The 57,671-nt window shown below is 72.3% G+C and carries 40 protein-coding genes (2 of these 40 running past the window's edge); 15 read left to right on the forward strand and 25 right to left on the reverse strand.

The window, feature by feature from the left end; all coding sequences use genetic code 11:
- Positions 1-61: the 3' end of an arsenate reductase/protein-tyrosine-phosphatase family protein gene (locus tag BJ981_RS31280; RefSeq protein WP_184616988.1), read on the forward strand. It extends 596 nt beyond the left edge of the window; 61 of the gene's 657 nt are visible here — the last part of the coding sequence; the start codon falls outside the window, past its left edge; it ends in the stop codon at positions 59-61.
- Here BJ981_RS31280 and BJ981_RS39515 read toward each other — a convergent pair.
- The 5 genes in view from BJ981_RS39515 to BJ981_RS31305 are tightly spaced (at most 59 nt apart) and all read right to left on the reverse strand, a layout consistent with a single transcriptional unit that may run on beyond the window.
- Positions 1-1,389, reverse strand: partial view of a tyrosine-protein kinase domain-containing protein gene (locus BJ981_RS39515; protein ID WP_184616989.1) — the 5' portion only. Its footprint begins 57 nt before the window's first position; only the first 1,389 of its 1,446 coding nucleotides appear in the window; it begins with the start codon at positions 1,387-1,389; its stop codon lies off the left edge, out of view. The two genes, BJ981_RS31280 and BJ981_RS39515, sit on opposite strands and share 118 nt — an antisense overlap.
- Positions 1,390-1,392: 3 nt before the next feature.
- Positions 1,393-2,430, reverse strand: coding sequence for a glycosyltransferase family 4 protein (locus tag BJ981_RS31290; RefSeq protein WP_184616990.1), 1,038 nt, complete (start codon positions 2,428-2,430; stop codon positions 1,393-1,395).
- Entirely contained in the window at positions 2,427-3,425 is a 999-nt protein-coding gene (locus BJ981_RS31295; RefSeq protein WP_239139255.1) for a GDP-mannose 4,6-dehydratase, read from the reverse strand. The genes BJ981_RS31290 and BJ981_RS31295 overlap by 4 nt, the downstream gene beginning before the upstream one ends.
- A gap of 59 nt (positions 3,426-3,484) precedes the next feature.
- The gene (locus tag BJ981_RS31300; protein WP_184616992.1) at positions 3,485-4,447 is read right to left on the reverse strand and encodes an NAD-dependent epimerase/dehydratase family protein; all 963 of its coding nucleotides are present in this window, start codon (positions 4,445-4,447) and stop codon (positions 3,485-3,487) included.
- Complete coding sequence (locus BJ981_RS31305; RefSeq protein ID WP_184616993.1) at positions 4,444-5,652, reverse strand: glycosyltransferase; 1,209 nt, start codon at positions 5,650-5,652, stop codon at positions 4,444-4,446. Before BJ981_RS31305 ends, BJ981_RS31300 begins: the two co-directional genes overlap by 4 nt.
- Positions 5,653-6,121: 469 nt before the next feature.
- Between BJ981_RS31305 and BJ981_RS31310 the strand changes: the two genes are divergently transcribed.
- On the forward strand, positions 6,122-7,402 hold the full coding sequence (locus BJ981_RS31310) for a hypothetical protein (protein WP_184616994.1): 1,281 nt from the start codon (positions 6,122-6,124) through the stop codon (positions 7,400-7,402).
- Positions 7,403-7,417: 15 nt separating this feature from the next.
- Here BJ981_RS31310 and BJ981_RS31315 read toward each other — a convergent pair whose 3' ends face one another.
- From BJ981_RS31315 to BJ981_RS31330, 4 genes are read right to left on the reverse strand one after another with little or no spacing between them, the layout of a single operon-like run.
- Positions 7,418-8,512: a glycosyltransferase gene (locus BJ981_RS31315; protein ID WP_184616995.1), complete on the reverse strand. Its 1,095-nt coding sequence runs from the start codon at positions 8,510-8,512 to the stop codon at positions 7,418-7,420.
- Positions 8,494-9,582 carry a polysaccharide deacetylase family protein gene (locus BJ981_RS31320; RefSeq protein WP_204070281.1) on the reverse strand — a complete coding sequence of 363 codons (1,089 nt, stop codon included), beginning with the start codon at positions 9,580-9,582 and terminating at the stop codon, positions 8,494-8,496. Before BJ981_RS31320 ends, BJ981_RS31315 begins: the two co-directional genes overlap by 19 nt.
- Positions 9,575-10,204, reverse strand: a complete 630-nt coding sequence (locus tag BJ981_RS31325) for a class I SAM-dependent methyltransferase (RefSeq protein WP_184616996.1) — start codon at positions 10,202-10,204, stop codon at positions 9,575-9,577. Before BJ981_RS31325 ends, BJ981_RS31320 begins: the two co-directional genes overlap by 8 nt.
- Positions 10,205-10,236: 32 nt before the next feature.
- Entirely contained in the window at positions 10,237-11,178 is a 942-nt protein-coding gene (locus BJ981_RS31330; RefSeq protein WP_184616997.1) for a sulfotransferase family protein, read from the reverse strand.
- A gap of 351 nt (positions 11,179-11,529) precedes the next feature.
- On the opposite strand from BJ981_RS31330, the gene BJ981_RS31335 reads away from it, so the two are divergent.
- Complete coding sequence (locus BJ981_RS31335) at positions 11,530-13,938, forward strand: hypothetical protein (RefSeq protein WP_184616998.1); 2,409 nt, start codon at positions 11,530-11,532, stop codon at positions 13,936-13,938.
- On the opposite strand, the gene BJ981_RS31340 is transcribed toward BJ981_RS31335, so the two are convergent.
- Positions 13,914-15,266, reverse strand: coding sequence for a lipopolysaccharide biosynthesis protein (locus tag BJ981_RS31340; protein ID WP_184616999.1), 1,353 nt, complete (start codon positions 15,264-15,266; stop codon positions 13,914-13,916). The genes BJ981_RS31335 and BJ981_RS31340 overlap by 25 nt on opposite strands.
- Positions 15,267-15,672: 406 nt before the next feature.
- Between BJ981_RS31340 and rffA the strand changes: the two genes are divergently transcribed.
- Positions 15,673-16,827, forward strand: coding sequence for a dTDP-4-amino-4,6-dideoxygalactose transaminase (rffA, locus tag BJ981_RS31345; RefSeq protein WP_239139254.1), 1,155 nt, complete (start codon positions 15,673-15,675; stop codon positions 16,825-16,827).
- The gene (locus tag BJ981_RS31350) at positions 16,827-17,600 is read left to right on the forward strand and encodes a GNAT family N-acetyltransferase (protein WP_184617000.1); all 774 of its coding nucleotides are present in this window, start codon (positions 16,827-16,829) and stop codon (positions 17,598-17,600) included. The genes rffA and BJ981_RS31350 overlap by 1 nt, the downstream gene beginning before the upstream one ends.
- Here the strand turns inward: BJ981_RS31350 and BJ981_RS31355 are convergent.
- Positions 17,557-18,564, reverse strand: a complete 1,008-nt coding sequence (locus tag BJ981_RS31355; protein WP_184617001.1) for a glycosyltransferase family 2 protein — start codon at positions 18,562-18,564, stop codon at positions 17,557-17,559. The two genes, BJ981_RS31350 and BJ981_RS31355, sit on opposite strands and share 44 nt — an antisense overlap.
- An 11-nt stretch (positions 18,565-18,575) precedes the next feature.
- Here BJ981_RS31355 and BJ981_RS31360 point away from each other — a divergent pair, with 11 nt between their 5' ends.
- The gene (locus tag BJ981_RS31360; protein WP_184617002.1) at positions 18,576-19,118 is read left to right on the forward strand and encodes a GtrA family protein; all 543 of its coding nucleotides are present in this window, start codon (positions 18,576-18,578) and stop codon (positions 19,116-19,118) included.
- A 78-nt stretch (positions 19,119-19,196) separates the two neighbouring features.
- Entirely contained in the window at positions 19,197-20,264 is a 1,068-nt protein-coding gene (locus BJ981_RS31365; protein ID WP_184617003.1) for a glucose-1-phosphate thymidylyltransferase, read from the forward strand.
- A gap of 69 nt (positions 20,265-20,333) precedes the next feature.
- Here the strand turns inward: BJ981_RS31365 and BJ981_RS31370 are convergent, their stop codons facing one another.
- Positions 20,334-21,893, reverse strand: a complete 1,560-nt coding sequence (locus BJ981_RS31370; RefSeq protein WP_184617004.1) for a DUF4082 domain-containing protein — start codon at positions 21,891-21,893, stop codon at positions 20,334-20,336.
- Positions 21,894-22,277: 384 nt separating this feature from the next.
- Here BJ981_RS31370 and BJ981_RS31375 point away from each other — a divergent pair, with 384 nt between their 5' ends.
- Together BJ981_RS31375 and rfbB are read left to right on the forward strand one after the other, a co-directional pair.
- Entirely contained in the window at positions 22,278-25,658 is a 3,381-nt protein-coding gene (locus BJ981_RS31375) for a DUF4082 domain-containing protein (protein ID WP_311745868.1), read from the forward strand.
- A gap of 177 nt (positions 25,659-25,835) precedes the next feature.
- Positions 25,836-26,822 (forward strand): dTDP-glucose 4,6-dehydratase, encoded by a 987-nt coding sequence (gene rfbB, locus BJ981_RS31380; protein WP_184617006.1) that lies wholly within the window; start codon positions 25,836-25,838, stop codon positions 26,820-26,822.
- Here rfbB and BJ981_RS31385 read toward each other — a convergent pair.
- From BJ981_RS31385 to BJ981_RS31400, 4 genes are all read right to left on the reverse strand, one after another.
- Positions 26,805-29,207: a hypothetical protein gene (locus BJ981_RS31385; RefSeq protein ID WP_184617007.1), complete on the reverse strand. Its 2,403-nt coding sequence runs from the start codon at positions 29,205-29,207 to the stop codon at positions 26,805-26,807. The genes rfbB and BJ981_RS31385 overlap by 18 nt on opposite strands.
- Positions 29,208-29,353: 146 nt before the next feature.
- Complete coding sequence (locus BJ981_RS31390) at positions 29,354-30,613, reverse strand: nucleotide sugar dehydrogenase (RefSeq protein WP_184617008.1); 1,260 nt, start codon at positions 30,611-30,613, stop codon at positions 29,354-29,356.
- Between the two features lie 119 nt (positions 30,614-30,732).
- Entirely contained in the window at positions 30,733-31,482 is a 750-nt protein-coding gene (locus tag BJ981_RS31395; protein ID WP_184617009.1) for an SDR family NAD(P)-dependent oxidoreductase, read from the reverse strand.
- Between the two features lie 247 nt (positions 31,483-31,729).
- A complete protein-coding gene (locus BJ981_RS31400) occupies positions 31,730-32,722 on the reverse strand; it encodes a pirin family protein (protein WP_184617010.1) in 993 nt (330 codons plus the stop codon).
- Positions 32,723-34,792: 2,070 nt separating this feature from the next.
- Here BJ981_RS31400 and BJ981_RS31405 point away from each other — a divergent pair.
- A complete protein-coding gene (locus BJ981_RS31405) occupies positions 34,793-37,651 on the forward strand; it encodes an AAA family ATPase (RefSeq protein ID WP_184617011.1) in 2,859 nt (952 codons plus the stop codon).
- 630 nt (positions 37,652-38,281) lie between these two features.
- Here BJ981_RS31405 and BJ981_RS31410 read toward each other — a convergent pair.
- Positions 38,282-39,823, reverse strand: coding sequence for an aldehyde dehydrogenase family protein (locus BJ981_RS31410; protein WP_204070273.1), 1,542 nt, complete (start codon positions 39,821-39,823; stop codon positions 38,282-38,284).
- A 370-nt stretch (positions 39,824-40,193) separates the two neighbouring features.
- Between BJ981_RS31410 and BJ981_RS31415 the strand changes: the two genes are divergently transcribed.
- Positions 40,194-41,123 carry a TNT domain-containing protein gene (locus tag BJ981_RS31415; protein ID WP_184617013.1) on the forward strand — a complete coding sequence of 310 codons (930 nt, stop codon included), beginning with the start codon at positions 40,194-40,196 and terminating at the stop codon, positions 41,121-41,123.
- A 67-nt stretch (positions 41,124-41,190) separates the two neighbouring features.
- On the opposite strand, the gene BJ981_RS31420 is transcribed toward BJ981_RS31415, so the two are convergent.
- Together BJ981_RS31420 and BJ981_RS31425 are read right to left on the reverse strand one after the other, a co-directional pair.
- Complete coding sequence (locus tag BJ981_RS31420) at positions 41,191-41,787, reverse strand: cupin domain-containing protein (RefSeq protein WP_184617698.1); 597 nt, start codon at positions 41,785-41,787, stop codon at positions 41,191-41,193.
- A gap of 19 nt (positions 41,788-41,806) precedes the next feature.
- Positions 41,807-43,096 carry an MFS transporter gene (locus tag BJ981_RS31425; RefSeq protein WP_184617014.1) on the reverse strand — a complete coding sequence of 430 codons (1,290 nt, stop codon included), beginning with the start codon at positions 43,094-43,096 and terminating at the stop codon, positions 41,807-41,809.
- Between the two features lie 268 nt (positions 43,097-43,364).
- Here BJ981_RS31425 and BJ981_RS37600 point away from each other — a divergent pair, with 268 nt between their 5' ends.
- Positions 43,365-44,606, forward strand: a complete 1,242-nt coding sequence (locus tag BJ981_RS37600; protein ID WP_204070272.1) for a site-specific integrase — start codon at positions 43,365-43,367, stop codon at positions 44,604-44,606.
- A 319-nt stretch (positions 44,607-44,925) separates the two neighbouring features.
- Here BJ981_RS37600 and BJ981_RS31435 read toward each other — a convergent pair whose 3' ends face one another.
- From BJ981_RS31435 to BJ981_RS31455, 5 genes are all read right to left on the reverse strand, one after another.
- Entirely contained in the window at positions 44,926-46,104 is a 1,179-nt protein-coding gene (locus BJ981_RS31435) for a VWA domain-containing protein (protein ID WP_184617015.1), read from the reverse strand.
- Between the two features lie 55 nt (positions 46,105-46,159).
- Entirely contained in the window at positions 46,160-48,649 is a 2,490-nt protein-coding gene (locus tag BJ981_RS31440; protein ID WP_221315417.1) for a DUF5682 family protein, read from the reverse strand.
- Complete coding sequence (locus tag BJ981_RS31445) at positions 48,639-49,703, reverse strand: ATP-binding protein (RefSeq protein ID WP_184617016.1); 1,065 nt, start codon at positions 49,701-49,703, stop codon at positions 48,639-48,641. The genes BJ981_RS31440 and BJ981_RS31445 overlap by 11 nt, the downstream gene beginning before the upstream one ends.
- A gap of 86 nt (positions 49,704-49,789) precedes the next feature.
- On the reverse strand, positions 49,790-51,301 hold the full coding sequence (locus tag BJ981_RS31450; protein ID WP_184617017.1) for a DUF5691 domain-containing protein: 1,512 nt from the start codon (positions 51,299-51,301) through the stop codon (positions 49,790-49,792).
- Between the two features lie 67 nt (positions 51,302-51,368).
- Entirely contained in the window at positions 51,369-52,730 is a 1,362-nt protein-coding gene (locus BJ981_RS31455; protein ID WP_184617018.1) for an SWIM zinc finger family protein, read from the reverse strand.
- A 193-nt stretch (positions 52,731-52,923) separates the two neighbouring features.
- Between BJ981_RS31455 and BJ981_RS31460 the strand changes: the two genes are divergently transcribed.
- The 3 genes from BJ981_RS31460 to BJ981_RS31470 all read left to right on the forward strand — a co-directional run bounded on the left by BJ981_RS31460 (position 52,924) and on the right by BJ981_RS31470 (position 55,971).
- A complete protein-coding gene (locus tag BJ981_RS31460; protein ID WP_184617019.1) occupies positions 52,924-53,286 on the forward strand; it encodes a VOC family protein in 363 nt (120 codons plus the stop codon).
- 148 nt (positions 53,287-53,434) lie between these two features.
- On the forward strand, positions 53,435-54,763 hold the full coding sequence (locus tag BJ981_RS31465; protein WP_239139250.1) for an MFS transporter: 1,329 nt from the start codon (positions 53,435-53,437) through the stop codon (positions 54,761-54,763).
- Between the two features lie 92 nt (positions 54,764-54,855).
- The gene (locus BJ981_RS31470; RefSeq protein ID WP_184617020.1) at positions 54,856-55,971 is read left to right on the forward strand and encodes an enolase C-terminal domain-like protein; all 1,116 of its coding nucleotides are present in this window, start codon (positions 54,856-54,858) and stop codon (positions 55,969-55,971) included.
- Between the two features lie 7 nt (positions 55,972-55,978).
- Here the strand turns inward: BJ981_RS31470 and BJ981_RS31475 are convergent, their stop codons facing one another.
- Positions 55,979-57,553: an FAD-binding oxidoreductase gene (locus tag BJ981_RS31475; RefSeq protein WP_239139249.1), complete on the reverse strand. Its 1,575-nt coding sequence runs from the start codon at positions 57,551-57,553 to the stop codon at positions 55,979-55,981.
- Positions 57,554-57,671: the final 118 nt, after the last annotated feature.

The following is a 57,671-nucleotide window of genomic DNA, read 5'->3' on the forward strand; positions in this document are numbered from 1 at the left end:
GACCGCCGCGGCCGCTCCGACCTCGGCCGGCCGGAGCGGCCCGTCCTGCACCGGCTGGTAGGAGCCGTCGTATCCGTAGGTGTGCTTGGTCTTGGCGGGCACGTGGTTCAGCACGCCTCCCACCACGCGGGCGTTGATCGACGACAGCAGCTCGGTCGCGCGCGCGATGTGCCCCGTGCGCGTCCTGCCGTGCCGGGCGATGAGCAGGGTGCTGTCGCAGATGGCGGCCAGCGAGGCGGCGTCGGTCACCGGCAGCAGCGGGGGAGTGTCGATGATGACGATGTCGTAAGTGTCGGTGAGCGTGGCCAGGAGCTTGCGCATCCCGTCGGAGTTGAGCAGTTCGCTGGGGTTCGGCGGGATCCGCCCGCTCGGCAGCACGGTGAGGGACGGCGGCCCCCAGGTCTGGGCCACGTCCTCCAGCGCGGCCGAGCCGATCAGCACGTCGGTGAGCCCCGCCGATCCTTCGAGGCCGAACTGGGCGGCGACCCGGGGACGGCGCAGGTCGGCGTCCACGATCGCCACCCGCCAGTCGGCCTGGGCGAGCACGATGGCGAGGTTGACCGCGATCGAGGTCTTGCCCTCCCCGGCCAGGCAACTGGTGACCACCAGCGAACGCGGCCGCCGGTCGACGCTGATGAACTGCAGATTCGTGCGCACCGCCCGGAACGCCTCGGCCCGGGACGAGATGCCGTGGTCGCGGATGATCAATGGGTACCGCTGGGCGTCACGCTCGCGCCCGATCACCCCGATCGTCGGGCTCTTCGACATGGCCTGCAGCGTCTCGGGCGTCTTGATGGTGGTGTCCAGGCGATCGCGCAGCACCAGCGCCCCGACGACGGCGGCCAGGGCGATCAGCTCCGCGACGAGCAGGTTGACCAGCGGACGCGGGCTGACCGGCCTGACCGGGATGCTCGCCTGGTCCACCACCGTCACCCTGATCGTGGAAGGGCTGGACCGGCTCGGGCGCTCCAGTTTGTCGATCACCTGGGGGAAGACCACGCCCAGCTTGTCGGCCAGCCGCGCCGCGCGGGCGGGTTCGCTGTCGGTGACCGTGACCCGGATCAGCGTGGTCATGGGAATGGCCTCGGCCTTGATGCCGGCCTGGACGCGCGCGACCTCGCCCGGGCCGGCGATCTGGCCGACCACCCGCCGGCTGGACACGAGGCTCGCGTACGACTGCACCCGCTGCTGGGAGAGCGCGCCCGCCTGGATCGCGGTGGCGAGGCTGCCCTCCTTGTCGTATCCCGTCACCAGCAGGTCGATCTGCGCCTGGTATCGGGGCGGCGTCTTGGCGGTGACGACCATGGCCACGGCGGCGGAGGCGATCAGCGTCAGCGCGATGATCGCCCAGTGCGCGCGGATGAGCCGGAGGTAGTAGAGGCCTTGCACGGATCAGCGCCTTTCGGTGATGCGGACGGCGGGTTCGCCGGCGGTTCCTGGCACCGGGCCGTGCGCCTTCTGCAGGAGCCCGATGAGCACGATGGCCGCGGCGACCGCGGTGACCGCGGTGATGAGGGGCGGGGTGAGATTCAAGGTCATCGCCAGGTTGAGCGCCCCGGAGAGGACCGCCGCGCCGGCCAGGACGAGGGTCGTGACCCCGACGCTGAGACCGAGCGCGTTGAGGCGGTGGGACAGGTGGTCGGTGGCGCCGAGCAGCAGCGGGCGGCCCGCGCGCGCCCGGGACAGCAGCACCACCCCGGTGTCGACCGTGGCGACGAACGTGGGCAGGAGCAGGCTCCCGATCACCTGGTCCGGGCTCTGGTCCCGCGCCACCGCCGTGGCGGAACAGGCCACGACGAACCCGATGAACAGCGAGCCGGAGTCGCCCATGAACACCCGGGCCGGCGTCCAGTTGTGCAGCAGGAACCCCACGCCGGCGCAGCACAGCGCGGTCAGCAGCATGCCGATCGCCGGCCGGCCGGCGACGAACGCCGTGACGGCGAGCGGGGCGGCGCCGGCCGCCGTGATGGCGCCGAGCGAGCCGTCCTGGTTGTCGAGCAGGTTGAACGAGTTGGTGATCAGGACGATCCACAGGATCGTCAGCGGGACGTCCGGCCAGCCGCCGGTCACGGGGGCGTGGAGCCCGCTCAGCACGACCCCGGCCGCCGCCACCGACTCGACGCCGAGCCGGGCGAAGGGCGAGAGCGGGGCGATGTCGTCGATCAGGCCGAGCAGCGCCACGGCGACGGCGGCGCAGACCACCACGGCGAGCGTGAGGTCGCCCAGGCCGGCGATGACGACCACGGGGGCGACGGTGCCCAGCATGATCGCGACACCCCCGAGGTAGGGGATCGGGCGGGCGTGCGCCTTGTACCCGCCCGGGCGGTCGGTGATGCCCCAGCGGATCGCGAGCCGGCCGAGCGGCCCCGTCACGAGCCCGGTGAGCAGGAAACCGGCCAGCCCGGTCATGAGGATCGTGGAGGCGTTCATCGCGGGGACGCCACCAGTTCGCCCTGGGCCTCGACGATGGTCTCCCGCAGGATGTCCAGGAGCGTGCGCCGCGGCGTCCATCCGGTGAGGGCGTGCAGCTTCGCGGTGTCGGGGACCCGGCGGGTCATGTCCTCGAAGCCCGTCTCGTACGCCTCGGCGTACGGGATGTTGTCGATCCCGCTGGTCGCCCCGGTCAGCTCGATGATCATCTTGGCCAGTTCCAGGATGGTGATCTCGTGGGACGCGCCGACGTTGAACGTCTCGCCGATCGCCTCCTCGCGGTCCAGCAGCTCCAGCAGCGCCACCACCACGTCGGCCACGTGGGCGAAGCACCGGGTCTGCGTGCCGTCGCCGAAGACGGTGAGCGGCGTGCCGCCGAGCGCCTGCCGGATGAGGCGCGGGATGACCATCCCGTAGGCGGGGCTCTGCCGGGGGCCCACCGTGTTGAACAGCCGCACGATGACCGTCGGCAGGCCGCGTTCCTTGTGGTAGGCGTTGGCGAGGATCTCGTCCACCGCCTTGGCCGTGCTGTAGGCCCACCTGACCACCGCCGGGCTGCCGAGCACGCGGTCGGAGAGCTCCGACAGCGGGCCGCTGGAGTTCTTCCCGTAGATCTCGCTCGTGCTGGTGATCAGGATCTTCCTGCGGTAGCGGTGCGCCGCCTCGATCACGATCTCCGAGCCGCGGATGTTGGTCGTCAGCGAGCGCAGCGGGTGGTCGACGATCAGCTTCACCCCGACGGCGGCGGCGAGGTGGACGACGACGTCGCACCGGTGCACCAGCTCGTCGACGATGAGCTCGTCCAGCACCGAGCCCTGGACGAACCGCAGGCGCGGGTGACCGAGGACGTGCTCGATGTTGGCGATGCGCCCGGTCGACAGGTTGTCCAGGACGCACACGGAGTCCCCGCGCGCGAGCAGGGAGTCGGTCAGATGGGACCCGATGAACCCGCTCCCGCCGGTTATCAGGTAGGTCTTCCCTGGCGAGTCGTTCACGGTTGCTCCTGTCAGCGTGCGAGGACGTCCTTGGTGGTCGATGCGGTGGATGTGTTCCATCAGAGCGCGGCGTCGATCTCGTGCGGGACCGGGCGCGTGAACGTCCGGAACCAGGCCACCGTCCGGCGCAGCCCTTCCTCCAGCGGGACGGGCCGCAGGTCGGGGAAGAGTTCTCCGAGCAGCTTGGGCGAGGACCGCGAGTCGTGGATGTCACCGGCCCGGGGCGGCAGGAAGGACGCCTCGACGGGGCGGTCCAGCACGGTCGCGAGCGTGTCCCTCAGCTCCAGCAGGGAGACCCGCGTGCCGAACGCGAGATTGACCGGCACGGGGCTGGTCACGCCGCGGGCCGACGCCACGGCCAGGACGTCGGCCACGGATTCGACGTAGGTGAAGTCCCGGGCCTGGGTGCCGTCGCCGTGGATCGGGACCGGCTCGCCGCGCAGCGCCGCCGACACGAACGCCGGCACGACGGCCGCGTAGGCGTGGTCGGCCGGTTGCAGCGGCCCGTAGACGTTGAAGAACCGGAACGCCAGCACCGGAAGGCCGTAGCTGTGCCCGTAGGCCAGCGTGTAGCTCTCCGCGGCGAGCTTCCCGGCGCCGTAGGGGCTGAGCGGCCGGGCGGGCAGGTCCTCGTGCTTGAACGCCGCCGCGCTGTCCCCGTACACCGAGGACGACGAGGCGACGATCACGTGCGGCCCGGTGCGCCGGCATGCCTCCAGCACGTTGACGGTGCCGGTGGCGTTGACGACGTGCGAGGTCAGCGGGTCCTTCAGCGACCTGGGCACGGACGGCACGGCCGCGAGGTGGATCACCGTGGTGGCGGCGGGGACCAGCTCGGCCAGCAGCTTGCGGTCCAGGACGCTGCCCATGACGAAGTCGGCGTCGACGCCGGCGAGGTTGACGAGGTCCCCGCCGGTGAGATCGTCCAGGACCGTGACCCGCTCGACGTCGGGCCGCGCGGCCAGCGCGCGGCACACGTTCGCGCCGATGAACCCGGCCCCGCCTGTGACGAGCACTCTCATCTGTCCACCTCCGTGGTTTGTGGCCGGCGGTCGCGCGCGGCCGCCCGGTGAAGGGCCCGGTACAGGGCCTCGGTGTCGGAGACCAGGCGTTCGACGGCGTAGGAGGAGGTGGTCCACCGGCGGGCGGCCTCGCCCATCGTCCGGGCGAGGCCGGGGTCGGTGAGCAGCCGCACGACGTGGCCCGCCAGCTCGGCGGGGTCGCGCCCGGCCAGCAGGCCGGTCCGGCCGTCCAGCACCACTTCGCCGACGCTGCCCACGCGGGTCGCCACGACCGGCACCCCGGCCATGCCCGCCTCGATGAGCGTGAGCGGCGTGCCCTCGTTGTCCGAGGTGAGCAGGACGACGTCCGCGGCCGCGTAGACCGTCTCGGTGTCGCCGCGCCAGCCGGTGAACACCACCGGCCCGGGAAGCCGTGCCGCGGCGCGCTCGGTCTCCTCGCGCAGCTCGCCGCCGCCGCAGACGACGAACCGGCAGCCGGGGACCCATCCGAGGACGGCCTCGGCCGTGGCGAGCAGCCGGTCCGGCCGTTTCACCTTGGTCAGCCGTCCGAGGAAGGCCACGACGGGCGCGTCCATGGGCAGGTCCAGGTCCTTCCTGGCCGTCTCGCGGGACGGCGGCGGGCGCAGGCCGACGCCCGGGGGGATGACGACGTACTGGCCGGGCCTGCCGATCCCGGCGGCCAGCAGGTCCTCGCGGACGCGGTCGCCGACCGTGACCAGCCGGTGCGACACCGTGGCCAGCGCCCGCTCGGCGCGGACGTACGCGGCGCGCTTGGCGCCGGTGAAGTATCCGTCGAGCAGGTGGCCGTGGAAGGTGTGCACCCGGGCGGAGCCGGCCCCCGACAGCACGGAGGCGAGCCGGCCGAGGGCTCCCGCCTTGGCCGTCCGGGTGTGCACGACGTGCGGCCGGAAGCGGCGCATGGCGGCGACGAGGTGGGCGAGGGCGCGCACGTCGTCGGACGGCCTGATCGCCCGGCCGAGCCCGTGCACCCGGTGCACCCGGAGGGCCGGGTCGTCCGGGTGCCCGGCGAGCACGCCGAGCCCGGGATGGTCGGCCTCGTCCTCCTCGACGTGCCCGGTGTACAGGCGGTGGTCGAATTCACGGTGGTTCAGCCGTTCGATGAGCCCGGATATCTGGGTCGCCGGCCCTCCGACGTTCAACCGGGCGATTATCTCCATGACGCGGATGCGGCTGTCGGACTTCACGCGCGCTCCTTGGCGGTGTGCCTGGGTCACGTCGAAGAAGCTAGCCCGCCATTTATTCCATTCGCCGCACCGTCGCGGTGGCCGCAAAAGTGTTTCCTCATTCGATACCCACTCATGGCCGGTTTGCGGGGAAGGGAGTGCGATCCGCCCGGCGGTGTGTGCGGCCGCGGTGTTTTCGGATTAATCCGTCGTATGACCCGGCGAAGGCACAGTTATGGATTGAAGGGGAAATGACCGTTCCGGCGGGGTGGGACCCGCCGCGTTCGCCGGAGTGACGGGGGTGGCGCCGCGCGTCCGGCCCGCGCCGTGGAAAGACTCCGCACGCTGCGGGTCATCGTCGTACCAGGCCAGGGGGATGCGGTGATCTTCCGGCGCGCCGCGGCATTAGCGTCGTGCGAGTTGCCTTCGTCCAGGGCGTTCCGCGACCGCCGGCCGTGGGTGTGATCTCGCGGGAGGGGAGCCGGTTCTCATGGAACTCGTCATCGTCATGCTCATCGTCGCGGCCCTGGTCCTGGTGGTCCGCGCGGGCCTCCCCGCGCCGGTGGCGAGACGGGTGCTGCCGGTGCTGCTGGCCGCCTTCGCGGCCCGCCTGGCCGCCCACGTGTCGCTGAAGGGCGGGGCCCTGTTCGACTACGGCGGCGACAACGTCCTGTACGACCTGTGGGCGGGGGAGATCGCCGACCAGTGGAGGCGGGACGGCGTCTCCTACGTCACGGTCAACGCCGCGGGACGGCTGTACGGGGCCGCGCTGCACTGCAACATCCTGGCGCTGCTCCGGTACATCTGCGGCGGCCCCGTCCCGCTGGCCTCGGCGGCGCTCATGGCCCTGATGGCGTGCGTGCTGTGCGTGGTCATGTACAGGTTCGCGAGGATGCTCGGCGCGGACGACCGGGGCGCGTTCTGGCTGCTCGTCGTGGTCGCCTTCATGCCGGGCTTCCTGCTGCACACCTCCGACACCTACAAGGACGGCGTGAACGCGCTGCTCGTGGTGGCGTCCCTGGCCGTCGGGGTCTCGCTCACGCGGCGCTGCACCCTCGGCAAGCTGCTCACGCTCGTTCCCCTGTTGTGGGCGCTGTGGAACATCCGCCCCTACATGGCGTTCATGTGCCTGCTGCCGCTCGCCCTGGGCTTGAGCGGGCTGCGCCAGGTGGTGTCGCTGCGGAGCCTGGTCGTCCTCACCGCGCTGGCGATGGTCGTGTTGTTCCGGTTCGACTTCGTGATGCAGAGCGAGCCGATCGAGGCGATGCGCGACCAACTGGAGTTCGCGCAGTCGCCGGCCGCCCAGATGTCCAACGCCGGCGTCTCGGGGTGGCACAACGGGTCGGGCGTCGGCTTCGAGGACGACGGCAGCCCGTGGGGCGCGCTCGGCGCCAAGCTGGTCTACACGCTGCTCTCCCCGTTCCCGTGGACCCCCGGCAGCCTGGCGCTGCAGCTCGGCAAGATCGACACCTGCCTGTGGTACGCGCTGCTGTGCTTCGGCGTGGCCGGCGGCCGCCGGCTGTGGCGCCACGACCGCAGGACGCTGCTGATCCTGCTGCTCTTCCTGGTCCCGAGCGCCCTGGCCTACGCGACCACCATGGCCAACATCGGCCTCATCGCCCGCCAGCGGATGCCCCTGGTCATGGTCACGAGCCTGCTGTGCGCGCTCGCCTGGACTCGGGCGTCCTCCGGGAGCCCGGCCGAACCGGAGATCGGCGCCGAAGGCCCTACGGAGCCGGAGCGGACCGCCCGGCAGGCGGTCCGCTCCTGAGTCCCCCCGGGGAGGTCAGCCCCGGGAACGCGACGGCGCCTCGTCGTACAACCGGTCGAACCACTTGGCGGTCTCGCCGATGTCGATCGTCCCCGCGCTGGCGCGCGCGCCGTCGCGCAGCCGGGCGTGGGTGTCCGGGCGCATCGCCGCCAGGATCGCCCCCGCGAACGCCTTGGCGTCGCCCGGCGGGACGAGCAGGCCGTTGCGGCCGGACTCGACCAGGTCGGGGATCCCGCCGACGCGGGTGGACACCACGGGGACGCCCGCGGCGAGCGCCTCCATCATGACGACCGGCAGCCCTTCGTAGGTCGAGCAGTGCGCCAGCAGGTCGGCGGCGGCGATGAGGCGCGCGGCGTCCGGAACGTGGCCGAGCAGCCGCACGTTGGGGAGGCGCAGCTCGGCGACGCGCCGCGCCGTCTGGTCGAACAGCGGCCCCGACCCGGCGAGCAGGAACACCGTGCGCGCCCGCTCCGCGGCCGACAGCTCGGCCGCCGCGTCGAGGAGGAAGCCGTGGTTCTTGACCGGGCGGAAGTTGCCGGCGTGCACGATCAGGAAGGCGTCGCCGGGCACGTCCCACTCCTTCCTGATCAGCGCCGCCTCCGCCGCCCAGCGGCGCTGCTCCGCCACGTCGACGCCGTGTACCCGGATCGACAGGCGCCGCGCGCCCAGGGTCGTCACGCTGCGCGCCACCTCGGGAGAGACGGCCACGGTGCGGTCGTCCAGCCAGCCGGTGGCCCGGTCGACGAGCAGGGTCGGCAGCCGGAACCTGACACTGTGCACGGTGGACACCAGCATCGGCCGGCGCCGCCACAGCCGGGACGCCGGCCGGAGCGCCGCCGCGGGCAGCGGGGAATGGACGTTGAGCACGTCCGGGCGCAGCCGCCGCACCACGGTCAGCAGCCTGGCCGTCCGCAGCGGGCGGGGGCAGGAGGTGAGGTCGACGACGGTCACGCCGTGCCGCCGCAGCCGCTCCAGGAACGGCGCGGGGGCGGCCTCCAGGCACACGACGGTGTAGCGCTTGCCCGGGGGAGCGGCGCACAGCCGCCGGGTGAGCAGGACCTCGGCGCCGCCCACCCGGGCGAGCGACTTGATCACTTCGCAGACGTGCACGGGTTCTCCCGCCCGGTACGAGGCTCAGACCGCAGTCCCGCGCGCGCGGCGAACCCCGCCCGGTACGCGGCCAGGGTCAGCCCCTCGAACGGGCCGGCGGCGAACGCGAACAGCGCCTCGATGTCGTCGTAGAGCGCCTCGACGCTCCGGAAGGTCCGGAAGTAGGGGCTGCCGCCCGGCATCAGCTCCGAGGAGTGCAGCATGAACTCGACGTGATCGCGCCCGGAGCGCAGCGCCCGCCCGGCGAGTTCCAGCATCTCGCGGCGGTTCCTGCCGTTCGGCCGCAGCCAGGACGTCCGCGGCCAGAGCCGGCCCGCCACCCGTCCCGCGGGCCCGCCCCGGGACAGCACGGCGCGCGCGCCGCCCACCAGGGGGCCGTACCGGCGGGGCGCGATCGTCATCGGCACCTCCAGCAGCGGCGATTCCCCCGCCCTGTGCAGCGCCCGCGGATCCACGAAGTACGGGTGCTCGGGGTAATCCGTGTAGTCCCTCGGGCCGCGCCCGCCCGGCGCGCCGGAGGTGCCGTGCCAGGAGACGTGCGGCGTCACCGAGCAGTCGGCCAGGTACCCGTGCTCGACGAGGATCCGCGCGTAGGTCTCGTCCATCATCCACCGTCCGGCGCGGTGGCTCACCGGCGCGATCCCGAAGACGTCCTGGAGCGTCCGCGTCGCGGTCGTCACCTTCGCCGCCATCACCGGCTCGGGAAAATCGATCAGGAACGGCTTGTGCCGGTGGTCGGTGCCGGTCAGCGGGAGGATGGGCGGCGTGGTCCAGGCGTGCAGGTGCATGCCGATCTCGCCCCGGCCGCCCGCCAGCACCGCGCGGCCGAACTCCTGGAACTCCGGGCTGGTCGCCATGGTCCAGTCGACCAGATAGGTGGGAGGAAGGCCGTACCGGTCGCACAGCGCCTGGAACCGGGGCAGGAAGCCGGCGTTGCGCGTCCGGACCGCCGCCGCGCCGCTCCAGGCGTCGTCCTCCTCGACGTCGATCGTGATGAGGAAGGCCGGGCGCGGCGGCGCGCCGTCGTCTCCGGCGCCCGCCGCGCGGACCGGCGCCGCGCGGTCAGACATCGCAGCGGTAGAGCAGCAGGTGCTTGTCGTCCTGCCAGTCGTGCCGCCGGTCCACCCGGACGCCGAGGCCGTCGAAGAGGCGCTCGATCCGGCCCTTCTGCTCGGGGAATTCGTCGACCAGCACGTACCTGACCCGCTTGGCGGCGAGCAGCGCGCGCATCTGCTGCCCGATCCAGTCGTCGGGCATGTAGTGGAACCAGCCGAGCATGATCAGAAGGTCGATCTCCCGCACCTCGTGCCTGATCAGCGCGTCGAAGCTCCCCACCGCGAACTCCGGCCGCGCGCCGCCGGGGCGCCGCAGGAACCGGGCCCAGGAGATGACGCCGCGGTCGATGTCGAAGCCGACCCTGCGCCGGGCCGGCACCCGGCCGAGGACGTCGCCGAGCCCGCATCCGACCTCGACGGCGACGTCCAGCCGGCCGGGCACGGTCCTGGCGATGTCGACCGCCATCTTCTTGTAGTTGGTGGTGTGGAAACCCCGCAGGTGCCATCGGTCGGCGCCGAACACGAAGGACAAGGGGAGCTGCAACGCCTTCCCCGCGAGGGCCTTGGCGACGTTGTCGGCGCCGTGCCGCCGCGCGACCTCGATCTTCCTGCTGAGCTTCTTCACGGTGGTCTGCATCACGATCCCCCTGCATGAATTCGATGGCGCGGTCAGAGCGCGTAACCCCGTTCGACGAGGTACGGGCCGAGAGAGCGGTTCAACAGCGCGAGCTGGGCGGGCGTGAGGTCACGGCGGAACGCGTCCGCCCGCCCGTCCTCGAACCGGTGGCGGCCGAACCCGTGGTCGAAACGCGACGTCCACGGCAGGCCGAGGAACTGCAGGATCGCCGTCATCCGCCCGCGCGGATCCTCGATCAGATCCTCGTAGCGGACCTCCAGCCACTGGTGGGCGGGAACGCCGGTCCGGGCGCGCTCGTAGGCGTCCATGAGGATCTTCCACCCGATGCCGGCCAGATGGATCATCGACCGCCCGCCGCGGTCCCATTCGTCGGCGTAGGCGTCCGGCAGCGGCCCGAAGTGCCAGCCCCAGGGGCCGAGGTGGCCACGCCACCACGGCATCCGCGTCCAGGAGCTGGCGACCGCACGCCCGTCCCGCACGATGTGCACGAAACGGGCTTCGGGAAAGACCTCGCGGAGAAAGGCGGCGCGTGGCCAGCCGGTGAACTTGTGCACGTAGTGGTCCACGCCCTCGCGCGCGGCCCGGTCCTCGTAGAAGCCGCTCAGCCGCCGCGCCAGCCAGGGCGTCACGTCGGCCGCCACCAGCTCGCGGAACGGGTCGACGACCAGCGGGGACACCTCCCGGGCCAGCGCCGCCTGCGCCTCGCTCGGCCGCACCCGCTTCGGCGGGAACCCCGGCCACGACCACCGGTGCATGGCCGTCCCCAGCCGCCGGACCGGGGTCGCGACCCGTGCGAACCGGTCGTCGAGGTTGGTCGGGAAACCGACGCCGGGATGGCGGGCCAGCACCTTGTAGAGCAGCGTGGATCCGCAACGCCCCGTGCCGAGGATGAAGGTGAGGCCCAGGCCCCCCGGCGGCTCGTCCGGATCCACCGTCGCGACCCGGGTCCGCGCCATGGAGTGGGTGTCGTCCATTGTTCGGTCTCCCGGTTTCGCCGAGGCGCACGTTCTGCGGAAACATAGGTACACCTGCGCCCGGAGATCACCGCCGGGCCTGCGGCGGAGTTTCCGAATCGCTGCCATGTTCATAGCCGGGGTTGACCGGAAGGCCGGGCCGTCCGCTCCGCCGTGCCGGGTCCTTCCATCGGCCACAGGTGTTCTGGAATCCCGCCGTAATGTCGGGCCCGGCGCTTTCCCGTCCGCCGGGCGGGCGGTGACCGGACGTTTTCCGCCGCGTTCACGCGCACCGGCAAAGAATCGGCAACAAGACGGCCGGGCGCATATTCCGAACGGCCTTCCCGCGGGCCCGCCGACCAGAATTGCCGCATGGATCAGACGCCGTCATATCGCGGCTCCGGGAACCGGTCGGAGATCGTCCTCGACACCGCGCCGGCGGACCCGGCGGCGCCACCGGAAGGAGAGGGGGCGGCGCGGGGCCCCCGGCGGGGATGGCCGGCGGCCCTGTGCGGGCTCGCGGTGGCGGTGGCCGTGGCGGCGTGGTTCGGGACGCCGGCGCGGGACATGGCGTCGTTCGGCGCGTACCTGGCGCTGGCGGTGGCGCTGCCGGGGACGCTGGTGGTGCGGGCCCTGTACCGGGGACGGCGGACGGCGGCCGAGGAGGTCGCGCTCGGCCTGGCGGCCGGATACGCCCTCGAGGTCCTCGCCTACCTGCCCGCCCGCGCCTTCGGTGCCCCGCGTCTCGTCCTGGCCTGGCCGGTCGCCACCTACCTGGCGTTCCTGCTGGTGCCCGGGCTGCGGCGGTTCTGGCGGAGCGGCGCGCGCGTCCGCGCGCCGCGGTGGGCGTCCTGGACGCTCGCGGCCTCCTTCGCGGGGCTCGTCGTGTGGAGCGGCGTGCCGTTCTTCCGCAACAACGCGCTGAGCTGGCCCGCCATGGGGGCGGGCGACTACGACGAGTCGTTCCACCTCGCGCTGGTGGCGGAGCTGCGGCACCACATGCCGCCGCGGCTGCCCATGGTGCCGGGGGAGCCGCTGCTCTACCACTGGTTCACCTACGCGCACGTCGCGGCGTCGAGCTGGGTGACCGGCGTGGAGCCGGCCGTCCTGGTGCTGCGGCTGACGGTGCTGCCCATGCTGGCCGCGTTCCTGGTGCTGATCGCGATGACGGCGCGGCGGGTGGCCGGGTCCTGGCGGATCACCGCGCCGGTGCTCGCCGGCACCGTGTTCGTGGGGACGCCGAACCTGTACCTCAGCTCCACCATGGTCTTCGGCTGGGGCGGGGTGCAGGCGACCGCGTGGCGCAGTCCCACGCAGACCTTCGGCGCCCTGCTGTTCGCCGCGCTGGCCGTTCTGGTGCTGGACGCGCTGAACCGGCGTGCCGTGAGGTGGGCCGGTCCGCAGTCGCCGCCGATCCCGGGCCCGGCCGGGCCGCAGGCGTCGCCGATCCGGGGCCCGGCCGGGCACTGGGCGCTGACCGCCCTGCTGGTGGTGGCCGTGATGGGCGCCAAGGCGGTCTACCTGCCGCTGCTCCTGGCCGGGCTCGTCGCGGTGATCGCCATCGAGGCGGCGCTGCGGCGGCGGCCCCTGTGGCCCGGCCTGCTCGCGGCGGCGATGACCCTGGCCTGCCTGGCCTACGCCCAGCTCGTGTTGTTCGGCAACGCCCGCCAGGGCATCCTGCTCGCGCCGCTCTTCGCCATGCGGCAGCGCTGGCAGGAACTCGGCGGGCAGTCCGGCGCCGGACCGCTCTGGCCGCTCGGCGCCGGCGCGCTGCTGGCGTTGTGCCTGGCGTTCGCCTGGTGCGGAGTGGCCGGGCTCCTGGCCGACCGGCGGCTGTTCGCCAGGCGCCCGGTGGTGTTCCTGCTCGCCATGGCCGCCGCCGGGCACGCCGCCACCCTGCTGTTCTACCAGCCCGGCTACAGCCAGTTCTTCTTCCTGTTCGCCGTCTATCCCTACCTGGTCATCGTCACCGTCTACGGCGCCCGCGTCCTGCTGCGCCGCGCCCGCGTCCCGATCCGGGCGACGGCCGGCGCGGTTGCCGTCGCGGTCCTGGCCGTCTGCCTGGTCGCCGTCGCCTGGCACGTGACGGTCCCGCTGCCGCCCGGCCGGCCCGCCGTCACCGTCTTCCTGCCCTACCTCACCGTGCTCGCCGGCCTCGCCCTGGCCGCCGTCGCGCTGGCCGCGACCCTCGGACGGCGTCGCGCCGCGGCGCTCCTGGCCGCCGCCGCCACCGGCGTCGGCCTGCTGGCCTGCGGGTACGGCCTGCTGCTCTGGCTTCCCGCGAAGGTCGCGGCCAAGGGCCTCGGCAAGGTCGGCCACGCCGTGACCGCGGAGTCGGACGCGGTGCCCGAGGGCGCCCTGGCCGCGGCGCGGTGGCTGCGCGACCATTCCGCGCCCGGCGACCTGGTGGCCACCAACTCCCACTGCCATTGGGGGCGGCGCGACCCCTGCGACGCCGGCCAGTTCTGGGCGGCGGCCCTCACCGAGCGGCGCGTCCTGGTCGAGGGCTGGCGTTACACCACCCCGGTCAACGACAGGTGGCGGCCCGGCCAGGACTACCGGTACCTGCCCTTCTGGGACCCCGGGCTGCTGCGCCGCAACGACGCGGCCATCAACACCGCGGACGCGGCCGCGCTCGGCGCGCTGCGCGACCGCCACCACGTCCGCTGGCTGCTGGTCGACCGGCGCCTCACCGGTCCGGGCTCCCCGCTGGACGCCCTGGTCGCCCCGCGCTTCCGCTCCGGCGAGTACGCCGTCTACCGGTTGCCCGACCGGGCGTGAGCCTCCGGCTCGGGCGGGGCCGTCCCGCGCCGACCGGCCAGGACGCGCCCGGCGAGAGGGGCGTCGCCCGCCGCCCGCGCCGCCGCCGACAGCGAGACGGCGATCTCCGACCACCGCGGCAGCAGCCCCCGCGCCGGTGTTCCGGTCACGCGCAGGAACCACGCGCACTGCGCGCCGGCCAGCGCGGTCAGCACGATCCCGGAGACCGCCGCGCAGCCCGTGGCGCCCCAGCGGGGGATGAGGAGCGCGTTGAGCGCCACGTCCAGGCACAGCGCCCCGACCGACATCGAGGTGGCCACCCACGGCCGGCCCAGTCGTAGCAGGAAGACCCAGATGGGCCGGGCGACGCTCGCCGACACGATGCCGGGCGCGACGCAGAGGAAGGGCGCCACGCTGCCGCGGAACGCCTCCCCGTAGACCAGCGGGACGAGCGCGGACGCCAGCGCGCACAGGCCGGCGGCCGTGACCAGCGCCATGACGAAGGCGGCGCGGGCCGCGCGGAGCGTCACCTCCACCGCGCGCTCGTGGTCGCCCTCCACCTGCCGGGGCATCACGATCTTCGCCAGGGCCTCGACCGGGATGCGCGCCAGGTCGGCCAGCGCGGTGGCGACGGCGTAGAGCCCGGCCTGGCCGGTGGAGGCCAGCGCGCCCACCATCAGCACGTCCACCCGGGGCAGCAGTTGCGTGGACACCAGGCCGAGGTGGTAGCGCAGCCCGACGCCCAGGGTGCGGCGGGCCAGCCCGAGGTCGAAGTCCCTCGCCCGCGGCCGGAGCGCGTGGACGAAGCAGGCGACGGTGACCAGCTCGTACGCCGCCCACAGGGCGAAGGCGACCTCGGCGGTCAGCCGTCCCGCCAGCGCGGCGGTCACCACCGAGGCGCACCACACCAGGCAGCCGATCATCGTGCCGTTGTTCAGCACGCGGGCCCTGTCGCGCAGCAGCGCGATGCCGCAGAGGTACTCCCAGGCGATCAGGACCGGCATGGACGCCGCCACCAGGACCGCGCCGGAGGCGCTCCACCCGGAGAGGAGCATGACCGCGCCGACGACCGGAGCGGCCGACATGCCCATGAGGACGCCCATCACCAGGGCGTTCGCGGTCAGCGCGGGGCGCAGGCCCGCGTCGGCCCACAGGACCGTCTGGCCCTGCTCTGCCGAGAGCCCGCCCAGCACCAGGCCGGCCCAGGCGATGGCGACCAGCACGGCGTACTCTCCCCGCCCCTCGGCGAGCAGGGTGCGTGCGGTGATCACGCTGATCACGGCGGAGGTGGCGGTCACCGCCCCGCGGGCCGCGATGGTGTGGACGAGGGTCCTCGCCGCGCCGGTCATCCGGCGGCCGCCGCGCCGCCCGGGGTGGTGCTCATGTCGACCTCCGCGTGCGCCGGCCGCGATACGTGCCGAGCCGTACATTCGGCGAGGCGTCGGGTCCGAATTCGGCCAGCATATCGAAATGGCCCCCGGACACCGGTCCGCCGCGCGCGGGAAATCCCTGTCCGGCGGCGGGCGTGACGCCTTTTCCGGACCATTCACGCCGACGTCATCAAAGGGAACGGTCGCGCAGGGCCGGCCCGGACGTTCTTCGCATGCGCCTTTTGGCATAGGAACTCGGGATATGAACGCCGTGAACGGGCGCCATGGGCGTCGCAGGGAACGCGCGGTGACCGCTTGAGCAAGGACTCGCCAAAGCGCGGTCATTCGGCGCCGCAGCCCCGTGCGGCTGGTGTTCATTGTTTCCGTGAGCACAACAGATATGACGACGATCCCGCACCACCGGGCATTCGTCGCGGAAAACCAGCTCGCCTATGTCACGGCGGCCATGCACGGGAAATGGTCCTCCGGATACGGGCCGTTCGGTGAGAGGGCCGCGGCGCTGCTGCGGGAGATCACCGGGGCCGCGCACGTGCTCCTCACCACCTCCGCGACCACGGCCCTGGACCTGTCGACGCTCCTGCTCGACGTCGGCCCCGGCGACGAGGTCATCGTGCCGTCGTACACCTTCGTGTCCACGGCGAGCGTGTGGGTGCAGCGCGGCGCGGTCCCGGTGTTCGCGGACTGCCGCCCCGACACCCTCAACATCGACGAGGACCTGATCGAGGCCGCCGTCACCGCGCGGACCCGCGCCGTCGTGGTCACGCACTACGCCGGCGTCGCCTGTGAGATGGACAAGATCACCAAGATCGCCGAACGCCACGGCCTGGCGCTGGTCGAGGACAACGCCCACGGGCTGGGCGGGACCTACCGGGATCGGCCGCTCGGCACCTTCGGCCGGCTGGCCGCGCTGAGCTTCCACGCGACCAAGAACGTGCAGTGCGGCGAGGGGGGCGCGCTGCTCGCCGCCGGCGACGACCTCGCCCGGCGCGCCGAGATCATCCGGGACAAGGGCACCAACCGGCGGCAGTTCTTCCGCGGCGAGGTGGACCGGTACCGCTGGGTGGACGTCGGCACCAACTACATGCAGGCCGAACCGCTCGCGGCGCAGCTCGTGGCGCAGCTGGAGGCGTTCGGCGAGATCCAGCGGCGGCGGCAGGAGGTGTGGCGGGCCTACCACGACGGCCTGGCGGCGTGGGCGCGGGACAACGGGGTCGCGCGGCCGGCGGTCCCGCCGGAGTGCGTCCACCCGGCCCACATCTACTACCTGCTGCTTCCGCACGCGGCCGGCCGGACGGCGCTGATCGCCCACCTCGCCGAGCGCGGCGTGCAGGCCGTCTTCCACTACTCCCCGCTGCACGCCTCCCCGGCGGGGGAGAAGTACGGGCGCGCGGCGCCGGGCGGGTGCCCGGTCGCGGAGAGCGTCGCCGACCGGCAGGTCCGGCTGCCGCTGTACCCCGGCCTCGACGACGGGGAACTGGGCCGCGTGCTCGACTCCGTGACCTCCTTCAAGGTCTCCTGATGGGCGAGGCGACGGCCGTCCCCGCGGTGCGGACGCTGGCCTCCCCCCACGAGTCCGCGCGGATCGGGCGGCCGGTCGAGCGGCTGACCGTGCCCGGCGGGAGCGATGGATCGTTCGCGCCGGTGCGCGCGGCGATCCGGGAGTCGGCGGCGGACGTCATCGTCCTGCGGTACCCGGCGGAGCGGGTGGAGTGGTTCGCGGAACTGCTCACCACCGGCCGCACCGCCCTGCTGGCGGACTCCCTGGTCTACTGGCGCCTGGTCGCGGGACGAGGCCGGGGCGCGGCGCGGACGCCGGGGCTGTGGACGGGCCCGCTCCGCGACCCCGGCACGGCGGGCGCGCTGGCCGCGGAGATCTTCGCCGGATACCGCAACCACTACGCCGCCGATCCGCTCTTCGCCGCGTGCGACGCGCGCGCCGGCTACGCGGACTGGGCGCGGGGGTCGGCCGCCGCGGGCGACTGCCTGGCCCTGTACGGGCCGGGGGAGGGGGAGCCGCGCGCGATCGGGCTGGTGACCGTGGCCGACGACGGACCGGTGACGGACATCCTGCTGGCCGGCGTGGTGCCGGGCGAGCGGGGGCGCAACCGGTACGCGCACCTGCTCGCGGCCGTGGAGGAGCGGACGCGCGCCCGCGGCGCAACCGAGGTGGTCATCTCCACCCAGGGCCACAACACCGGGGTGCAGCGGGCCTGGGCCAGGTACGGATTCGAGCCGGTGCGGACCCTGCTCACCGTTCATCTGGTGCGGAAAGGCCTGATCCCGTCCGGGTGAGCCCGCCGGGGCCCGCCGGAGGCGGGACGCTCGCGACCGCGCCCGAGCCGGTCCGCTCGCGGATGACGTACGTCGGCCGTCCCATGCCGCTCGTGTGGATGCGGCCGACGTACTCCCCGAGGATGCCGATGGACATGAGCTGCGCCGAGGAGAACAGCGTGATCATCGAGCAGATGCTGGTGAACCCGGCCACGGTGGTGGCGCCCACGGCGAAGCTCCACAGCACGGCGGCGCCGAGGACCAGTCCCACGAGACCGACCAGGAAGCCGAGGTAGCTGGCCACGCGCAGCGGCAGGGCGCTGCAGCCGAACAGCATGTTGGCGGTGTGGCGGCACAGCGTGCGCAGGGTGTAGGTGGAGGGCCCGTCGTCGCGCCGGTCCATGTGCACCCGGACCGAGCCGATCCGCGTGGTGGCCCAGGGGAGCACGACGTCGATCGAGGCGTACGGCCCGGTGAGCCCGTCGAAGCCCTGGCGCAGGTGCGTGCGGAACGCGCGGAAAGCGCTGATCACGCGGGCGGTGCGGAGGTCCAGCGCGCCCGCCATGGCGGCTTTCACCGACCGGGACGCGAGGCTGCGCAGCGGCCCGTGCTCCTCCTCGTGCGCAACGCCGTAGACGAGGTCGAGGCGGTCGCCGTGCAGCGCGGCCAGCAGGAGGGGGATCTGCTCGGGCGGATGCTGCAGGTCGTCGTCCATCGTCACGATGACCTCCAGCCGCGCCTCTCGCACCCCGGCGAGCAGCGCGTTGTGCTGCCCGTAGTTGCGGGACAGGTGCAGGGCGCGCACGGCCTCGAACCGGTCGGCGAGCCGCGCCGCGACGTCCCAGGTGTCGTCCGGGCTCCCGTCCACCACGAGAATCACCTCATATGGCGTTGAAATGCCCTCCAGCACGGTGATCAGCCGGTCGAGTAGTTTCGGCAGCGTGCGCGCGGAGCGATAACAGGGAACGACCACCGACACTGACATTTATTCCCCCGTTGATCGGCGTTGATGACGCGAATGGCCATTACGATGTTCTGGACGTGACCGCCCGTCATCGGTTCGGGGGAATCCGAGTGGTCGAAACCAGACAACGGGCCGGCCGGGACGTGGGCGCCGGGCGCAAAATGGCCGGGCGCGTCCGAATACCCGGCGGCCACCTCATCACATACCTCGCAGGGGGCGCGCTCACGGCGTTGCTCTACTACGTCACCTTGGTCGCCGGATTGCGACTTCTTGGTCACGCCGTTCCCTATCTCTACCTGGTGGTGGCGAGCCATTTCCTGACCGTGGTGATGGCGTATCCGTGGTACCGGCTGGTGGTCTTTCCCGGCGGCAAGGATTCCTGGATCGCCGGTTATCTCCGGTTCTATGTGGTGGGCATTGGATTTCTGGCGTGGTCCCTCGCGGGGCTGCCGGTGCTCGTGGAGGGCGCCGGCATGCCGATCCTCACGGCGCAGCTGGTCCTGACGGTGACGAGCGTGCCGCTGAACTACGCGATCAACCGGGTGTGGGCGTTCCGCGGCCACCGGTGGTCGTGACGGGGCGGTCCCGGGACGGCGCGATCGGACAGGTGGCCCGCCGTGGCCACGATTCCCGACGTAAGGATTCGATGAGCGATGAAGGCACTCGTACTCGCCGGGGGCAAGGGGACGCGGCTGCGGCCGCTCACCCACACCTCGGCCAAGCAACTGGTCCCGGTCGCCAACAAGCCGGTGCTCTTCTACGGGCTGGAGGCCATCCGCGACGCCGGAATCACCGAGGTCGGCGTCATCGTGGGGGACACCGGCGACGAGGTGCGGGCGGCGGTGGGGGACGGGGCGGACTTCGGTCTCGCGGTCACCTACATCCCGCAGGACGCGCCGCTCGGCCTGGCGCACTGCGTCCTCATCGCCCGCGAGTTCCTGGCCGACGACCCCTTCGTCATGTATCTGGGGGACAACTTCCTGGTCGGGGGCATCACCGGGCTGGTCGACGCCTTCCGGCGCGGAGGCCACGACGCGCAGATCCTGCTGACCCCGGTGGCCGAGCCGCAGTACTACGGGGTCGCCGAGCTCGGGCCACGCGGAGAGATCCTGGCGTTGCAGGAGAAGCCCGAACATCCGCGCAGCGACCTGGCCATCGTGGGCGTGTACACGTTCTCCCCGGTCGTCCATGACGCCGTGCGGGCGATCAGACCCTCCGCGCGGGGGGAGCTGGAGATCACCGACGCGATCCAGTGGCTCGTGGACAACGGGTACGGCGTTCACTCGCACATGGTGGGCGGCTACTGGAAGGACACCGGCCGTCTCCAGGACATCCTGGAGTGCAACCGCATCGTCCTGGAGGCGGTCGAGCCGGACCTCGGGGGCACCATCGACGCGCTGAGCGAGACGTCGGGGCGGGTGGTCGTGGAGCCCGGCGCGGTGGTGGAGAACTCCGTCCTGCGCGGGCCCCTGGTGATCGGCGCCGACACCAAGATCGTCTCCTCCTACGTCGGGCCCTTCACCTCGATCGGCCGCGGCTGCGAGCTGCGCGACGCCGAGATCGAGTACTCGATCGTCCTGGACGGCTCCTCCGTGGACGGCGTCTCGCGGATCGCCCACTCGCTGATCGGCCGCAACGTCCAGGTCAGCCGCGCGACCGGTGTCGCCAACACCCACGAGCTCATGGTCGGCGACCACAGCAGGATCCAGGTGAAGGTCTGAGGATCGTCCTGCCACCGGGACGGGGCCGCCCGGCCGCCTTCGCGCGAAGGTGACCGGGCGGCCCCGGGCTCATGCCGAGGAGGGCGTGAAGACCACGTCGACCCAGTAGTTGGTCGACTGATAGGTGTTGGTCGGGAAGGTGTTGGTCCCGCCGTACTGGTAGACGCCGTTGCCGCCGTCCGCGCCGTCCGCGGGCGCGAGCAGCGGGGCGTTGTCGTACTGGACGGTGAAGTACGGGCGGGTGACCGCGTAGAACCCCACGTTGGTCAGGCAGCTCGCCACATAGGTGGTGTTCGCGCTGATCGCGACCGGCGAGGCGAAGTTCGCCTGCTGCCAGCCGCTGGCCGTCTCACTGGAGAACGCCGAGCTGGCCAGCTGCGTCCCGTTGCCCGTCCACAGGGTCCCGACATGGGCGCCGGTGTTCTGCGCCCCCTTGTAGAACCGGATGCCGCTGACGGTCCCGGCCGTGTTGGCCCGGAACTTCACCCCGACCACGACCGCCCGGTTGTCCTGGTAGGACGCCACCGCCGGTGTCGTCGTGCTGCTCCACAGGCTCGCGGAGACGTTCTGGGCGAGGACGCTCGACTTGCTCGGGGCGAAATGCACGAGCGCCTCGTGGTCGAAGGTGTCGCCGCCCAGGTAGACGGCCTGGATCTGGTGGGTTCCCACCGACAGGGAGGAGGTGCTGAAGGTGGCCACGCCGGAGGAGTCGAGGAAGCCCGAGCCGAGGGTCGTCGTCCCCTCCTTGAACAGCACCTGGCCCTGCGGGACCAGCGAGCCGCTGACCGCGCTCACCGTGGCCGTGAACGTCACCACCTGGTTGCGCGCGACGGGGTTGACCGACGAACTCAGGGTCGTCGTGGTCGCCGGCTCGACCGGCACGGCGATACGGGTCGCCGGGCCGTTGGTGGTGCCGGCCAGGATGACGTTGGCGTTGATGGTGAACAGCCGGCCGAAGACGGACGCGCCCGAGAGCGCCTGCGCGGTGTTGGCCGCCATCACGGTGCCGCGGAACGTGGAGTTGACGCCGAGCGTCGCCGAGTCGGTCGCCTGCCAGAACACGTTCTTGGCCTGCGCGCCGTTGATGAGCGCGATGTTGCTCACCGTCGCCGTGGTGAGCGTGGCGGACGTGAAGATGAACACCGAGTCCGGCTCGCCCTGGGCGTCGAGGGTGAGCGTCCCGGTGATCGTGAACGCGCCGCCGGTCGGTGCGTAGACGCCCGGCCCCTTGGTGGTCCCGCCGAGTTCGGCGGCCACCGTGGTGACCGGCGTCCGGCCGGCGATGTCGTTGTAGGCGGCGAGCATGTCGGTCCTGGCCGTGGCGGCGGCGGCGTCACCGGCGTGCGTCGTGCCGGTCACCGTGCCCGGCGGGAAGCCGGTCACCGTGCTGCCGGGACTCACCCCGAGGTCACCGGTGACGGCGGTGAAATTGTTGTTGTTGACCGCGGTTCCGCCGAGGACGGCGAACGAGGCGGCCGAGCCGAGGTTCACCGGCGCCCGCCGCGCCGCGTTCGCGGTCAGCGGTGTCGCGAGGAGCGCGGCGGCCGTGAGGACGGCCGTGAGCGCCGCCGTCACCCAGGCGCGACCGGCGCCCGGCCGCGCGGCCCGAAAAGGAATTCTGTATTTCATCAAGTGTCCTTCATCCCCGATATGGAGCGATGCGGCATATGAATGAGTAGCCGCTGTCACCGATTCTGGTGACGTCACGGGGAGGCGACATGCGGGGCACGCCCGGTGTTCCGGTAAAGGGCGGTGAATTTCTTTTGCCGAAAACTCAGATGTCGTGCTAAAGGGCCGCAGGGGTACGGGCAAACATCGGTTGGTCTGTTGCGACACGGAAATTATGTCGCCGTTCCCCCGGGCGTCGTGCCGTTACGATCCTGCCGAAGCCCGAGCCTTTGGGTACGTCCCGCACGCTCGCGGGCTTCGCGTGGCCTGCGGGGGCGGCCACGGATCGTCGCAAGGAGAACGCTCGTGGCGGATCGTGTGGAAATCTCGAGCCCATGGTGGAGGGTGTTTCGCGGGGCGTCGGCCGCCTTCCTGGCGGCGGTCCTCGCCACATCGGGCCCGTCCGGAGCGGCGTGGGCCGGTACCGGCGCCGCGCACGGGGGCCACGGCCGGGGTGCGGCCGCCTGCCCGCCGACCTCGGTCATCTGCCTGGAGAACAGCCTGCCCGGCAATCCCCCCAGCGAGTGGGACGTCTCCGGTTCCGGCGATCCCGCGATCCAGGGCTACGCCACCCAGATGAGCGTCGCCCCGGGCGAGACGGTGAACTTCAAGGTGATCACCAACGCGACGAGCTACCGCCTGGACATCTACCGCATCGGCTACTACGGCGGCATGGGCGCCCGCAAGATGGCGACGGTCAACCCGTCCGTCCCGCTGCCGCAGACGCAGCCGACCTGCGCGAGCGACTCCACCACCGGGCTGGTCGACTGCGGCAACTGGGCCGTCTCGGCCTCGTGGACGGTGCCGGCGAGCGCCGTCTCCGGGGTCTACACCGCCAAGCTGGTGGGGACGGACGGCAGCACCGGGGCCAGCCAGATCATGTTCGTCGTCCGGGACGACACGCGAGGCTCCACCCTGCTCTTCCAGACCTCCGACGCGACCTGGCAGGCGTACAACACCTACGGGGGCAACAGCCTGTACGCCGGCCAGCCCGCCGGCCGCGCCTACAAGGTCAGCTACAACCGGCCGATCAACACCCGCAACGCCAGCATCTCGCCGCAGAGCTTCTTCTTCAACGCCGAGTACCCGATGGTCCGCTGGCTGGAGGCCAACGGCTACGACGTCAGCTACACCAGCAACGTCGACACCGCCTCACGCCCCGCCGAACTGCTGGAGCACAAGACGTTCATGTCGGTGGGCCACGACGAGTACTGGTCCAACGAGATGCGCACCAACGTGGAGAACGCCCGCAACAACGGGGTCAACCTCGCCTTCTTCTCCGGCAACGAGATCTTCTGGAAGACGCGGTGGGAGCCCAGCATCGACGGGACGACGACACCGTTCCGCACGCTGGTCTGCTACAAGGAGACGATGGCCAACGCCAAGATCGACCCCAGCCCGCAGTGGACCGGCACCTGGCGCGACGCCCGCTTCTCCCCGCCGTCGGACGGCGGCCGGCCGGAGAACGCCCTGACCGGCACCCTGTTCATGGTCAACGGCATCGCCAACGACGCGACCGTCGTCCCGGCCGAGTTCGCGACCATGCGGGAGTGGAGCAACACCGCCATCGCCGCCCTGCAACCCGGGCAGACGATCACGTTCCCCACCGGGGTCCTCGGCTACGAGTGGGACGAGGCGCCGGACAACCCCACCCGGCCGCCGGGGCTGGTGGCCATGTCCAAGACCACGGTCACCCTGACGAGCAGGTATCTGCTGAACGAGGGCAGCGTCTACGGCGCCGGGGTGGCGACCAACAAGCTCTCCCTCTACAAGCACAGCAGCGGCGCGCTCGTGCTGGGCACCGGCACCGTCCAGTGGTCCTGGGGCCTGGACGCCAACCACGACCGGGCGGGCACCCCCACGGACGTCTCCATGCAGCAGTTCACGGTCAACATCCTGGCCAACATGGGGGCGCAGCCCGCGAGCATCCAGACCGGCCTCGTCCCCGCGACCCCCTCCACGGACACCTCGCCTCCCACGGCGGTGATCACGAGCCCGGTGAGCGGCGCGTCCTTGATCAACGGCGCGGCCACCACCGTCCAGGGAACGGCCACCGACACCGGAGGCGGTGTCGTGTCCGCCATCGAGGTGTCCTCGGACGGCGGCGCGACCTGGCAGCAGGCCACCGGGCGCAACACCTGGCAGTACACCTGGACGCCCACGCAGGGCGGACCGGCGACGATCATGGCGCGCGCCATCGACGACATCGGCAACATCCAGCCGACGCCGGCCTCGGTGAACGTGAACGTGACCGCTGCCGACACCATCTGGCCTCCGACCACGGTGCCCGCCATCGCGGCGCAGAACGACCCGAACTCCGTGGAGGTCGGGGTGAAGTTCCGCACCACGTCTCCGGGCACGATCAACGGCATCCGGTTCTACAAGGGCTCCTCCAACACCGGCACGCACGTGGGCAACCTGTGGAGCTCGACCGGTCAGCTCCTCGCACAGGCGACGTTCACCAACGAGACCAGCAACGGCTGGCAGTCGGTGACCTTCTCGTCACCCGTGCAGGTGACCCCCAACACCACCTATGTGGCCTCGTACTTCGCCCCGCAGGGCATGTACTCCAAGAACACGCCGTACTTCACCCAGGCGGTGGTGAGCGGGCCGCTCACCGCCCTCGCGGACGGCACCGACGGCGGCAACGGGGTGTACGCGTACGCGTCGAGCACGACCTTCCCGACGAACACCTACCAGTCAAGCAACTACTGGACGGACGTCATCTTCTCGCCGACCACGACCACGACCGGCAGCCTGTGGAACAACGCGACGGTTCCGACCAACACGTCCTGGCCCGACTCCGGGTCGGTCGTGCTCGGAGTGAGGTTCCGGTCGTCGGTCGACGGGGTGATCAGCGGTATCCGGTTCTACAAGGGCTCGGGGAACACCGGGACGCACATCGGGAGCCTGTGGAGCAACACCGGTCAGCTGCTCGCCAGCGCCACCTTCACCAATGAGACCGCGTCCGGCTGGCAGCAGGTGTCGTTCCAGAATCCTGTCCCGATCACCGCCGGTACGACCTACGTCGCTTCGTACCTCGCGCCGACGGGGAACTACGCGGTGGACCGTCCCTACTTCACCACGTCGTTCACGAATTCCCCGCTCACCGCCCTCGCGAGCGGTACGGACGGGGCGAACGGCGTCTACGGGTACAGCTCGACGAACGCGTTCCCCACGCAGACCTACCAGACGACCAACTACTGGGTCGACGTGGTCTTCTCGCCGGGCACGACCACCGCCGGCAGCCTGTGGAACAACGCGACGGTTCCGACCAACACCTCCTGGCCCGACTCCGGGTCGGTCGTGCTCGGAGTGAGGTTCCGGTCGTCGGTCGACGGGGTGATCAGCGGTATCCGGTTCTACAAGGGCTCGGGGAACACCGGGACGCACATCGGGAGCCTGTGGAGCAACACCGGTCAGCTGCTCGCCAGCGCCACCTTCACCAACGAGACCGCGTCCGGCTGGCAGCAGGTGTCGTTCCAGAATCCTGTCCCGATCACCGCCGGTACGACCTACGTCGCTTCGTACCTCGCGCCGACGGGGAACTACGCGGTGGACCGTCCCTACTTCACCACGTCGTTCACGAATTCCCCGCTCACCGCCCTCGCGAGCGGTACGGACGGGGCGAACGGCGTCTACGGGTACAGCTCGACGAACGCGTTCCCCACGCAGACCTACCAGACGACCAACTACTGGGTCGACGTGGTCTTCGCCGCCTCGTGACGGCCGCGCGCCGCCCGCCTCCGGACCCGGCAACGTGTCCCGCGCGTTTCGGCAAAGGCGCGAGCGGGCGCGGGCCCGCGGTCGCGCCCCGGCCGTAGGTTGAGCCCGTCATGATCGGGACGGACGGCCCGTCGCCACCTCGGCGGCGGGCCGCCGCGCGAGACGAAAGGCGAGCGTGTGAGGATCCTCGTCACCGGCGGGGCCGGGTTCATCGGCTCCCATTACGTGCGCGCCCTGCTGACCGGCGCCTACCCCGGCTACGAGGACGCGCGGGTGACCGTCCTCGACAAGCTCACCTACGCGGGCAACCCGGCCAACCTCGCCCCGGTGGCCTCCAGCCCCCGTTTCACGTTCGTCCGCGGCGACATCGCCGACCCGCGCGTCGCCGCCGGCGTGGTCCCCGGCCACGACGTGGTGGTGAACTTCGCCGCCGAGACCCACGTCGACCGCTCCATCACCGGGGCGGCCGACTTCGTCCTTTCCAACGTGCTCGGCACGCAGACGCTGCTGCAGGCCGCCCTGGACGCCGGGGTGCGCACCGTGGTGCAGGTCTCCACCGACGAGGTGTACGGCTCGATCGACGAGGGCGCGTGGGACGAGGACGAGCCGCTGCTGCCGAACTCCCCGTACTCCGCCGCCAAGGCGGGCGCCGACCTGCTGTGCCGCGCCTACCACCGCACCTACGGCCTGGACGTCCGGGTGACGCGCTGCTCCAACAACTACGGCCCCTACCAGTACCCCGAGAAGCTCATCCCGCTCGTCGTCACCAACCTGCTCGACGGGGACCGCGTGCCGCTGTACGGCGACGGCCTCAACGTCCGCGAGTGGCTGCACGTCGACGACCACTGCCGCGCCGTCCGGCTCGTGCTGGAGAAGGGCGCGCCCGGCGAGGTCTACAACGTCGGCGGCGGCGTCGAGCTGACCAACCGCGCACTGGTCGGCATGCTGCTGGAGGCGTGCGACGCCGGCTGGGACGTGGTCGACCACGTGACCGACCGCCCCGGGCACGACCGCCGGTACTCCGTCGACAGCGGGAAGATCCGGTCCATCGGGTACGAGCCCCTGGTCCGGTTCGACCAGGGGCTCGGCGAGGTGGTGCGCTGGTACACGGCCAACCAGGCGTGGTGGCGGCCGTTGAAGCGCCGCTCAGGAGGGCGCGCCTGAGGCCGCCGGGCCCCGGGCCGGGTCCGGCAGCCGGTAGACCGCGTAGTCGCCGTACCGCACCTGGAACGACGCGAACCGCCCCACCATCTCCGGGCGGCCGAGCAGCCGCTCGTCCGCGACCAGCCACCGCACGCCGTACCTCTCGCGCAGCTCCTCCACCCCCCGCGCCGAGGGCGCCTCGAACACGGCGTCGTTGGCCCGCAGGCGCGCCGCGTCCCAGAAGGGCCGCTCGGTGAACGGCAGGCCGCGCTCGTCCCGGTCCAGGTTGGCGGCGGTGTAGGCCCAGCCCTCCACCAGCACGCGCCGCTCGGTCAGGGCCGACACCCAGAAGTGGCGGCTGTCGCACGGCCGCTCGTGCCCCCACAGGCAGTGGGCGTTCGTGGCGACCACATCGCCGGGACCGGCGTGCCCGCGCAGCCATCGCGCGGCCGCCATCGCGCCGCGCGGGATCTGCTCGGGCACGGGATGGTCGGCGGCGTTCAGGTTGCTGTCGGCGCCGTGCCCGAGATGGTCGAGCACGCGCGCCTGCCAGGCCGCGGGCACGCCGGCGGCCGAGACCGCCACGATCAGCAGCGCCCGGGCCGCCGCGCGCCTCGGGCCCGACAGCGACGCCGCGACCAGCGCCGCGGCGCCGATGAACAGGAGCAGGACGGCGAACGGCAGGAACGGGCCGACGCTCCTCTCGCCGGGCGGCAGCGGCACCTGGACGCCGCAGGCCACCCGCACCAGGATCGCCGCGGCCATCCCGGCCAGGCAGGCGACGATGATCGCCCTCACTCCCGGCCGGCCCGCGCGCACGGCGGTGACCAGGCCGTACACCGCCAGCACCGCCAGGTACGGGTAGCAGGACTGCAGGAAGTACCCCTGGTTGAGGTCGCCCTCGCTGCCGAGCAGCAGCATCAGCCCCGCGCCCGCCGCCGACAGCCCGGCCATCAGCGTCACGGCCGGGCGCAGCAGCAGCGCCGGCCGGGCGAGCAACCCGAGCGCCCCGCACCACGTCACCCCCCAGCAGGCCAGGAACACCAGCGCGAATCCGGCCACCAGCCCGGTGGCCGCCGGCCGTCCCGCCAGCTCCGCCCACGTCGCGCGCACCACCGACAGCGGCTCGACCGTCATCCCCTGCCGGGCCCCGCCGAACAGCACGACCTGCGCGAACGCCAGCGCGCCCGCCGTCATGCCGAGTGCCCCGAGCGCGGCACGCGGGAGACGGCGCAGCCGCACCCCCTCCACGACCGTCACCAGCGCGAGCGCCGCCGCCAGCAGCGGAAGATAGGGCGCCTTGGCTCCCATCACCGCCACCAGCAGCAGGGCCAGCAGCGCCCACCGGCCACGGCCGCCTCCCGGCCGGGTCAGCAGGTCGGCGAGCAGCAGCATCACGGGCGCGAACAGCAGGGCGCCGAACGTCTGCGTCGGGCTGTTCCACGGCACGTGCAGGACGCCGGTCCAGCGCAGCAGGCCGTTGGCGCCCGAGTACAGGCTCGGCGCCGCCACCAGCAGCGTCCCGGCGACGGCCATGGCGCCCGCCGCCGCGGAGCCGATGACCCGCCGCCCCGTCAGGCCCACCAGGACCGCGAAGGCCACCAGCATGGGCAGCACGGACAGGCGCGTGAGCAGCGTCAGCGGCTCCACCCCGGTGATCCAGCTCGACGCCGCCAGGTGCGCGTAGGTGAACCAGTGGTAGTTCAGCGGCTCCCCGGCCACGAACGGCACCTGCGGCGGCACGTGGTTCCGCAGCTCGCCCGCCATCGACAGGTGGAACGGCAGGTCGGGGTGCGCCCAGCCCGCCTCCGGCCAGGTCGGCGCGACGACCCGGAAACATACGAAGGCGCTCCACCCGGTCAGGTACACCACCGTCCCCGCCGCGAACCACCGCTCCCAGCCGGGGACGTTCGGGCGCGGGCGCGCCCTCCAGAAGGGACGCAGCCGGGGGACCAGCAGGAACGTGGCGTAGACCGCGGCCGGCCACGCCAGGACGAGCAGCGGCGCTCCGGCGGCCCGTGCGGCGATGTAGGCGGGCACCTCGGCCGCGTAGCCGACCGTCAGCCCGAGCGCGAGGTCCTCGGGCAGTGAGCGGCGGCCGCGGTAGGCGGCCCGCGCCAGCAGCACCCCGGGCACCGCGACGCACACGGCCAGGTAGGCGCAGAAGGACGCCAGGTCCCTGGCCGAGACGCCGTAGTAGGAGAGCACCGCGACAGGGAAGCAGCCCGCCACCACGCCGGGCGCCCATCGGGAGACCACCGGGCCCCACGTCGTGCCCCCTCCCCGGAAGCGGCGGCCGGCCGTGCGGCCCGGGGGAGCCAGGGCGTCAGGGGAGGGACTGCCGGTCGTCGCGACCGGCGCGATCCGGCCGCGCGCGGTGGCGCCGGCCGGCGGATTCGTCGTCATGGGCGAAAGCTAGGGTCCCTGACCTGCCAGAACGCGCGCGGACGCCCGCAGGCGGCGATCTCCTTACCGTCCTTTTATCCCCCGTCTGACCGCCTCGCCCGCCGTCGCCCCGCCACCTTCCGGCGGGCGGCGGGGCTGTCGGCGGGTCACAGGCGTTCGACGTTCGGGCCCCTGCACCGGTTGCGCGCGTCGAACACGAACCCCGACGCCCGCTCCACCAGCTCGTAGTCGAAGCGGTCATGGTCGGTGAGGACCACCACGACGTCCGCCTGCGCCAGCTCCCACGCCGTGGCCTCGACCAGCACCAGGCCGCCCGGCAGCGGGTGGACGTCCACGTGCGGGTCGGCCACCCGCACCTCCGCGCCCAGCTTGAGCAGCTCCTTGACCACCTCGATCGCCGGAGACTCGCGGATGTCCCCGGTGTTCTTCTTGTAGGCGAGGCCGAGGGCGAGCACCCGGCTGCCCAGCACCGGCTTGCCCTGCCGGTTCAGCGCCAGCGCCAGCCGGTGCACCACGTAGTCCGGCATGTGGTCGTTGATGTCGTTGGCCAGTTCCACGAACCGGAAGTTGTGCCCGAGGCTGTGCTTGACCTTCCACGACAGGTAGGAGGGGTCGATCGGCAGGCAGTGCCCGCCCACGCCCGGCCCGGGCGTGAACCGCATGTAGCCGAAGGGCTTGGTGGAGGCGGCGTCGATGGCCTCCCACACGTCGATGCCGAGCTGCGCCGCGAAGATCGACAGCTCGTTCACCAGCGCCACGTTGACATGCCTGAAGGTGTTCTCCAGCAGCTTGCACAGCTCGGCCACCCGCGTCGACGACACCGGCACGGCGTGCTCCACGACGCGCTCGTAGAACGCGCGCACCTTGCGCAGCGACTCGGCGTCCACCCCCGAGACGACCTTCGGCGTGTTCTCCAGGCGCCAGCGCGTGTTGCCCGGGTCGATGCGCTCGGGACTGTAGCCGAGCGAGAAGTCCTCCGGCGTGCGCAGCTCGGAGCCCTCCTCCAGCACGGCCCGCAGGTGCTCGTCGGTCGTGCCCGGGTAGGTCGTCGACTCCAGCACGACCGTCGCCCCCGGCCGCACGTACGGCGCGATCGAGCGCCCGGCCTCGGTGATGTGCCGCAGGTCCGGGACCCCCTCGCGCAGCGGCGTCGGCACCGTGATCACGCAGACGTCGAACCCCTCGGCGTCCGCGTAGTCGATGGTGGGCAGATAGCGGCCCGACCGGCGCGCCTCCGCCAGGACGTCGTCCCCGACGTCCTCGATGTAGGACTCCGCGGCGTCCAGCCGCTTCACGCGCCAGGCGTCGACGTCGATCCCCACGACGTCGAACCCGGCCTCCACCGCCCGCATGGCCAGCGGCAGGCCGACATACCCCTGCCCGACCACCACCAGTTTGTCGCCCACGTCACGACCCCCCGTCGCTCCCCGTCCACGTCGAAGCCGACTGTAGGCGTCCGGGACGCGGCGCGACGATCATTCCCCCACCGGCGCGCGTGTCGCCCCGGCGGTGGTAACGCCGCAGGTCAGCGGCCGAGGAGCGCCGACGCCCGCGCGACCACCCCCGGGGGGACGTACCTGGCCACCGCCGCGATCGCCTTGTACCGCGGGTCCGGCACGCTGATCCGCACGCCGCGCGCCAGGTCGCGCAGCGCGGCGTCCACCACCTTGTCGGCCCGCAGCCACAGGAAGTCGGGAATGCCGGAGGTGTCGATGGACGCCCGCTCGTGGAACTCGGTGCGCACGAAACCCGGGCACAGCGCCATGACGCGCACCCGCGGCTCGCGCACCCGCGCCGCCAGGCCCGCGCTGAAGTTCACCACCCACGCCTTCGACGCGCTGTAGGTGCCGTCCGCGAGGAAGGCGGCCACCGAGGCCACGTTGATCACGCCGCCGCGTCCCCGCACCCGCATGCCCGGCAGCGCGGCGAGCGTGAGCCGCAGCACCGCCTCACAGTGCACCCGCAGCATCGTCACCTCGTCGGCCGCCGGGACCTCCAGGGCGTCCCGAGGGTGGCCGAACCCGGCGTTGTTCACCAGCAGGTCGACGCCCTCGGCCAGGCGGTCCTCCACCGCCGCGACGCCCTTCTCCGTGGCCAGGTCGGCGGGCAGCACGTCCGCCCGCACCCCGTACCTGCGGTGCAGCGTGCCGGCCGTCGCGTCGAGACGCCGCTCGTCGCGGGCCACCAGCACCAGCGAGAATCCGTCGGCGGCCAGCCTGCGGGCGAAGGCGGCGCCGAGCCCGGCGCTCGCGCCCGTGATGAGTGCGGTAGGCATGCCGGAAGACTAGCCCTTCCCGCCCACCCCCCGTCCCCGCCGCACGCCCCTCCACCACATCACCCCCACAACCGCCGTATCCGGGGAGCGCGCATGCGCCGGCGGGCGCTCACCCGCCGGGTGCAACTCCAGGATCGGGTGACCGAGCACGGCGACCGCCCCGCCGCCGGGGTCCGTGGCCGACGCCCGGCCACGGACCCCGGATCCTTCGACGGGACGACCCCTGGCCCGTCGAAGCGATAGGGCCTCAGATGGTCTCGTCCTCGGTGGAGCGGTGGGGGACCTTCTCGGGCGGGACCACGCCCATGCGGCCCGCCTCGAAGTCCTGGAACGCCTGCACGATCTCGTCGCGGGTGTTCATCACGAACGGCCCGTAGCGGGCGACCGGCTCGCGGATCGGCAGGCCGCCGAGCACCAGGATCTCCCAGCCGGCGGCGGACGCCGACGGCTGCGTGTCCGCGGCCCGCACGGTCAGGGCCTCGCCCCGCGCCCCGAACACCGCGAGTCGTCCCTCCTCCAGCGGGACCTGGTTCTGCCCCACCGTGCCACGGCCGCTGAGCACGTACACCAGCGCGTTGAAGCCCTCGGGCCAGGGCAGGTCGAGGCGCGCGCCGGGCGCGACGGTGGCGTGCAGGTAGTTGATCGGCGTGTACGTGACCCCAGGGCCGTCGTACCCGGCCACGGACCCGGCGATCACCCGGACCAGCGAGGAGCCGTCCGCGCTGGAGAGCAGCTTCACGTCGTTCCGGCTGATGTCCTGGTAGCGCGGCGCCACCCACTTCTGCGCCCGCGGCAGGTTCACCCACAGCTGCACGCCGTGGAACAGCCCGCCCGCGGCGACCAGCTCCGGCGGAGGCTGCTCGATGTGCTGCAGCCCGCTCGCGGCGGTCATCCACTGCGTGTCACCGTCCGAGATCAGGCCGCCCCCGCCCGTGGTGTCCCGGTGCTGGAACGCGCCGTCGATGATGTAGGTCACGGTCTCGAACCCGCGGTGCGGATGCCACGGCGTGCCCTTGGCCTCGCCCGGCGCGTACTCCACCGCGCCCATGTGGTCGAGGAGCAGGAACGGGTCGGCCAGCGACAGGTCCACGGTGGGGAAGGGACGGCGCACCGCGAACCCCTCGCCCTCCAGGTGGCGCTCGGCGGTGACGACCCGGCTCACCGGCCGCCACGCCGTGGTGGCCTCGGGCAGACGCGGAAGCCGCGGCAGGGTCAGGGTGTCAGCGGTAACGGCCGGCATGGCCCCTCCTTCTTCGTCACGGCACGTCCCGGCAGGCCCCAGCCCTTCGATCCGCACCGCAGCACATCAGATACTCCCCACAACAGAAGTTGATATTTCAACTATTCCGCCGCACTCCAAGCCACCACTCACCCCAGCCCACCCCGCGTTGACCTGCGGCGCCGTACCCCACATCGGCCCACGGCGCCGTACCGGGCATCGGGCTGCTGTCGTCGACTCCGCCGAGTCGCCGGCGGCGACGTTCGCGCGAAAGCCCTGAGAACCCGGTGAGCGGCCGCGGCTTCTCACAGGCCGATCACAGTCGGCCCCCTCCACGGCTAAGGGCGCCACCCAGAACGCTCCCCCTCACCCGAGCGACCTGCATCCGGCTCCCGCATCCGCCCGGTCGCCGACCCGCTGTCCACTCGCGACGCCGACTTCGGTCGAGAACCGCTGGTGCCCTCTCGTCCCGACATCCCTGTCGGCGGATGAGCGGTCTATGTAACGAGTCGAATGGCTTTTTCGCCAAGGTTTGGTCAAGATTCTTCTGGTGGGCGCGGTAGAGGCCTGCCGCCAAAGGGGACAACCATCCTGTTATCCCGCAATAAAGGTAACCCCGGTGCCCTCCTCCCGTTCAAACCGCAGCCCTCGACAACACCTCACCACGTGGCCTGCCGATCGGTGCCGCACTCCGGCGACCGGCCGTGGCGTCAGCACCTCACGGTCGACTACCGCCGTCGTCACGCATGACGGTCGAGAGAGCGCTCCGCTCATCACCGACGGTTGTCGTGGACCTGTACACCGGCGCCCACTTCGTCCTCGACGGTGGCCTCTCCGGGACCCTGATCCGTCGCGGTCGTATCTCGTCCTGCCCGGCCGGTGCCCTGCCGTATGTCACCGTGCCGGGTGCCCGGCGACCAGCGGGGGCGCGTGGTCCTTCGCGGTCGAGTGGTCATCCGGCCGGCCCTGTCCGCCTGTCCGAGGAGAGACATGTCGTCCGTTCCTCCCAACGAACCCAAGCCCGTCCGCGTCCCGCCACCCGGAACCCCGACGGGAACGCCACAGGTGGACAGCGCACCTCCTGACCCTCCACCGAACGAACACGGCCACTACGGCGATCGTCCGCACGAGGGTCCCCTCAAAGGCAGCCCCTTCGGCCGTTCACCGCGCCCGTCCTTCATGCCGGCCGGCGCAACCCCACCGGGCGCTCCGGGCAGCCGATCCCATGAGGGGCGTTACACACCGGACGGGCACGGACAACCACAGAACGGGGCCGCGTCCTCCATCGCCGACGACCAACCGGACCGTGTCCACGGCGTAGGCAAGAGCGCATACGACCCGCCCGCCCTGTCGAGCAGCCAGACGCCCTCGCGCCGCGATGGCGAGCCAGGCCGAGAAGGCGGCGGAGGGGCAGACACGCACGCCCACGACTGGTTCTTCGGCACCGGCAGCGCCGAGGGTCCGTACGGTGAGGCCGGGCGAGAGCGCGGCGAGGTGATCGAACACGGCCCTGACGCATCCGACCTCGGGCACGTCAGCGCTGAGCATGCCCACGGCGAGTCAGGAGCGAACGGCGGCGGGACAGGCGCACGCCGCCGCAACCGTTCCGACCTCGGGTACGGCGGCGCCGACGGTGCATACAGTCAGGCCGCGCGACGAGGTGGTGGGAGAGGTGGGCGCCGTCACGACGATCCCCACGGTGGTGCCTACAGCGCCTCTGGTTCGTTCGACGGTGCCCTCGGGCCGGTCGACGGTGTCCCTGAATCGCTCGACGGTGGCCGTGGTTCGCTTGATGGCGCCCGTGGTTCGGTCGGCGGTGGCCATGGTCGTGGCGACGGTGCCCGTGGTCGGTCGGACGGTCTCCACGGTCGTGGAGACGCTGCCTATGACCACGCTCGTGAAGGTACGGAATCGCTGGGGTACGGGCCTCCAGGCCCGGGTGTTCCGTTTGGGCGCGGTCCGAGATCGGGACGCGGGTGGAGTCGGGAGAGGACGGAGGCGGCAGCGTCTTCGAGGGCGGGCGCGGTAAGAGATGCACCATGGCAGGCCAGGACGTTGATGGGCATATGGGATCAGGGCAAGATCCTTCTAGTGCTCGTGCTGGCCTTTCTCGTTATGGCCTGGCGGCACGCGGTCATCGTCGAAGGGACGGGCACCTTCGGTGAGGCGCTTGGCGCGGTCGCGAGCGGATACGTGGGTTCGGTCGTCCTCGTACTGATCGTCCTGGAGACTCTGCGGCAGGTTCACACTCTGACCGCCGAACGCTCGGTCGCCTACCGGCGCTGGCGGGACGTGAGAACGGCGCGTTTCGACCGTTGGGCTCACACACGGTTCGATGACCGCAGCCGTCACCTCCTCGCCTCGACCGCCAAGTCACTGTTCTGGCTGGCAGCGGTCGCTCTCATCCTCGGCGAGATTCTGGATGCATCGCCGCTCGCCGCCCTGCTCCGCTCACCTGATCTGCTCGGCGAGCTCCTCGCGTACGCGCCGCAGCTCGCCCTCGGTGTCCTCTTGGTCGGGATCACCGCCGGCGGGCTCCTCTGGCGCTTCCTGCGCACGGGAATCGACACCTACCGCCCAGGGGAGATCAGAACGCGGTTCTCCGACATCCAGGGACAGGACCACATCGTCGATCGGCTCAGGGACCACGTCGTTCTGCTCCGGGACCCCACGCCGTTCGAGGCGAGGGGCGGCCACGTGCCGAGGACGCTGCTGCTGTGGGGCCCACCGGGCACCGGCAAAACCCTCATGGCCGAGTCCCTCGCCGGCGAGTCCGCCAAGCCGTACGTCCATGTCCGCCCGGACGCCTTCAGCGGCCCGCTGCCAGCACTCGGCGCCATGAAAATGAGGGCCCTGTTCCGGAGACTGCGCAGGCTAGCCCTCCGCCATGACGGCGTGATCGTGCATTTTCCCGACATGGCCGCATGGTCCAGCCACTTACGTTCCCCCAGCGCCACACCACCTGGGGATCCCCACCTGAGCAGTTCAGCAGTCGCGACGCCCGCCAACGGCGCCACCGTCCCCACCTCCGCCATGACGGAGAACGACTGGGCGTCCCTGGGAAGACGGCTGGCCGGCAGGATGTCTCCGCCCAGCGAGACAAGCCTCAACGCCTCTGTGGCACTCCCGAATGCACCCTCACCCGCTGGCGGCGCAACGGGATCCGGCAGCGGCGCGACGCTTGGAAATCTGCACGCTGGAGGTTCGCCGATCGGCAATATGGCGGCCGGCGGTTTGGCGGCTGGAAATTCACCGGTCAGCGGTGTAACCGGTGGCGGTGTGATCGCCGGAGAACTGACCACTGGAGGACTGCCCAGTGACCGTGCGATCGATGGCGGTGTGACGGCTCAAGGTCTGCCGTGTGACGGTGTAGCCGGTGGCGGTGTGACGGCTCAAGGCCTGCCGGGTGACGGTGTGGTCGGCAGCGGTGTGACGGCTGAGGGATTGCTCGATGGCGGTGCGACGCCCGGTGGAGTGACCATCAATGGGGCAAGTAGTGCCGATGCCGTAGGCGTTGAGCCTGGCGCCAAGGAGACGGCGATCTCCAGCGCGGGACCCACGTCCGTCACCGCCCATGCGCGCCGCGAACAGGCCGATCACATGCGCGGTGACCGTGACGTCCCCGATCCTCGGCCGCTCGCCACATCGTCCGTCACCGCCCATGCTCCCCGCGAGCAGGGCGATCACATGCGCGGTGACCGTGACGTCTCCGATCCTCGGCCTCTCGCTACATCCCTCACCGGCGGACCCCAGGGCGATCTTCTGTCGGCGCCTGGTCGCCCACCCGTCCTCGCGACCCTGCTGGCGGAACTGTCGGGACTTACCAGACCACGCGGGTTCTTCAACGTCCATGTACGGCGATTGCTCGGCATGCGGCCCTTACCGTCGCCCAAGCACCGGATCCTCATCGTGTTGTCCAGCGAGAACCACGATTCGATCGACGACGCTCTGGTACGTCCAGGCGTCATCGACCGCGTCTACGAGGTCGCCCTCCCGTCCGAGACTGGACGTCTCCACATCTATCAGGCGTACTTCGCACGGGTCCGCCACCAGCTCACCCCGGAGCAGCTCGACATACTCGCGGCGATCACTCCAGGCATCACGGACGCCGCGATCAGGACCCTGGTCAACGAGTCCCTGATCAACGCTCTCCGAGCCGGACACGAGCACATCACCTGGCCTGACATCATGGCCGCCCACCAACTCGTCCTGTCCGGCCCCACCGAGGACGCCCAACACCTCACACCCACGAACCCACCACCCGCCAACCCCGCGGACCCCACCCCTCGAGTCCCATCTCCCCAGATCCGCCTTACCTCTGCTCCAACCCCGCCTGCCCCGAGCCATGTCCCCGATGTGACCGACACTCCTCCAGCGACTATTGATCAGTCCACCCGGCGCCCGTCCACTCGGTCGAATGGAATCGGGACTCTGGTCGGAAGGCGAGCCCGATACGGGTACGGGGATGCTCCTGGCAGGGGACGGGCTATCGGTCCGATGGGGGTGGTGGTCGCGGCCATGATCGGGCTTGTCGTCTTCGTACTGGTCGGGGTGGCGCTCTTCGGTGGAGATTCGGTCTCTGCGGACGGGGGCGAGAGTACGGGACCATCTCTGCGCACGATGGCGGCCATGCTCGCGGGCTTGGTGGTGCTGGGAGCCGGTGTTGTGGTCGCTGTCACGACCGTCCGCGCCCAGCAGGCGGCACGCGTCAGAGCCGAAGAGAACCAGGCGCGGGCCGTCGAACGCGCGCAACTCCTCGCCGCGGCCCTGGACCCCGAAACCGCGATGCGCCTCCTCGGCTACCCCCCTGAGCACCCCATCCCCCCGAATCCCCTTCACACAACCACCAACCACACCCCCGGTTTCGCCTCGCCTGCTTACCCCGGTCCGTTCAATAGGAGCGCCGACCACGCCGCCGATTTGCCCTCGCCTGCTTATCCTGGTCCGTAATAGGTCCGCCGACCACACCCCCGGTTTCGCCTCGCCTGCTTACCCCGGTCCGTTCAATAGGAGCGCCGACCACGCCGCCGATTTGCCCTCGCCTGCTTACCCCGGTCCGTAATAGGTCCGCCGACCACATCCCCGGTTTCGCCCTGCCTGCTTACCCTGGTCCGTTCAATAGGAGCTGCCGACCACGCCGCGGATTTCCCTCACCTGATTACCCCGGTCCGCTCGATGGGTCCGCCGACCACAGCCCTGACGTCGTCTCCTCCGCTCCCTCTCGTTCGTTCAATGGGACCGCCGAGCGCGCTGCTGGCTTCGCGCCTTTTAGTCAGCCATATCCGGGTAACGACACTCGCCGACGGCACCACTGAGTCCGTGACCTCAAATCGCCCTGATTCGCTTCATACGGCCTTCGATGGCATGGATTAGTCCGCGCTCTGTGTCCTTCCGCGCCCTCGATCCGTTCGCTTGGTGCGCCTTCTCGCCGTCGTCAGATCTGTTGGCACGCAACACCCATAGGCACGCGCGGATGCTTATGGCGATCACCGACCGCCCGGGTGGCCGGGTCGCTGTCACCGCCACCGTCACGCGCGGCCGGTTACGGCGTGGCGCGTCGGGGGCCGTGGATGTGGGGGGTCACAGTTTGAAGTCGAGGTCGGGGATTATCTCGGCGACGTCCATCTGGGCTTTTTGCAGGCGGCCGGAGTAGTCCCAGTTGAGGGACTGCCAGCGGGTGAACTGGTCGAGTACCCATTGTCCGGACTGGCGGCTGCCGTTGCCGGACTTGCCGTTGCCGCCGAACGGGAGGTGGGCCTCGGCGCCGGAGGTGGAGTTGTTGACGCTCACCATTCCGGCGCCGATCCCCGAGCGGAACCGGAAGGCGGCCCGCGGGTCGGTGGTGTAGATGGAGGAGGACAGGCCGTAACCCGGCCGGTTGGCGAGCTCGACCGCCTCGTCCAGGCTGGCGAACGACGCGACGCCGACGATCGGCCCGAAGGTCTCCTCGAGGAACAGCCGGTCCTGCGCGCGGACGCCGTCGACCACCACCGGGTGGTAGTAGAGCCCGCCCGCGCCGTCGAAGGCACCGCGCGGGTTGTCCGCGGTGATACGGCCGGTGGGGCCGGTGACGACCGTGTGGTGCGGCTGGATCCAGCCGAGGTACTCCTCGAACCGCTCGGCGAACCGCTGGTCGAGCATCGGACCGAAGAGGACCTCTCCGGCGGGGTCGCCGACGCTCGCGCCGGCCACGGCCCGCGCGTACCTACGGACGAACTCGTCGTGCACGGACTCGTGCACCAGGACCGTGCCGAGGGAGGTGCACCGCTGCCCGGCCGTGCCGAAACCGGAGAACAGCGCCCCCTCGACGGCGAGGTCGAGATCCGCGTCCGGCATGATCACCATGGGGTTCTTGCCGCCCAGCTCCAGGCATGGCGACTGGAGGTGGCGCCCGCACAGCTCGCCGACCTGGCGTCCGACCGCGGTGGAGCCGGTGAAGCCGACCTTCTGGACGGTGCCCTCGCCGAGGGCGGCGTCCAGCCCGGCGAACGTCGTGGGGCCATCGGCGAAGACGATGTTCAGCACCCCGTCGGGCAGCCCGGCCGCGGCGAAGAGGCGGTAGAGCGCGTGGGCCGAGGCGGCGGCGTACTCCGCGGGCTTCCACACCACGGCGTTGCCGCACAGCAGGGCCGGGACCAGATACCAGCTCGGTACGGCGACGGGGAAGTTGCCCGCGGTGATGACGGCGGCGACGCCCACGGGCACGCGGAAGGTGAACAGGCTCTTGTCGGGCATCTCTGACGGCACGGTCTGGCCGTAGAGGCGCCGGCCTTCGCCGAGGAAGAAGTCGCAGGTGTCGACGATCTCTCTGACCTCGCCGAGCGCCTCGGCGTACGGCTTTCCGATCTCGGTGGTCACGAGCCGGGCCAGGGCCTCGGCGTTGGCCTCGACCAGCCGCCCGATCGAGGCGATCACCCGGCCGCGCACGGGCGCGGGGACCGCCGCCCACTCACGCTGCGCGGCCGACGCCACGCCGCAGGCCCAGGCGAACGTCGCCTCGCCCGCTAGCCGGACCCCGGCCACGACCTCGGACGTCCTCGCCGGGTTGATCGACTCGTAGGTCGAACCGCTGGCGTCGTCGGCGGGCTTGCCGCCGATGACGGAGCTGATCTGGCGGGTCACCGTTGACCTCCTCACATGGGCGCTTGCTGCCATTCTTCCGCCTGCGCGGGCTTTCCCCAACACGTGGTCCGGCGATTGTGGACAACTTCCCGTTGTCCACAGAAACCGCTTGGACAACCGTCGCCGGCCGGCCCCGGCCGAGGTGGTCGCCGTCTGGGATCGCGGAAAACCGCGGCATGAGTGACCGGTTCGCCGGGTGCGGCGGACAATATGCACCTAAATCGGCATTTCTGAGTCGGGGAGGATTCAGCGGCCGACGAGGTGTTCGTCCGTCGATTTTTGTCCTTCCATTGCCGTGCTCGAAGCGCTCGTGATCGCCGGGCGGGTACGCACGAGATCGATCGTCACCCGTCTTGCATAAGCCCGAATCATGGCGACGCCGGTTCGGCTCACCGCTGACGCCGGTGAAACCAGATTCGGGCGAGATGGGCCCGTCAATCGTGCATTTTCCCGGGATCCGTCGTCGCGAGTGACGGATCCGATGAAACATGCCCGACTTGCCGCACGAAGCAGGGAGGACCCATTGCGAAACCTTCGCCGGCGCGCGTCGCTGGCCGCCGCCATCGGCATCACCGCCTTGTCCCTCGCCGGTATTCCGGCCCAGGCGGGCACCGGCCCGAGCCTCGCGCCGACGGCCCGCACCTCCGCCTGGACGGCGCTTCCCGCCGCACCGGTCGCGTTCGCCGCGGCCGAGACGCATAAGGGAGCACGGTCCGCCGCGTCGGGCGAGCCCGTCTGCACCGCGCCGTACATCAACGAGGATCAGCGGCTCGGCCCGAAGAGCCTGCCGCAGAAAGGGGTCCTGGGCCGGATATTGCGGACCTATGTCCCTCTCGGGGGTCTTCCTCCGCAGAAGTTCCTCGACCGCTACTGGGATTGGTCCGTCAACTTCTACCGATTTCCGCCGGACTTCGGGTTCGCGCACTCGGGTGGCTATCCGAACGGCAGGCCGCTGATCGCGTCGAAAACCCTGCGCGTCGGTGAACGGGTGGACCGGTTCGGCAGCGAGAACGGCGCCTTCCTCGCCCCCTACGGAACTCCCTACGAGGAGCGCGGCATTCCACCGACCAGCCTCGACACGTTCCCCGATTCTCCCGAATATCCGTGTAACTACCATGTGTATCGGGTGATCAAGGAATTCGCCGTCGATTTCGGGCCCATCGCCTCCGCGTTCCAGCAGCCAGGAGGAGGCTCGCAGTACCACCTGGTGAGCAGGCTGATCGCCGAGGCGCCCCAGAACCGGGACGAGGTCGCGGTCGGCTGGCTCGTCCAGAACGGGTACCTGGTGCGGCTCAACTGAACGGCCGGGCGGGGGAGCGGCACCCCGCCCGCGCCCTCTCACCGGCGCTACGGACGTCCCGGTAGCGTCAGAGGGCCGTGAAGTCCGCGAAGTCGAACCCCGGGGACACCACGCAGCTCACCAGCACGCCTTCGGTCCCCGCCGGACGGGCCGCCTGCCACGTCCCCGCCGGCACCAGCGCCTGGGGCTCCTGGCCCGCCTCCACATCGGGGCCGAGCCGGACCGTCCGCGCCTCGCCCGGGCGCGCCCCGGAGCCGCCCAGCACCAGGTCGAGCGGCCCGCCCCTGTGCCAGAACCACACCTCGTCGGAGCGCACGACGTGCCACACCGACTCCTCGCCCGGCTGGAGCAGGAAGTAGATGCCCGTCGCGCTCTGGCGGAGCCCGCCGTGACCGGGGGGTTCGAAGGACACGCCGGTCCGCCACGTCTCCCGGAACCACCCGCCCTCGGGGTGGGGGAGCAGGTCGAGCGCCTCGGCCACCGCGGGACGCTCCTGGACGGCGACGAAGGCGCCGGTCACGTCACGGCGCAGGAAGCGCCTGCGTCCCTGGTCGACGAGGATGACCGGGTCGGGGCCGGTGAAGGTCTCGCCCGCCACGCGAAGCGCCTCCGCTTCGCCGGACACCTGGACCGAGGGGCCGTCGGGGTACGCGCCCAGCGTCATGAGCAGCACACGGTAGATCCTATTCGACCGGCGCCGCCGCGGGTGTCCCGGCCACGCGTGCCGGAGTGGTGAGGCGCCGGACGTCCGGCACGGCCAGGACCGCCGCGCCGGCGACGAGCTGCCACACCGCGCCGAAGCACAGCACGGTCGTGACGCCCGCGACGGCGGCCACGGGACCGGCGGCGGCGAGGCCGACCGGGCCGAGGGCGAAGGCGCCCACGCCGGTGAGCGAGGTGATCCGCGCCAGGACCTCCGGCGGCACGTGCTGCTGGTTCGTCGTGGCGTACAGGGCCCCGCACACCGCCGAGCCCGCGCCCGCCACCAGCGCGGCGACCGCCACCACGGGCGTCGACAGGCCCGCGGCCAGAGCGCCCGACGGCAGCGCCCAGCCGAAGGTCGCCACCGTCGCCACCACCAGAGGGCGACGTGGCACGCGCCCGCCCACCATCGCCAGACCGCCCGCCATCGCGCCCGCCCCGTACAGGCTCATGATCAGGCCCCACCCCTGGGCGCCGCCGAGGCGTTCGTGCGCCACCACCGGGCCGAGGACGAGGAACGGCGCCCACACCAGCACGTTGAACAGCGTGAACTGCACGGTCGTGACCCACAGCCAGGTGCGCGCGCGGAAATGGTCCCAGCCCTGGCGCATCGCGCCCTTCTCCCCGCCGGAGGAGGGCACCGGGGCGTCCGAGACGCGCAGCTTCGCCAGGGCGACCGCGCCCGCCGCGTAGGTCGCCGCGTCCAGCGCGACCACCACGCTCGCCCCCGCCCCGGCCATCACCGCTCCGGCCAGGACGGGCCCTCCCACGTTCGCCAGGGACTGGGCCAAGCCGGACAGAGCGTTGGCGTCCCGCAGCTTGCCCTCGTACGGAGTGCCGGAATCGGCGAGCCTGGGGATGAGGCCGCCGCGCGCGGGCATGGCGAACGCCTCGCCCGTACCCCACACGACGGCCGCCGCGACGAACGTCCAGATCGACGGGCGGCCGAGGAACAGCGCGGCGGCGAGGACGGCCTGGCTCGCGCCGCGCAGGACGTCCGCCGCGATCATGACGCGGCGGGGGCCCACCCGGTCGGCGACGACGCCACCGAGCGGCAGGAGCGCCACCATGGGGACGATCCGCGCCGCCATGATCACGCCGAGCTCGGTCTGCGTGCCGCCGGTGTCCAGGACGGCGAAGGTGACCGCCAGCGCCGCCATCGACGAGCCGAGCAGCGAGGTCGCCTCGCCCGCGAAGAAGAGCCGCAGGTCTCTGTACGCCAGAGCGGCCAGGCGTCCGCGCGCCCATTTCCCCAGTGATTTCCGCGCCATGACCGTCCACCTTGCGGTGCCCCGCGAGAGCTTTCAAGAAGTCGGCTGAGGAAAGTTGAGTCTCTTTACTGCAGGATTCGCACGGCGGCCGCACCTTGCCATCAGGCCGGTACAGAAGCCTAAGTAGACTCGGACGGCGGCCTCGAGGATTGGGTTTTTACTGCGGTAGAAGGGTGACGACGATGGCACATCCCCACCTAGGAGGAGAAGACGGCGCCGACCGTCCCCGTGCGGTGACGCTCGCGAGCGGGACCGAGGGGGACGTGCGGTGACGCTCGCGCCCGTCGAGTACGCCGTGGCGGTCGAGCACTACCTTGGCACGCTGCGCCTGGCCGAGGCGTCCCGGCGCGTGTACCGCATCGCTCTCGCCACCTGGGCGTGGTCCCTCGTCGACCGGCCTCCTCCCGAGGGCAGGGCCCGCCGTGGCGCGGCGCCGCCCATCGTGCCCCTCGCCTTGCTCGACGCTCCCGACGCACCGCACCGCCTGAGCGTCGCCCTCGCCCACCGGGCCGCCGTCGCCGATCCGCGGACGATCGGCCGTGAACTGTCCATCCTGCGCGGGGCGATCGCCTGGTGGCGCACGCGCGGGTGGATCACCGCAGATCCGCTCCGCGGGCTCCGTCCCCCGCCTGGGCAGGCCGCCGAACCCGTGGCGCTCACCTCTGAGCAGATCGAGGCGATCTTCGCGCTGCCGGTTCCGCTGCGCGAGAAGGTCTGCTGGCGGCTGCTGTACGAGACCGCCGCCCCGATCGAGCGGCTCCTCGCCCTGAACGTGGACGACCTGGACCTCGGCCGCATGCGGGTTCGCGCCCATCCCGAGAACAGCCGGTCCGGCACGGCTCCGAATGGCCGATCGCGGACAGGTACGGCGACCGGCAACCGCCGCCCCGGCACGGCCTCCGGCAACGGCCGTCCGCGGACCGGCACGTCCGCTCCGAACGCCCCTCAGGCCGGTTGGGCCCCTTGGGCCGACCCGCGGGTGGGTACGGCGGCCCAGACGGGTCGGCAGGCTGGCACGGCGGGGGAGACAGGGCCGTGGACCGGTACGGCCCCTTGGACCGACCCGCGGGTAGGTACGGGGGCCGAGACGGGTCGGCAGGCCGGTACGGCGGGCGGAACGGGCCCGTGGACCGGTACGGCTCCTCGGACGGACCCGCGGGTAGGTATGGCGGCCGAGGCGGGTCGGCAGGGCGGGACGGGCCCGTGGGTTGGAGCGGATGCCGGGACCGGCCCGCAGGCGGGCGTGGTGTCGGAGATGCGGTGGCGGGCGGGTACGGCGCGGCTCCTGGCGTTGCTCCTGGTCGGGCGGGCCGGTGGTCCGGTCTTCCTCACCGAGCGCCGGGCCCCGTCCGGCACCGCGCCCCGCGACCGCTGCCCGGTGACCGGCCGCGGCCGATTGTCGTACCGTCGCGCCGCGGAACTCTTCACGGTCGCGACCCGTCATCTCGACCCCGACGGCCACGGCTGGACCCTCCGCCACCTCCGCGCGGCCGGCCCCGCCCGCCCGTGAGCCACCGACCCAACCCCGGCGCCGAGCGCCCCGCATGTCCTGCCCCGAACGGGGCGCACCAGAAGTGACCGGTGGTCGGCCGCCGATCACCCCTTTTGGCGAAAGAAATCTACGATGTAAAGGGCCGTGGTCGGGTCGCCACCCGACATACCGGCGACAGCGGACCCCATGCGACGACAAGGTGTCTGGTCTTCGCGGGGTCAGGTCCCCCGCACTAAAGGGCTCGCGGGGTCAGCCCTTGAACGGAGCAGGTTCGCTGGGGGGCGGATTGCTCGAACGCACGGGGTTCGCAGGGGCAGGTCGCTCGAAGAGTGCCGGGTCAGGTCGCTCGGACGGCGAGGGTGCGTTCGGCCCACTGGGCGATGTCGCGGCGTTCGATCGCGGCGGCCATGAGGTCGGGGAAGGCGTCCGGCGTGCAGGCGAAGGCCGGCACGCCCAGCGCGGCCAGGGCCTCGGCGTTGTCGCGGTCGTAGTGGGGCTGGCCCTCGTCCGAGAGCGCGAGCAGGACGATGACCTGGACCCCGGCCGCCGTCATGGCCGCGACCCTGCGCAGCATCTCCTCCCGCACGCCCCCCTCGTACAGGTCGCTGATCAGAATGAAGATCGAGTTCGTCGGCCGGGTGATCAGCCCCTGGCAGTAGGCGATGGCGCGGTTGATGTCGGTGCCGCCGCCGAGCTGGGTGCCGAACAGCAGCTCGACCGGGTCGTGCAACTGGTCGGTCAGGTCGACGACGCTGGTGTCGAAGACCACCAGGGACGTGCGCAGCGCGCGCATCGAGGCCAGCACGGCGCCGAAGACGCTCGAATAGACCACCGACGCCGCCATCGAGCCGCTCTGGTCGATGCACAGCGTGACCTCGCGGATGACCGCGCGCTGCTTGCGCGCGTAGCCGACCAGCCGCGACGGGACGACGGTGTTCCTCTCGGGCAGGTAGTTCTTCAGGTTGGCCCTGATCGTGCGGTCCCAGTCGATGTCGGAGACCCGGCGCGGCCGGTGGGTGCGGGCCGACCGGTCGAGCGCGCCGGTGATGGCCGTCCGCGTGCGCTGCGCCAGCCGGCGCTCCAGGTCGGCGACGACCTTCGCCACCACCGCGCGGGCCGACCGGCGGGCGGTCTCGGGCATCACGCGGTTGAGCGAGAGCAGCGTGCCGACGAGGTGGACGTCGGGTTCGACGGCCTCCAGCATCTCGGGTTCCAGCAGGAGGCGGGTGAGGTTGAGGCGTTCGATGGCGTCCTTCTGCATGACCTGGACGACCGTCGAGGGGAAGTAGCTGCGGATGTCCCCGAGCCATCGCGCGACCCGGGGCGCGGAGGCGCCGAGGCCCGCGCCGCGCTGGGCGTCCGCGCGCCCGCCGCCGTCCTGTCCCGTGCCGCGCCCGCCGTTGTAGAGGGCGGCGAGCGCCGCGTCCATCTGGGCGTCGGCGCCGCCCAGCGCGCAGCCGGTGCCGTCGGCGTCGCCGCCGAGCACCAGCCGCCACCTGCGCAACCGGTCGTCCATCACGCGCTCCTTCCCATGTCGTGCCGGCTTGTGGTCCGCGCGCGGGGCTCGGGGGTCATGACGCCTCTCCCAGGATCGTGAGAACGGTGGCGACGGCGGGGCCCGCGCGTTCCGCGTCCGCCTCGGGCGCCGAGACCGGGGCCGCGTCGCCCGAGGCCACCCGCCCGCCGATGGCGCGGCGCTCCGGCGGGGGGAACGCGCCGAACGTGCGGCGCAGCAGGGGCAGGACGTCCACGAACGCCTCGCCGGGCAGGCTCGTCAGCCACGTGTCGATCAGGCCGAGCAGGCCGGCGTCGTGGACCAGGAGAAGGCCGCTGCCGGCCAGGAAGCCCTCGACCCAGGCGGCGGCCTGCGCGGGCGGGGTGCCCGCCGACATCGCCCGGGACATGCGCAGGGCGACCTCGTCGGCCGGGATCGTGCCGGCGTCGAGCAGGATGCGGGTCAGCCGGCCGCTGATCAGCCCGTGCAGGTCGCGGCGCTCCGCGATCCCGCGCAGCGTGGCCAGCCAGCCGTCCCTGCGCGACTCCAGCAGGCCGACGGAGGTGTGCACGGCGTCGACGTGCGCGAGCATCTCGCGGGCGGAGTCGTCGTCGAGCCCGGTGACGGCCGCGGGGAGCCCGGCGCGGATGCGGCCGAGCAGGGAGTCCACGATGACCGACAGGCCCGCCGCCGGGGTGCCGCGCACGTCGCCGTAGCGCTGCGTGCGGACCAGCGCGGGCAGGGCCGCCATCAGATGCGTCACGTCGTTGTCGAGCGCCGCCCGGGTGGAGATCGACGCCAGGACGTGGGGGAGCGCGTCCGGCAGGTCGGCCAGCAGGCAGCGCTCGGCCACCGCCGTGAGCTCGGCGAGCGTCCTCGGGGACGACTCGGCGGGAAGCCTCGGACCGGCGTGCCGGGCCGTCCGCGCCGATCCCACGTCCACGAGCTCGCGCACCCGGGCGGTGGCCGCGGCGGGGACCGTGGTGCCGTACGCGCCGGCCTCGATCAGGTCGACGTCGAACTCCGGGCGCCATGCGAGCGTCCACGACTCGCGGAAGGTGCCCTTGCCGCGGGCCTCGCGCGCCGTTCCCCACGCCACGCCGAGCAGCCCGAGACGGTGCAGCAGGCGGCTGCGCTCCAGGTCGAGGGGCTTGCGAAGGTCCAGGTCGAGTTCGCGCTCCAGCGCCTCGGGGCGCAGCTTCAGGCGGCGCTGCCGGTCGCGCAGGTCGCGCTGGAGCGGGACCATGGGCGTATCGTCCGGCACGCGGCCGAGCCGTTCGCCGACGACCATGCGCCGCTGGATCAGCTCCACCGGCAGCTCGTCGCCTTCGCAGAGCACCGCGCGGACCGCCTCGGTCACCTCGCCGAGCCCCGCGAGGGGGTGTCCCCGCACGAGGGCGAGGCTGTCGGCCAGGCGGACGGCCTCGATGACGTGGGCGGAGGAGACCGGGAGGTCCTCCTCGCGCAGCACGGCGGCGGCCGCGGCGAGCCAGCGTTCGATCGGCTTGTCCGGCGAGGCGAACAGGTGGTCGTACCAGCCGGGCGAGGTGATGCCCGCGCCGTAGCCGCTCCAGGACGCCAGCCGCCCGTGCGTCCACGGCACCCAGGTCATCTCGACCTTGACCTTGGGAAGCCCCTTCAGCAGGCGCTCGTCCGGCGCGGCCGGGCCCGGTTCGCGCAGCGCGGGAACGTGCCAGGCGCCGCACACCACGGCGACGTGACGGTGGCCGTCCTTGACCGCGGCGCGCATGGTCCTGCGCATGTACGCCTCGCGGCGGGCCTCCTGCTCGTGGGGGGTGTAGCCCTCGCGCACGGCGGCCATGGCGTCGGCGATCACCTCGAACGGGGTGTCGCCGCGGTGTTCGACGGCGTCCTCCCACCAGCGTTCCGGGTCGTCGTACCCCGCCGCGCCGGCGAGCTCGCCGATCGGGTCCCGGTGCGTGACGGGTCCCCGCGGGCCGTCCGCCTCGGCGTCCGGGAGGGTGATCCGCTCTCCGGGGTGCGCGCCCGGCTGCCCGCGGCGTGCTTCCGGCTCGCCGGGACGCCCATCGGGCTCCTCGGGAGGCGCTTGCGGTTGCCCGGGACCCGCCGCCGGGGGAGTGGGCGCGGTGGTGCCGGGGCCGGCGTCCACGGACGGCGCCACCGGCTCGGGGTCCGGTTCGGCGGGAGGGCCGGCCAGACCGTGCGTGGCGGGCAGGTCGCAGAAGCGGACGGGGATGCCGGCGCGGATGGCGTACTGGATGGCCTGCCACTCGGGGGAGAACGTCGCGAACGGCCAGAACGCGGCCCTGGACGGGTCTCCGGGCACGTGGGCCAGCAGCGCGACCGGCGGCTCCATGCCGGGGTCGGCGGCCAGCGCCACCACGGCGTCGGCCTCCGGCGGGCCCTCGACGAGGACGATGTCCGGGCGCAGCCGCTCCAGCTCGGCGACCACCGCGCGCGCCGACCCGGGCCCGTGGTGCCGCACGCCGAGCACGCTGAACACCGGCGCGGCCCCGGCGTCCCTGCGGTGCTGCCCGGGCCGTGCGGCGCGCTCCGCCACGGCGGGCGGCCGCTCAGGAGACATCGCGGCACGCCCGGTAGAAGTCGCGCCACTCGGGGCGCTCGCGGACCACGGTCTCCAGGTACTCGTGCCAGACCACGCGGTCGGACACCGGATCCTGGACGACGGCGCCGACGATGCCCGCCGCCACGTCGCCGGGGCGCAGCACGCCGTCACCGAAGTGCGCCGCCAAGGCGATGCCGCTGGTCACGACCGAGATCGCCTCGGCGGTGCTCAGGGTGCCGCTCGGCGACTTGACGGTCGTGCGGCCGTCAGAGGTGGCCCCCGAGCGCAGCTCGCGGAAGACCGTGACGACGCGCCTGATCTCTTCCAGGCCGGTGGGCGTGGGAGGCAGCTCCAGGGACCGGCCGAGCTGGGCGACACGGCGCGCCACGATGTCCACCTCCTCCTCGGCGCTGGCGGGCACCGGCAGGACGACGGTGTTGAAACGCCGCCGCAGCGCGCTGGACAGCTCGTTGACGCCGCGGTCGCGGTCGTTGGCCGTGGCGATCACATTGAAGCCGCGGGTCGCCTGGACCTCCTCGTTCAGCTCGGGGATGGGCAGCGTCTTCTCCGACAGGACGGTGATGAGGGCGTCCTGGACGTCGGACGGCATGCGCGTGAGCTCCTCGACGCGGGCCAGACGGCCCTCGGCCATGGCGCGCATCACCGGGCTCGGCGTCAGCGCCTCGCGCGAGGGACCCTCGGCGAGCAGCCGGGCGTAGTTCCAGCCGTAGCGGATGGCCTCCTCCGCGGTGCCGGCCGTGCCCTGGACGAGCAGCGTGGAGTCGCCGCTGATCGCCGCGGCCAGGTGCTCCGACAGCCACGTCTTGGCGGTGCCGGGCACGCCGAGCAGCAGCAGCGCCCTGTCGGTCGCCAGCGTGGCCACGGCCACCTCGACGATGCGGCGCGGGCCGATGTACTTGGGGGTGATCTGAGCGCCGTCGCCGAGCAGGTAGGTGGTCACGGCCCAGGGCGAGAGCCGCCACCCCGGCGGTCTCGGCCGGTCGTCCGCCTTGACGAGGATCTCCAGCTCGTCGGCGTACTGGTCTTCCGCGTGGGGCCGCAGAACGGTCATGTCTGTTCAGCTCACTCTCTCGACGTGGATGGGGGTCGCGTGGGTGGAGGGCGCGCGGCTCGGAGGTCCTCCGGAGGAGTGGTGGGTCATGGGCGTAGCTCGGCGTGCATGTGGCGGCGGAAGCGCAGCGTGGCGGCGACCTCCTGGACGTGCCACTCGTCCGAGAGCCGGGCGGCCATCTCGTCCATGGCCGGGTCGACGCGCTCGCCGGCCAGGCGGACCAGCTCCTCGAGGTTCCAGGGCTGGTGCCCCGCCGTCGCGATGATCTTCTCCAGCACGGCCTGGGCCAGGGCGGCTCCCCACGGCGCGGGCAGGCCGCCGAGCATCATGATCAACTGGCCGTCGACCGGCTGGTCGTGGACCAGCTCGGCCGCCTTGTCGGCGCGCTCGGCGGGCGGCAGCACGGCGAGCAGGTCGCTCAGCGGCTCCACCGCGAACAGCGCCCGTGCCCACTCCGCGTCGTTCTGCAGGACGGCGGCGCGCTCCCAGCCGAGCCTGATCTCCCGGGCCCACTCGCCGATGTTCAGCGCGACGATCCGCTTGGCGGGCAGCCCGAAGTGATCGGCCCAGAAGGACAGCGGCGTGTGGGCGATGACCTGCTGGAGCCACCAGCTGCGCTGCCCGGTGCCGGCCGGGGCACGGGACCGGATGCCGTCGCGCTCCATGGCGGCGTCGCAGGCCGCCGGAGGCTCGGCGTGCAGCCGGTCGCCGGTGACGCGCAGGCACAGCGCCGCGCGTGCGGTCATCCTGAGGCCGAGCCGCGACCGGGGGAGCCGGGTCAGCAGGTCGGCGGCCTGGGCCCTGACCTCGCGGCGCCGGTCGTCCAGCGCGGCCTCCAGGAACGGCTCGTCGGCCATCGACAGCCCGTCGGACAGGGCGTGGACGAACGCCGCCCGGTCCTCCGGGGTCTCCTTGTCCCAGCCGCGCAGCAGCAGTGCCCGCGCCTTCGCCGGATCGTCGGCCCGGAGCCCGCGCAGGAAGGAGAGCCGATCGCCTCGCGTGCCGAACTCCCACAGAGGATGCCCGGCCACGTCCTCGCCGCCCCCGGCATCGGCGCCACCTGTCCCGCCACCTGCGGCATCGGCAGGAGATGGCCGGGCGGCGCCTGAGGCAGGGACGTGCCGATGCCGCGGGGCTTCCGTGCCGGCGTGCGCCGGGACGCCGGAGCGGAGGGTGGCCTCTTCCAGGACGTACTTCCAGGTGTCGTTGAGTGTGGCGAGCCACCGGCCGCGGGCGCCCGCGAGGACGCCGATCGACGGTCGCAGGGACCGGTCGCGCGCGCCGTGGTCGAGCACCGGGGGCAACAGTTTCGCCGGCAGCCGGTAGCCCAGCGCGGCGGCGGCCTCCAGCCACTCGGGCAGCAGGCGCGACTGCTCGCCGCCGAGAACGCGCGCCAGCCGGTCGGCCGCCGCGCGCGGCACCGGCGGCTGCTCCTCGGCGGGCGCGGCGGGCAACGGCTCCCCCCTCTGGAGCCGCTGCCCGGCCCGCGCGCCGACCGTGCGGGCCGCCGCCTGGCCGAGCAGGCCGGGCCGGGGCCGCCGATCGGTGCCGACCAGCGCGGCCGACACCAGCCGCTCCCAATCGTCGATCGTGATCACCAGGACTCCTCTGTCGCGTGAGGCGCGCTGCCGCCCTCGCGGCGCGCGGACGGACCGGGACGGGAGGTCACAGCACCACCACCTGGCCGTCTTCGTCCCATGTGGTGAGGGGACGCAGCCCTCGCGGCGTCCACTCGGCGGCGACCGTCGCCGGATGCCCCCCGGACACGGCCAGCAGCCGCCAGGGAGCGCCCAGGGAAGGGTGCAAGGGCACACCCTCCGCCTGCTCGCCCGGCGCGGCGGCGGGGTCGGCGAGGAGCCAGCGGCCGCCTCGGGACGCGGGGACGACGTCGCTCAGGAGGACGGGCCAGGAATCGGCCCAGGGGTCGCCGGCGATGGCGGCGGCGACCAGATCGAGGACCTCGCGCACGCCGGAGCCGCGGGGCGGTGTGGACGGCAGGGCGCCGTGCCGCGCGGCCACCAGGGCCCGCAGCGGGGACGCGCCGGGGTAGAAGGCCAGCTCCGCGTCGATGACGGTGCCGGTGACCAGGGTGGCGTCCATGGCCTGGCCGACCGGCGCGAAGGTGAGCACGAGCGCGTACCGGCCCGTGGTCTGCCCTTTCAGCCAGACCCTGCGGGCGACCAGACGGTCCTGCTCGTCGTCGCGCTGCCCGAGCACGTGCCACCGGTCGCGCACGGCGGGCGAGGCCAGGACCTCTTCACGGGAGACGGGGAAGCCGACGCGCGAGCGGACGGTGTCGCGCAGCGGGGCGGGCAGGGAGGCGGCGCGGCGGTAGCCGACGGCGAGGAGGTTCAGCAGGCCGTACTCGCCGAGCAGGCGGGCCGGCCAGTCTTCCTCGGTGAGGACGCGGTGCAGCCGGGAGACCGCCGCCGCGACGCCGGGCGCCTGGGCGTCGACCAGCCGTCGCGTCAGCTCCTGCCACTGGGCGGGGGAGCTCTGCCGGGCTCCGGACAGCCCCTGCCCGATCTGGTCGGCGAGCCAGCGCTCCAGCTCGGCGAGCCCGGCCGCGACCCGCTCCTCCCGCTGGGCGGCACGGCGTTCGGCGGCGGGGTCGGGACCGTCCTCGGCGGACGCCCCCGTGGGCCCCTGCCCGGCGGAGGGAACATCGGACGCCCGCTCGGCGGTCTTGGCGGCGCGGGCGCGGCGCTGCTCCAGCCACTCGGCCACCCAGTCGGGGGCGGCCTCGGCGGCGGGCACGTCGCCGGCCGACCAGATCAGCAGCAGGCCGAGGGCGTGTTTGCAGGGGAACTTCCTGCTGGGGCAACTGCACCGGTAGGCGGGCTCGCCGAAGTCGACGCACGCGCGGTACGGCGAGGCGCCGCTGCCCTTGCACTCACCCCACAGCGCCCCGGCCCCGACGCCCGTCGCCGACCACTTGGCCGCAGTGCCGACGCTCTGCGCGCCCTTCTGGGAAGAGGCGTCGGGGGCGAGCGCGAGCACCTGGTCACGGCTCCAACGTTCGATCACGAGCGGCACACTAGCGGCGGCCTCTGACAAAATCGGAGTCCGCGCCTGCCCGCGGCCCGGTCATCTATACCTATGGCGAAACCCCAGGTCAGCGTACGGATGATGTCCGCAGTGCCCGCGTGGCCCGTCCGCGGGGCCGGCGGGGCGCGGGGCTCGAGGGGAATACCGGAGCCCGCAGGGGTACGGGATGCCCATGAGTCTCATATGGGAACAGGTCGTCATCGACGCCGCCGATCCGGTGGCGCTCGGCCAGTGGTGGACGAAGGCCCTCGGCTGGGTGGTGGTCAACGACGCCGAGGACGAATACGAGATCAGGGTCGCCCCCGACCTCCTGCCCGGGCTGATCTTCGTGCCCGTGCCGGAGGGCAAGCAGGTGAAGAACCGCCTGCATCTGGACTTCCGCCCGAAAGATCAGAAGGCGGAGGTGGAGCGCCTGCTCGCGCTCGGCGCCCGCCCGGCCGACGTGGGTCAGGGTGACGAGCGGTGGGTCGTGCTCGTCGACCCGGAGGGCAACGAGTTCTGCGTGCTCTCCGACCGCCGGCAGGACGCGGTGTGACGATCGCCGGCCGATGGGGGGCGTGGCCGTCGCCGATGACCTAGGACCAAAGACCGAGAGGGGCCCGATGCGGCAGCGCCAAATCAGGACATAACGTAACCCAGTGTCCTCAGCTGTGATCGATTCCCCCGTCGGCCCCCCTCCCGGCGTGTTGAGCCGTCCGTACCGGGCGATCAGCGTCGGCATGGTGGCGCTGATCCTCCTCGTGGCCTTCGAGTATCTGGCGGTGGCCACCGCGATGCCGGTGGTCGCCAGGAGCCTGCACGGCCTGCCGCTCTATGGGCTGGCCTTCAGCGGCTCCATGGCGGCGAGCGTGATCGCGACCGTGGCGGGCGGCCGGTGGAGCGACGTCCGCGGCCCCGTCGCCCCCTTGTGGGCGGGGGTGGGCGGTTTCACCCTCGGCCTGCTCATCGCGGGCTTCGCCCCGAGCATGCACGTCCTGATCGCCGGCCGGTTCGTCCAGGGCATCGGCGGCGGCCTGTTCTCCGTCGCGCTGTACGTGGTCGTGGCCCAGGTGTTCCCCGCCGCGATGCACCCCAAGGCGTTCTCGCTGCTCGCGGCGGCCTGGGTGCTCCCCTCGGTGGTCGGCCCGGCGATCACCGGTGCCGTGGTGGAGCACGTGGGCTGGCGGTGGATCTTCCTCGGCATCCCGCTGTTCGTCGCGCCCGCCGCGCTGCTGCTGTGGCGCGGCCTGGCGGGCAGGACCACCGTGCCTCCCGCGTCCGACGGCGCGCCGGGCACCGGGTTTCGCGCCCGGCTGCTCTGGGGCGGCGTGGTGGCCGTCGGCGCGGCGCTCCTGCAGTACGGCAGCGGCCTCGGCCCGGGCGGCTTCCCGCTGCTGGCGGCGGGCCTGCTGATCCTCGCCTTCGCCCTGCCCAGACTGCTGCCCCGGGGCACCCTGCGCGCGGCGCGCGGCTTCCCCGCCGTGGTCCTGCTGCGCGGCCTGGCCGCGGGCGCGGTGTTCGCGGCCGACGTGTTCATCCCGCTCATGCTGACCGGCCAGCGCGGCCTGAGCCCGACCCAGGCCGGGCTCTTCCTCACCGGGTCCGCGCTGAGCTGGTCGTTCGCCTCGTGGGTGCAGGGGCGCGGCCGGCACGACCGCAACAAGCTGCTGCGTCTCGGCACCACCATGCTGTCCGCGGGCGTCGCGGGCGCCGCGCTGCTGGTCTTCGCCCCCGTGCCGCTGGCCGCCGGCCTGGTCGCCTGGCTGGCCGCCGGGTTCGGCATCGGCCTGGTCTACCCGATCCTGTCGGTCCTCACCCTGGAGCTGTCCGCGCCGGGCCAGGAGGGCGTGAACACCTCGTCCCTGCAGATCGGCGAATCGGTCTTCTCCGTCGTGATCATGGCGGTCACCGGCGCGGTGTTCGCCGGGCTGGACACCGCGTGGTGGGTGTACCTGCTGTGCTTCGGGCTCATCGCCGCGCAGGCTCTTCTCGGGTTGCTGATCAGCGGCCGGGTGCGGCCTGTCAGCCCCTGACCAGGACGAAAGGGACGTTCCCTCTGCCCGCGTTTGGCCTGGATCCCCACACCGGGCACCATGGAAGGGCAGGTGTCCGACAAGGGGGTTCCATGCCACGCGTCCGTGAGCTTGAGGTCTTCCGGCTCGTGCTGCCCTACGGCAGGCGTCCGGAGAGCATCCTGGTGAAGCTCACCGACTACGGGGGCATGACCGGCTGGGGCGAGGTCGTGCAGGGCCCCGGCCGCACTCTGCCCGGCCCTGTGGCCGCCTCCGCCGAGGCCGGCGAGGAGGCGGACGAGGACGAGGTGGCGGGCGCGCGCGACAACGCCCTGGCCAAGACCTGGGCCGCGCTGGAGGAGTCGCTCGGCCCGGCCCTGCTCGGCGTCGACTGGGAGCACCCCGACGAGCTGACCTCCCTGCCCGCGAGCTCCGCCGTCGACCTGGCCTGCTGGGACCTGTGGGCCCGCATGCGCGGCGTCCCGCTCGCGCACGCGATCGGCGGCACCCGCACGTCCGTGGTCGCGACCGTGCGCCTGCCCGCCGAGCGGTCCCTGGAGGCGATGGTCGCCCGCGTCAACCGGCACGTGTGCGCCGGATACGCCCACGTCACCCTGGACGTCCACCCCGGATGGGACGTCGAGCCGGTGCGCGCGGTGCGCGCGGCGTACCCGGCGCTGGCGCTGGCCGTGGACGCCCGCGGCGTCTACACCGACGTCACGGCGCTGGCGGCCCTGGACGCCTACGACGTGACGGCGATCGAGCGGCCCTTCGGCGGCTTCGACACCCCGCCCGACCTCGCCCTGCACGCCGAGTTGCAGGGCAGGGTGTCCTCGCTGGTGGCGGTGGAGGTGCATTCGGTCGCCGCGCTGGAGCAGGCCATCGCCGCGCGCGCCGCGAGCGCGCTGCTGCTGCGTCCGTCCCGCTTCGGCACTTTGCGCGCGGCGCGGACGGCCCACGACCGGGCCGCCGCGGCCGGCTGGGACATCACGGCGGCCGGCGGCAGGGGGACGGGCCTGGCCCGCGCGGCCACCGTCGCCGTCGCCAGCCTCCCGGGCTGCACGCTGCCGGGAGACGTCACCGAGCCCCCGCGCAACGCCCAGATCGTGACGCCGCCGGTCGGCGCGTCCGGCGGCGTGGTGGCCGTCCCGCTGACCCAGCCGGGCCTCGGCCACCTCGTCGACGAGGACCGGGTGCGGCGGCTCGCCCGCGACTCCTTCCGCCTGTGAGAGGCCGTCAGCCGATCGACTGCTCGTGGCGGAACACGTCGTGCGGGTCCCACACCTGCTTGACCTCCAGCAGCCGCTCGTAGTTCTGCCCGTAGTACAGGCGGTACCAGGGCACGCCGGAGGTGTTCCAGATCTCGCTGTTCAGGTCGCGGTCGGGGTAGTTGACGTAGCAGCCGTCGGTCACCGCCTCGGGATCGGCCGCGCCGCCCGCCGGGACGGGCACGCCGCCGGTCCGCTGGTAGACCCTGCGGTACAGCTCGCGGATCCACCGCTCGTGCACGGCGTCCTCGCGCGGGTCGGTCCAGTACGTCTGGTACTGCAGCTTCATGATCGAGTCACGCTGGGCGACGGCCGTGTCGCGCGGCCCCACCGCGTTGATCCTGCAGCCGTAGGTGTCCACCTGGATCAGCGCGTCGGGGTTGTCGTACCCGGTGTTGTCGTAGTCGCCGTCGTCGCGTGCGCCGGACAGGAAGTTCCACATGACCTGGATCTGGTCATCGGGGAATGGCCTGCGCATGTAGGCGGACTTGTACTTTCCGCGCCGGTTCGGCCCCGAGCTGTTCAAGGTCTGGGTGGCCTGGATCCAGGGCATCAGGCGCGGCTCCTCGTGCAGGCCGGGGATCTGCGGATGCTCGCCCATGACGACGTCCAGCTCGGCGCGCGGAAGGTCGAGCCCCTCTTCGAGCCGGCCGAGGAAGGCGTCCAGCCGTTCGCGGCCGGTGAGCGGGTTGTTGGCCTCGACCTGGGTGATCAGCCCGATCTTCCCCGCCGACCTGTGCGTCAGCTTCAGGATGGAGAACAGGTCGGCGTACTCGCTGCGTATTCCGCCGTTCTCAGCGCAGAAGCGCCCGAAGTTCTCCACCAGCCGGGCGAAGCGCTCGTAGCTCATGTCCTTCCACTCCCACGCGACGGCGCTGAGCCAGACGTTGATCGGCGGGCGCGGGAGGTTCTTGAACCAGTAGCGGGTGATCACGCCGAAGTTCCCGCCGCCGCCCCCGGTGTGCGCCCACCACAGGTCGCGCAGGTGGCCCTCGTCGTCCTTGCGGGCGATGACGGCCTCGGCCCGGTAGTCGCTGTGCGGTTCGCGGCGCACGACGACGACCTCGACGGCGTACAGGTAGTCGACGGTGAGGCCCGCGCGGCGGGACAGCAGGCCGTACCCGCCGCCGCAGATGTGGCCGCCCGCGCCGACCGAGTAGCACGACCCGGCCGGCAGCGTGAAGCCGGTCTCGCGGTAGAGCCGGGCGTAGTTGTGCCAGTTCGTCGACCCGGCCTCCACGCAGTACGCGCCCATGCCGGGGTCGTAGTGGACCCGGTCCATCTGGCCCACGTCGATGATGACCTGCGTCTGCGCGTTGGAGACGAAGTTCTCGTAACAGTGGCCGCCCGAGCGGACGGCGATGCGGGTGCGGCCGCTGTTCAGCGCCTCGTTCAGGGCCCCGATCACGTCGGCGGTGGATCGGACGATCTTGATGTAGTCGGGGTGGGACGTCCAGCGCTGGTTGAACCCTTGGCACAGCGCGCCGTATCTGTCGTCGATCCCCGTCACGGTGACGCCCGAGCTGGCTTCCGCGTTGGACACTGCGCTCTCCTTGTGAGGATTGCCGGGTTTATCGGCGTTGTCGGCGTTGTCCGTACCGTCGGCGGGCGCCGTCCCTGGAGGGACGGCGGGCGTGGCGGTCCTGGTGGTGGGCACAGCG

This window comes from Sphaerisporangium krabiense (assembly GCF_014200435.1).
GTDB lineage: Bacteria > Actinomycetota > Actinomycetes > Streptosporangiales > Streptosporangiaceae > Sphaerisporangium > Sphaerisporangium krabiense.

What these genes read in the sequence shown, in the direction of transcription:
- BJ981_RS31290 (WP_184616990.1), bottom strand. Translation starts at nt 2,430, where the DNA reads ATGAACGCCTCCACGATCCTCATGACCGGGCTGGCCGGTTTCCTGCTC.
- BJ981_RS31300 (WP_184616992.1), bottom strand. Translation starts at nt 4,447, where the DNA reads ATGAGAGTGCTCGTCACAGGCGGGGCCGGGTTCATCGGCGCGAACGTG.
- BJ981_RS31310 (WP_184616994.1), top strand. Translation starts at nt 6,122, where the DNA reads ATGGAACTCGTCATCGTCATGCTCATCGTCGCGGCCCTGGTCCTGGTG.
- BJ981_RS31320 (WP_204070281.1), bottom strand. Translation starts at nt 9,582, where the DNA reads ATGTCTGACCGCGCGGCGCCGGTCCGCGCGGCGGGCGCCGGAGACGAC.
- BJ981_RS31325 (WP_184616996.1), bottom strand. Translation starts at nt 10,204, where the DNA reads ATGCAGACCACCGTGAAGAAGCTCAGCAGGAAGATCGAGGTCGCGCGG.
- BJ981_RS31330 (WP_184616997.1), bottom strand. Translation starts at nt 11,178, where the DNA reads ATGGACGACACCCACTCCATGGCGCGGACCCGGGTCGCGACGGTGGAT.
- BJ981_RS31335 (WP_184616998.1), top strand. Translation starts at nt 11,530, where the DNA reads ATGGATCAGACGCCGTCATATCGCGGCTCCGGGAACCGGTCGGAGATC.
- BJ981_RS31340 (WP_184616999.1), bottom strand. Translation starts at nt 15,266, where the DNA reads ATGACCGGCGCGGCGAGGACCCTCGTCCACACCATCGCGGCCCGCGGG.
- BJ981_RS31350 (WP_184617000.1), top strand. Translation starts at nt 16,827, where the DNA reads ATGGGCGAGGCGACGGCCGTCCCCGCGGTGCGGACGCTGGCCTCCCCC.
- BJ981_RS31355 (WP_184617001.1), bottom strand. Translation starts at nt 18,564, where the DNA reads ATGTCAGTGTCGGTGGTCGTTCCCTGTTATCGCTCCGCGCGCACGCTG.
- BJ981_RS31365 (WP_184617003.1), top strand. Translation starts at nt 19,197, where the DNA reads ATGAAGGCACTCGTACTCGCCGGGGGCAAGGGGACGCGGCTGCGGCCG.
- BJ981_RS31370 (WP_184617004.1), bottom strand. Translation starts at nt 21,893, where the DNA reads ATGAAATACAGAATTCCTTTTCGGGCCGCGCGGCCGGGCGCCGGTCGC.
- BJ981_RS31385 (WP_184617007.1), bottom strand. Translation starts at nt 29,207, where the DNA reads ATGACGACGAATCCGCCGGCCGGCGCCACCGCGCGCGGCCGGATCGCG.
- BJ981_RS31395 (WP_184617009.1), bottom strand. Translation starts at nt 31,482, where the DNA reads ATGCCTACCGCACTCATCACGGGCGCGAGCGCCGGGCTCGGCGCCGCC.
- BJ981_RS31400 (WP_184617010.1), bottom strand. Translation starts at nt 32,722, where the DNA reads ATGCCGGCCGTTACCGCTGACACCCTGACCCTGCCGCGGCTTCCGCGT.
- BJ981_RS31415 (WP_184617013.1), top strand. Translation starts at nt 40,194, where the DNA reads ATGGCGACGCCGGTTCGGCTCACCGCTGACGCCGGTGAAACCAGATTC.
- BJ981_RS31420 (WP_184617698.1), bottom strand. Translation starts at nt 41,787, where the DNA reads ATGACGCTGGGCGCGTACCCCGACGGCCCCTCGGTCCAGGTGTCCGGC.
- BJ981_RS31425 (WP_184617014.1), bottom strand. Translation starts at nt 43,096, where the DNA reads ATGGCGCGGAAATCACTGGGGAAATGGGCGCGCGGACGCCTGGCCGCT.
- BJ981_RS31435 (WP_184617015.1), bottom strand. Translation starts at nt 46,104, where the DNA reads ATGGACGACCGGTTGCGCAGGTGGCGGCTGGTGCTCGGCGGCGACGCC.
- BJ981_RS31440 (WP_221315417.1), bottom strand. Translation starts at nt 48,649, where the DNA reads ATGTCTCCTGAGCGGCCGCCCGCCGTGGCGGAGCGCGCCGCACGGCCC.
- BJ981_RS31445 (WP_184617016.1), bottom strand. Translation starts at nt 49,703, where the DNA reads ATGACCGTTCTGCGGCCCCACGCGGAAGACCAGTACGCCGACGAGCTG.
- BJ981_RS31460 (WP_184617019.1), top strand. Translation starts at nt 52,924, where the DNA reads ATGAGTCTCATATGGGAACAGGTCGTCATCGACGCCGCCGATCCGGTG.
- BJ981_RS31470 (WP_184617020.1), top strand. Translation starts at nt 54,856, where the DNA reads ATGCCACGCGTCCGTGAGCTTGAGGTCTTCCGGCTCGTGCTGCCCTAC.